The sequence below is a fragment of the Microbulbifer hainanensis genome, assembly GCF_014904735.1.
Taxonomy (GTDB): Bacteria; Pseudomonadota; Gammaproteobacteria; order Pseudomonadales; family Cellvibrionaceae; genus Microbulbifer; species Microbulbifer hainanensis.
In genome coordinates, this window is sequence record NZ_JACZCR010000018.1 from 1 (window position 1) to 57,671 (window position 57,671).

Annotated in this window: 42 protein-coding genes (1 of these 42 running past the window's edge); 20 read left to right on the plus strand and 22 right to left on the minus strand. The window is 58.2% G+C overall.

Translation table 11 applies throughout. The features are described from left to right. A partial coding sequence (gene rarD, locus IG168_RS05395) for an EamA family transporter RarD (RefSeq protein WP_193162616.1) occupies positions 1-723 on the plus strand: 723 nt, incomplete at its 5' end. Between the two features lie 289 nt (positions 724-1,012). Here the strand turns inward: rarD and IG168_RS05400 are convergent. Next, entirely contained in the window at positions 1,013-1,990 is a 978-nt protein-coding gene (locus IG168_RS05400; RefSeq protein WP_193162618.1) for an alpha/beta hydrolase, read from the minus strand. 137 nt (positions 1,991-2,127) lie between these two features. Here IG168_RS05400 and IG168_RS05405 point away from each other — a divergent pair, with 137 nt between their 5' ends. Further along, positions 2,128-3,234, plus strand: a complete 1,107-nt coding sequence (locus tag IG168_RS05405) for a threonine aldolase family protein (protein WP_193162620.1) — start codon at positions 2,128-2,130, stop codon at positions 3,232-3,234. A gap of 82 nt (positions 3,235-3,316) precedes the next feature. Here IG168_RS05405 and fba read toward each other — a convergent pair whose 3' ends face one another. Continuing rightward, complete coding sequence (gene fba / locus IG168_RS05410; RefSeq protein ID WP_193162622.1) at positions 3,317-4,381, minus strand: class II fructose-bisphosphate aldolase; 1,065 nt, start codon at positions 4,379-4,381, stop codon at positions 3,317-3,319. A gap of 154 nt (positions 4,382-4,535) precedes the next feature. Beyond that, positions 4,536-5,699: a phosphoglycerate kinase gene (locus IG168_RS05415; protein ID WP_193162624.1), complete on the minus strand. Its 1,164-nt coding sequence runs from the start codon at positions 5,697-5,699 to the stop codon at positions 4,536-4,538. 301 nt (positions 5,700-6,000) lie between these two features. On the opposite strand from IG168_RS05415, the gene IG168_RS05420 reads away from it, so the two are divergent. The 6 genes from IG168_RS05420 (at position 6,001) to IG168_RS05445 (ending at position 14,313) form a co-directional block, all read left to right on the plus strand. Continuing rightward, entirely contained in the window at positions 6,001-6,777 is a 777-nt protein-coding gene (locus IG168_RS05420) for an alpha/beta hydrolase family protein (RefSeq protein WP_193162626.1), read from the plus strand. Then, positions 6,777-6,974: a CPXCG motif-containing cysteine-rich protein gene (locus IG168_RS05425; RefSeq protein ID WP_193162628.1), complete on the plus strand. Its 198-nt coding sequence runs from the start codon at positions 6,777-6,779 to the stop codon at positions 6,972-6,974. Before IG168_RS05420 ends, IG168_RS05425 begins: the two co-directional genes overlap by 1 nt. 149 nt (positions 6,975-7,123) lie before the next feature. Beyond that, positions 7,124-7,522, plus strand: a complete 399-nt coding sequence (locus IG168_RS05430) for a globin (RefSeq protein WP_193162631.1) — start codon at positions 7,124-7,126, stop codon at positions 7,520-7,522. A gap of 214 nt (positions 7,523-7,736) precedes the next feature. After that, positions 7,737-9,116 carry a penicillin binding protein PBP4B gene (gene pbp4b / locus IG168_RS05435; RefSeq protein ID WP_193162633.1) on the plus strand — a complete coding sequence of 460 codons (1,380 nt, stop codon included), beginning with the start codon at positions 7,737-7,739 and terminating at the stop codon, positions 9,114-9,116. Positions 9,117-9,489: 373 nt separating this feature from the next. Beyond that, the gene (locus tag IG168_RS05440) at positions 9,490-12,327 is read left to right on the plus strand and encodes a M16 family metallopeptidase (RefSeq protein WP_193162635.1); all 2,838 of its coding nucleotides are present in this window, start codon (positions 9,490-9,492) and stop codon (positions 12,325-12,327) included. Positions 12,328-12,756: 429 nt separating this feature from the next. Continuing rightward, positions 12,757-14,313 (plus strand): S8 family serine peptidase, encoded by a 1,557-nt coding sequence (locus IG168_RS05445; protein ID WP_193162637.1) that lies wholly within the window; start codon positions 12,757-12,759, stop codon positions 14,311-14,313. Between the two features lie 102 nt (positions 14,314-14,415). Here IG168_RS05445 and IG168_RS05450 read toward each other — a convergent pair whose 3' ends face one another. Next, complete coding sequence (locus tag IG168_RS05450; RefSeq protein ID WP_193162639.1) at positions 14,416-14,832, minus strand: hypothetical protein; 417 nt, start codon at positions 14,830-14,832, stop codon at positions 14,416-14,418. A 14-nt stretch (positions 14,833-14,846) separates the two neighbouring features. After that, positions 14,847-15,740: an SPFH domain-containing protein gene (locus IG168_RS05455; protein ID WP_193162641.1), complete on the minus strand. Its 894-nt coding sequence runs from the start codon at positions 15,738-15,740 to the stop codon at positions 14,847-14,849. Between the two features lie 160 nt (positions 15,741-15,900). Between IG168_RS05455 and IG168_RS05460 the strand changes: the two genes are divergently transcribed. The 4 genes from IG168_RS05460 (at position 15,901) to IG168_RS05475 (ending at position 19,116) form a co-directional block, all read left to right on the plus strand. Further along, a complete protein-coding gene (locus IG168_RS05460) occupies positions 15,901-16,131 on the plus strand; it encodes a DUF350 domain-containing protein (RefSeq protein WP_193162643.1) in 231 nt (76 codons plus the stop codon). A gap of 17 nt (positions 16,132-16,148) precedes the next feature. Continuing rightward, positions 16,149-16,967: a transglutaminase-like domain-containing protein gene (locus tag IG168_RS05465; RefSeq protein ID WP_193162645.1), complete on the plus strand. Its 819-nt coding sequence runs from the start codon at positions 16,149-16,151 to the stop codon at positions 16,965-16,967. 154 nt (positions 16,968-17,121) lie between these two features. Next, complete coding sequence (locus IG168_RS05470) at positions 17,122-17,946, plus strand: sulfite exporter TauE/SafE family protein (RefSeq protein WP_193162647.1); 825 nt, start codon at positions 17,122-17,124, stop codon at positions 17,944-17,946. 24 nt (positions 17,947-17,970) lie between these two features. Then, positions 17,971-19,116, plus strand: a complete 1,146-nt coding sequence (locus tag IG168_RS05475) for a pyridoxal phosphate-dependent aminotransferase (RefSeq protein WP_193162649.1) — start codon at positions 17,971-17,973, stop codon at positions 19,114-19,116. Positions 19,117-19,182: 66 nt separating this feature from the next. Here the strand turns inward: IG168_RS05475 and IG168_RS05480 are convergent, their stop codons facing one another. Continuing rightward, positions 19,183-21,765 carry a TonB-dependent receptor plug domain-containing protein gene (locus tag IG168_RS05480; protein ID WP_193162651.1) on the minus strand — a complete coding sequence of 861 codons (2,583 nt, stop codon included), beginning with the start codon at positions 21,763-21,765 and terminating at the stop codon, positions 19,183-19,185. Positions 21,766-22,391: 626 nt separating this feature from the next. Then, complete coding sequence (locus IG168_RS05485) at positions 22,392-24,788, minus strand: zinc-dependent metalloprotease (protein WP_226876562.1); 2,397 nt, start codon at positions 24,786-24,788, stop codon at positions 22,392-22,394. Positions 24,789-25,010: 222 nt separating this feature from the next. Here IG168_RS05485 and IG168_RS05490 point away from each other — a divergent pair, with 222 nt between their 5' ends. Both IG168_RS05490 and IG168_RS05495 read left to right on the plus strand, forming a co-directional pair. Then, positions 25,011-27,062 carry a hypothetical protein gene (locus IG168_RS05490; protein WP_193162653.1) on the plus strand — a complete coding sequence of 684 codons (2,052 nt, stop codon included), beginning with the start codon at positions 25,011-25,013 and terminating at the stop codon, positions 27,060-27,062. 260 nt (positions 27,063-27,322) lie between these two features. Then, a complete protein-coding gene (locus IG168_RS05495; RefSeq protein ID WP_193162655.1) occupies positions 27,323-28,111 on the plus strand; it encodes a DUF2884 family protein in 789 nt (262 codons plus the stop codon). Between the two features lie 89 nt (positions 28,112-28,200). Here IG168_RS05495 and IG168_RS05500 read toward each other — a convergent pair whose 3' ends face one another. The 11 genes from IG168_RS05500 to tkt all read right to left on the minus strand — a co-directional run bounded on the left by IG168_RS05500 (position 28,201) and on the right by tkt (position 47,408). Next, positions 28,201-28,755: a DsrE family protein gene (locus tag IG168_RS05500; protein WP_226876563.1), complete on the minus strand. Its 555-nt coding sequence runs from the start codon at positions 28,753-28,755 to the stop codon at positions 28,201-28,203. A gap of 139 nt (positions 28,756-28,894) precedes the next feature. Next, positions 28,895-29,392 (minus strand): LabA-like NYN domain-containing protein, encoded by a 498-nt coding sequence (locus IG168_RS05505; RefSeq protein ID WP_319024666.1) that lies wholly within the window; start codon positions 29,390-29,392, stop codon positions 28,895-28,897. 207 nt (positions 29,393-29,599) lie between these two features. Next, positions 29,600-30,283, minus strand: a complete 684-nt coding sequence (locus IG168_RS05510) for a nucleotidyl transferase AbiEii/AbiGii toxin family protein (RefSeq protein WP_193162657.1) — start codon at positions 30,281-30,283, stop codon at positions 29,600-29,602. After that, positions 30,255-30,908 (minus strand): hypothetical protein, encoded by a 654-nt coding sequence (locus IG168_RS05515; RefSeq protein ID WP_193162659.1) that lies wholly within the window; start codon positions 30,906-30,908, stop codon positions 30,255-30,257. Before IG168_RS05515 ends, IG168_RS05510 begins: the two co-directional genes overlap by 29 nt. Positions 30,909-30,996: 88 nt before the next feature. Continuing rightward, positions 30,997-31,686: a transposase gene (locus IG168_RS05520; protein WP_193162661.1), complete on the minus strand. Its 690-nt coding sequence runs from the start codon at positions 31,684-31,686 to the stop codon at positions 30,997-30,999. A 576-nt stretch (positions 31,687-32,262) separates the two neighbouring features. Beyond that, positions 32,263-32,691: a hypothetical protein gene (locus tag IG168_RS05525; RefSeq protein WP_193162662.1), complete on the minus strand. Its 429-nt coding sequence runs from the start codon at positions 32,689-32,691 to the stop codon at positions 32,263-32,265. 50 nt (positions 32,692-32,741) lie between these two features. Continuing rightward, positions 32,742-40,607, minus strand: a complete 7,866-nt coding sequence (locus IG168_RS05530) for a peptidoglycan DD-metalloendopeptidase family protein (RefSeq protein WP_193162664.1) — start codon at positions 40,605-40,607, stop codon at positions 32,742-32,744. A gap of 1,850 nt (positions 40,608-42,457) precedes the next feature. Next, positions 42,458-43,573 carry a 5-(carboxyamino)imidazole ribonucleotide synthase gene (locus IG168_RS05535; RefSeq protein ID WP_226876564.1) on the minus strand — a complete coding sequence of 372 codons (1,116 nt, stop codon included), beginning with the start codon at positions 43,571-43,573 and terminating at the stop codon, positions 42,458-42,460. Between the two features lie 19 nt (positions 43,574-43,592). After that, positions 43,593-44,084: a 5-(carboxyamino)imidazole ribonucleotide mutase gene (gene purE / locus IG168_RS05540; protein WP_193162668.1), complete on the minus strand. Its 492-nt coding sequence runs from the start codon at positions 44,082-44,084 to the stop codon at positions 43,593-43,595. A 223-nt stretch (positions 44,085-44,307) separates the two neighbouring features. Beyond that, positions 44,308-45,321, minus strand: a complete 1,014-nt coding sequence (gene gap / locus IG168_RS05545; protein ID WP_193162679.1) for a type I glyceraldehyde-3-phosphate dehydrogenase — start codon at positions 45,319-45,321, stop codon at positions 44,308-44,310. Between the two features lie 83 nt (positions 45,322-45,404). Then, positions 45,405-47,408 (minus strand): transketolase, encoded by a 2,004-nt coding sequence (gene tkt, locus IG168_RS05550; protein WP_193162681.1) that lies wholly within the window; start codon positions 47,406-47,408, stop codon positions 45,405-45,407. Positions 47,409-47,700: 292 nt separating this feature from the next. Here tkt and IG168_RS05555 point away from each other — a divergent pair, with 292 nt between their 5' ends. From IG168_RS05555 to IG168_RS05575, 5 genes are all read left to right on the plus strand, one after another. Continuing rightward, complete coding sequence (locus IG168_RS05555; RefSeq protein WP_193162683.1) at positions 47,701-48,675, plus strand: metalloregulator ArsR/SmtB family transcription factor; 975 nt, start codon at positions 47,701-47,703, stop codon at positions 48,673-48,675. A gap of 90 nt (positions 48,676-48,765) precedes the next feature. Continuing rightward, complete coding sequence (gene metK, locus IG168_RS05560) at positions 48,766-49,986, plus strand: methionine adenosyltransferase (RefSeq protein ID WP_193162685.1); 1,221 nt, start codon at positions 48,766-48,768, stop codon at positions 49,984-49,986. A 114-nt stretch (positions 49,987-50,100) separates the two neighbouring features. After that, entirely contained in the window at positions 50,101-51,477 is a 1,377-nt protein-coding gene (ahcY, locus tag IG168_RS05565; protein WP_449843657.1) for an adenosylhomocysteinase, read from the plus strand. A gap of 62 nt (positions 51,478-51,539) precedes the next feature. Continuing rightward, a complete protein-coding gene (gene metF, locus IG168_RS05570; protein WP_193162689.1) occupies positions 51,540-52,382 on the plus strand; it encodes a methylenetetrahydrofolate reductase [NAD(P)H] in 843 nt (280 codons plus the stop codon). A 143-nt stretch (positions 52,383-52,525) separates the two neighbouring features. Next, positions 52,526-54,520, plus strand: a complete 1,995-nt coding sequence (locus IG168_RS05575; protein ID WP_193162692.1) for an OPT family oligopeptide transporter — start codon at positions 52,526-52,528, stop codon at positions 54,518-54,520. Between the two features lie 20 nt (positions 54,521-54,540). On the opposite strand, the gene IG168_RS05580 is transcribed toward IG168_RS05575, so the two are convergent. Further along, on the minus strand, positions 54,541-55,116 hold the full coding sequence (locus IG168_RS05580; protein WP_193162693.1) for an OmpA family protein: 576 nt from the start codon (positions 55,114-55,116) through the stop codon (positions 54,541-54,543). Positions 55,117-55,270: 154 nt separating this feature from the next. On the opposite strand from IG168_RS05580, the gene IG168_RS05585 reads away from it, so the two are divergent. Beyond that, entirely contained in the window at positions 55,271-56,002 is a 732-nt protein-coding gene (locus tag IG168_RS05585) for a hypothetical protein (RefSeq protein ID WP_193162695.1), read from the plus strand. A gap of 17 nt (positions 56,003-56,019) precedes the next feature. Here the strand turns inward: IG168_RS05585 and IG168_RS05590 are convergent, their stop codons facing one another. The 3 genes from IG168_RS05590 to IG168_RS05600 all read right to left on the minus strand — a co-directional run. Continuing rightward, a complete protein-coding gene (locus tag IG168_RS05590; protein WP_193162697.1) occupies positions 56,020-56,667 on the minus strand; it encodes an HAD family hydrolase in 648 nt (215 codons plus the stop codon). A gap of 15 nt (positions 56,668-56,682) precedes the next feature. Then, positions 56,683-57,051 carry a hypothetical protein gene (locus IG168_RS05595; RefSeq protein WP_193162699.1) on the minus strand — a complete coding sequence of 123 codons (369 nt, stop codon included), beginning with the start codon at positions 57,049-57,051 and terminating at the stop codon, positions 56,683-56,685. 108 nt (positions 57,052-57,159) lie between these two features. Then, on the minus strand, positions 57,160-57,671 hold the 3' portion of the coding sequence (locus tag IG168_RS05600) for a 16S rRNA (uracil(1498)-N(3))-methyltransferase (RefSeq protein ID WP_193162701.1). 235 nt of this gene lie beyond the right edge of the window; only the last 512 of its 747 coding nucleotides appear in the window; its start codon lies beyond the right edge, outside the window — the gene reads right to left on this strand; the stop codon is at positions 57,160-57,162.

Sequence of the window (57,671 nt, forward strand, 5' to 3'; positions counted from 1 at the left end):
GATTTCCGCACCACGCTGCGCGACCACAGAAAAATGCGCACACTCGCGCTGTCAGCGCTGCTGATCGGCAGCAACTGGCTCGTGTTTATCTGGGCCATCACCAACCAGCACCTGCTGGACGCCAGCCTCGGCTATTACATCAACCCGCTGATCAATGTCCTGCTCGGCGTGCTGGTATTGGGCGAGCGACTGCGCCGGCTGCAGTGGATTGCCGTCGGCCTCGCCGCCGTGGGCATCGGCTGGTACCTGCTGCAGTTTGGGCGGCTGCCACTGGTCGCGCTGTTCCTGGCACTGACATTCGGTTTTTACGGCCTGGTGCGCAAGCGCGCGCCGGTGGACAGCCTGACCGGCCTCGCCGTGGAAACGCTGTACATGCTGCCCCTGGCACTGGCTTACCTGGTCTGGAGCACCAGCCCCAGCAGCAATCCGCTGAACAATGACTGGCAGCTCAATGGGCTGTTGTTGCTCGCCGGCCCCATCACCCTGACACCGCTGCTGCTGTTCAATATCGCCGCGCGACGGCTGAACCTGTCGACGGTGGGCTTTTTGCAGTACATCGCGCCGACACTGCAACTGCTGGTGGCCGTAGCGATGTTCCACGAGCCGTTCGACCACAACAAGTTGCTGACTTTTGCCTTTGTATGGGGCGGTCTGGTGCTCTACTCGGTCGATGCGCTGGCACAGCGACGCAAACTGCAGTTACAGCGCAAAGCGGTAGTCTAGGGCCTGTTCACACTAAATTCGCTGGTCGCGTTGCCGCCCCAAAACGGGCCAGGCAAGACGCGAGGAGCATGGTTTAGCGTGCTAAATGAGCGACGAGCAACGCGGCATGGCCCGTTTTGGGGCGCAACCCGAAGGGACGGGCCGTTTTTCCGCAATGCTGCGTTGTAGTTCGCTTATGTGGCCGGCCACAAGGCGCTCACTACGCCTTGCCTTGCGAAAAAACGGCCGTCGTCGCGGCCTGCGAATTTAGTGTGAACAGGCCCTAGGAAGGATCTGTGGCGCAACCCGCTCAGGTATTAAGCCACTCGTCCAGCGCCGCCAGTATCTGGTGGCGATAGGGCTGGGTCTCGTTGATCATCTGGTGGCGGGCGCCGCGGATAATGACGCGCTTGCTATTGGGGAAGCGGTCACGGATCGCGCGCATGTTGTAGCGCCAGGAAACGGTCTCGTCGCCGGTGCCCTGTAGCACCAGAATCGGTTTGGGATTTTTCGCGGTTTTCGGGAAGGTCTTCAGCCAGTCCACCATCGCCGCCAGCCAGCGCATCGACATCACCGGCGACTGCAGCGGATCCCGGTGCGCCTGGCGCCGGGCGAATTCGGCATCGTGGGTGTTGATATTGAATCCGCGTTCCGGCGCCAGCATAAAGAAGCGGCCCAGGTAGAACATCCACTTGCGCACGTGCCAGCGCGCCGGGCGAATCAGCGGTGCCAGCAGGAATATTTTGTCGAACGGCTGCCAGCGGCTGTACTGCAGGTAGGCCAACAGCGCGGCGCCGCCGGTGCTCTGGCCCATTGCGTGCCAGGGACCGGGCAGTTTATCCCGCGCTATCTGCAACAGTCCGTCGAGTACCTGCCGATACTGCAGGAAGGTATCGATGGCCACCGGCTCACCGCTGGACAGCCCGTGCCCGGGGAAATCGAAAATCACCACGTTGAGATTGCGTTCGAGTCCGAAGCGGATAGCCGCACCGTAGATACCCGTGTGGTCAAAATAGCCGTGACAGATAAACAGGGTGCCGCGCGGATTCTCCTGCAACCAGTACTGGGCCACGAGATCGAACCCGGCCGCCTGAAAGGTGCCCACACCGGTCTTGTGTGCCTGCGGAAACTGCAGCTGGTAGTAATTGCGGTAATCCTGCATCGACGGCAACAGCGGTTCCGCACCGCTGAAATCCAGTGCAGGCAGCTGCTGGCGCAATGCCGAATAGTCCGGCCGCCGGATTACCGGGCTGTGTTCGACGGTATTGAAATCTTGCAGGAGGTCCATTGACTCAATGGTACTGCATTTTTGTGCGGGGTGGTGTGCGCCAATCACCGCCGACATCGCGAGCGCAGCATCGCCCGCGGCTGCTTTAGCGCAGTTTTTGCGCTAACGTGCACACCGACTGGATACCGGAGCCCGAAATGACCGCTGAACTGATTGCCGCTTACCGCACCGCCTTCGGCGCCTGCACGCACAGCAGCGTACGCCACACGCCGCAAAGCCTGAAAACGACACTGCAACAGCTCGCCGACGCCGTCGGCGACGACGAGCAAACCGACGTCTACGGAGGCGGCGCGCTGATCGAGGACTTCGAACACGAGGTCGCCGAACTGCTCGGCAAGGAGGCAGCCGTGTTTATGCCGAGCGGCACCCAGGCGCAGCCGATCGCATTGCGGCTCTGGGCCGACCGCGCACGCACACCCTATGTGGCATTGCCGGCGACCAGCCACCTGCAGCTGCACGAGCACAATGCCTACCAGGTGCTGTACGGGCTGAAAGGCATCACACTCGGCGCCGCGGCCGAGGTGCCGACACTGGCCGACCTGCAACAGGCGGCGCGCGACCCGCTGGCGGCAATCCTGCTGGAGCTGCCGATGCGCGAGATCGGCGGCCAGCTGCCGGGCTGGGACGACCTGGTGGCGCAGTCGCAGTGGGCGCGCGAACAGGGCATCAAGCTGCACCTCGACGGCGCCCGGCTATGGCAATGCCCGCCGCACTACGGCCGCTCGCTGGCCGAGATCGCCGCGCTGTTCGATTCGGTCTACGTGAGCTTTTACAAGGATCTCGGTGGCATCGCCGGCGCCGTGCTGGCCGGTGATGCCGACTTCATTGCCAGCGCCAAGGTCTGGCAGCGCCGCGCCGGCGGCAACCTGTACGCGCTCTATCCGTACGTCATCGCCGCCCGCCAGGGGCTGGCGACCTACCTGCCCAACATGACCAGTTATCGCGACGACGCGCGCTGGTTCGCCGAACAGCTCAACGCCGTCAACGGCGTACAGACCTGGCCGCTGGAACCGCAGACCAGTATGTTCCGGCTGCGTGTCGACGCCGATCCAACCGAGTTCCTGCCGCGCGCAACTGCATGGCTCGCCGAGCACGACATCGCCGTGCTGCCGCCACCGTACCGCGCCGGCGAAGGTTCACTGTGGTTTGAATTGAGTTTCGGCGAAGGGTTTCGCCGCAGGGACCGCGCCGACTGGGCGGGCGTGCTGGAACGGTTTGTCGCCGATGTGCTCGGGCGGTGCTGACGCGGCGAGTTTGCCTGCGGCCTAATCCGCTGCCAGCAAAAAAAAGGCGGGCACAAGGCCCGCCTTTTAGAGCACTGCGCGCTTACTTGATTTGCGGCTGCAGCTCGCCGGCCTCGTAGCGCTGGGACATGGCGTCCAGGCTGAGGGCGCGGATCTTGCTGGCATTGCCGGCGGTACCGAAGGCCTCGTAGCGGGCCACACAGATATCCTTCATCGCGACCATGGCCGCTTTGTAGAATTTGCGCGGATCGAACTCGGACGGGTTCTCGGCCAGGAAGCGGCGGGTAGCACCGGTGGAGGCCAGGCGCAGGTCGGTATCGATGTTGACCTTGCGCACGCCGTGTTTGATGCCTTCACAGATCTGCTCAACCGGCACACCGTAGGTTTCCGGAATTTCACCACCGAACTCATTGATCACCGCGAGCCATTCCTGCGGCACGGAGGAGGAACCGTGCATGACCAGATGGGTATCGGGAATGCGCGCGTGGATTTCCTTGATGCGGTCGATAGCGAGGATGTCGCCCGTCGGTGGACGGGTGAACTTGTAAGCGCCGTGGCTGGTGCCACAGGCGATCGCCAGCGCATCCACCTGGGTTTTCTTAACGAAGTCGGCGGCTTCTTCCGGGTCGGTCAGCAGCTGGTCGTGGGACAGCTTGCCCTCGGCACCCACGCCGTCTTCCTCGCCGGCCATGCCGGTTTCCAGGGAACCCAGGCAGCCGAGTTCACCCTCGACGGAAACACCGCAGGCGTGGGCCATGGCCACTGCGCGCTGGGTGACATCGACGTTGTACTCGTAAGAGGCCGGAGTCTTGCCGTCCTCCTGCAGGGAGCCGTCCATCATTACCGAGCTGAAGCCCAGCTGGATGGAGCGCTGGCACACCGCCGGGCTGGTGCCGTGATCCTGGTGCATCACCACCGGAATTTCCGGAAATTCCTCGATTGCAGCGAGGATCAGGTGGCGCAGGAAAGGCGCGCCGGCATATTTGCGCGCGCCGGCGGACGCCTGCACGATCACCGGGGAGTCGGTCTGCTTGGCCGCCTCCATGATTGCGCGCATCTGCTCCAGGTTGTTGACGTTGAACGCGGGCACACCGTAATCGTGTTCGGCGGCGTGATCCAGCAGTTGACGCAAGCTGATTAGTGCCATGGACAATACCTTTGGTTTCTAGTCTGTCATCTTCTTCCAGGTGGCCCCCCGATCTGAGCCGGGGTGACCGGTGCCGGCGACCACATGCCGGCACGGTTTGAGCGGCCGGGTGTGCCCGGCTCTGTTTTTTCGCTCTGAATCGCTACAACCAACCTTACTCGGCGGCGCGGCTCTCGAGCATCGCCACTGCCGGCAGGGTCTTGCCTTCTACATATTCAAGAAACGCGCCGCCGCCGGTAGAAATATAGGAAACCTTGTCGGCGATACCGTATTTGTCCACCGCCGCGAGGGTGTCGCCACCGCCGGCGATGGAGAAGGCATCACTGGCCGCGATGGCCTTCGACAGGCGCTCGGTGCCGCCACCGAACTGGTCAAACTCGAACACCCCCACCGGGCCGTTCCAGATAATGGTCTTGGCGCCCTTGAGGATTTCGTCGAGCTGCGCGGACGACTCGGGGCCGATATCGAAAATCATGTCGTCGTCGGCGACGTCATCGGCGGACTTGGTTTCCGCAGCCGCGGACTCGCTGAATTCCTTGCCGGTCACCACGTCGGTGGGCAGCGGGATATCGCACTTCTGCATCAGCGCACTGGCGGTATCGGTGAGATCGTGTTCGCACAGGGATTTGCCCACCGGCTTGCCGGCGGCGGCGAGGAAGGTGTTGGCGATGCCGCCGCCGACGATCAACTGGTCGACTTTATCGGCCAGGGTTTCCAGTACGGTCAGCTTGGTGGACACCTTGGAGCCACCGACGATGGCGACCATCGGGCGCGCCGGTTTGGCCAGCGCCTTTTCCAGCGCGTCCAGTTCGGCGGCCAGCAGCGGGCCCGCGCAGGCAACCGGCGCAAACTTCGCCACGCCGTGGGTGGAGGCCTGGGCGCGGTGCGCAGTGCCGAAGGCATCCATCACGAAGATATCGCACAGCTTGGCATAGGCCTGCGCCAGCTGCTCATCGTCTTTCTTCTCGCCGGTATTGAAACGGACGTTCTCGAGCAGGGCGACGTCGCCATCGGCCAGCTCGACGCCGTCGCGCCAGTCTTTCACCAGCGGCACTTCGCGGCCGAGCAGTTTGCCCAGGTGTTCGGCGACCGGCGCCAGAGAGAATTCATCGGCATATTCGCCTTCGGTAGGGCGGCCCAGGTGGGACATCAGCAGCACTTTGGCGCCCGCCGCGGTGGCGGCTTTGATCGTGGGGAGCGCTGCGCGGATACGCGCATCGGAAGTGACAACTCCACCCTTTACCGGAACATTCAGGTCTTCGCGAATCAGTACGCGCTTGCCCGCCAGATCCAGATCCGTCATCAATTTAACCGCCATAGCCAATCCTCTCTGCTGGTAACTGCTCACTTGAAGTTCGGGACGAACACACAGCCCCTGAAACGGGCGCGGATTATAAGCTGATGTGACCGCCGCCGCCCACACGGCAGCGATCCGGCGCGGAGTATATCAAGCCGTTCTGTAGTTGGATTACCACACGCGCCCGGCGAAACGCTGATAACGCTGTCATTTTTACATAACCGCAAAAACTTCAACTTTCACCGCGATTCGCTGTCACTTGCCGGCAAAAAACGGGGTCTCTACCATTGAGCGCTGACAGCAGGAATCGGATCAAGCCGCCATGGGTAAACGCAACCAGCGCCGCAAGGTGACCTTTAGCAGCAGTAGCGGAGCGACACTCGCCGGCGTTCTGGAGATACCGGCGGGCGATCCGCGCGGCTATGTCCTGTTCGCGCACTGTTTTACCTGCGGCAAGGATGTGCTGGCCGCATCGCGGGTAGGTCGCCGGCTGGCGGAACTGGGATTTGCGGTACTGCGGTTCGACTTTACCGGGCTCGGCGACAGCGAGGGCGACTTTGCCGATACCAACTTCACGTCGAACGTGCAGGACCTGCTCAGTGCTGCCGACTACCTGAAGCGCGAGCACCACCCGGTGGATCTGCTGGTGGGCCATAGTCTCGGCGGTGCCGCAGTACTGGCCGCGGCCGCACAGATTCCCGAGGCACAGGCCATCGCCACCATCGCCGCGCCGGCGGACCCGGATCACGTGATTCATCAGTTCGCCTGTGCCATCGATACCATCGAGGAGCACGGCCACGCCGAGGTGGAGCTGGCCGGGCGGCCATTCACGATCAAGAAACAGTTTCTCGACGACCTGGACAATCACCAGATGGGCTACGTCCACGATCTGGGGCGACCGCTGCTGATCTACCACTCCCCGGTCGACCAGACGGTATCCATCGACGAAGCGGCGGATATCTATAACCGCGCCATGCACCCGAAGAGTTTCATCAGCCTGGACGGCGCCGACCACCTGCTGACCCGCCGCGAGGACGCCGATTATGTGGCGGACACCCTGGCGGCCTGGGTGTCCCGCTACCTGCCGGAAAAACACTGATGCCTGTGCTGGAGGAATACGGCGGGCACTGCCCCTACTGCGGCGAACCAATCACCCTGCTGGTGGACCTGTCGGCGGGCGATCAGGACTACATCGAGGACTGCGAAGTCTGCTGCCGGCCGATCAGCGTCACCACAACACTGCTGGCAGATGGCTCCGCCACCATCACTCTGCGGGATGAAAACAGTCCCGGCTGACAGATCAGCGGCGACAGTATCCACGTCAACACAAGCCGACATGCCGGCGGGAAAAACCTTGCAGCATCCCCGATAGCGGATACAATCCCGCCACATTTCCCCACCAACTGCATGGTTAATAGACCGCTTTGTCCTCAGGGAGACTCGACATGGAAAATGCAGACGCCGATATCGTGTTCCAGAGCTACGGCCGTTGCTGTAAAAACGAGCGTTTTTTTGTCGATTTCTACGATCGCTTTATGGGCAGCAGCGACGAAGTCCGCGCCATGTTCGTCGACACCGACATGAAGCAGCAGCGCCACCTGTTGCGCAACGGCATACTGCAGCTGATCCTGCACGCCCGCGGCATGCCGGACACCAAGCTCCGCGCCCTGGGCGAGAGCCATTCCCGCGGTGGATATAACATTCGCCCGGATCTCTACCGGCAGTGGCTCGATGCGCTGCTGGACACTGTCCGCCGGCACGACCCGGAACACAGTGACAGCATCACGGACGCCTGGCAGCGCGCATTGCAGCCCGGTATCGAACTGATCCGCGGCGCCTACTGATCCGGGCAACAGGAGAGCGGTGCCAGTCCGCTGGCGATGTCGGCGCCGCAGCCTTCCCTTCACATCTGCCAATCACTACTGCCACGCATCGCCTCGCGCGCACCGCCGCCTCACTTGACGTCCGGCGCCCCGGAATAGAATATTACCAACCTCAAACAGTAGAAAAATAAATTATTTCGCGCTGCCAGCGCTCGCGGGATTTTGAGGTTCCACCATGCTCGTTTCGCTACTGCACTTCGACCGCCTCCGGCGTACGGCTGCACTCTTTACCGCCCTGCTGGCGGCCTTCGCCGTGGCCACGCCGGCCACTGCCGCGCCCGCGGCCTGCCATTTCCCGACACTGCAGCGGGCCGCGTCACCGGAGAGCGTCGGCTTTTCCGCGGCGGGACTCGCCCGCGTCGACCAGCTGATCGAGCGGGATGTCGCCGCCGGTTTTCCCGGTGCCGCGCTGGTCGTCATCAAGGACGGGCAGATCGTCAAACAGTCGCACTACGGTTACCGCAAGAAACTTGACGGCAGAATCCCACTGGACACTTTTCCCCCGGTGCGCGACGACACACTGTTCGACCTGGCATCGAATACCAAAATGTACGCGACCAACTTCGCCCTGCAGAAACTGGTCAGCGAGAGCCGCCTGGATCTGCAGGCCAGGGTCCGGGACTACCTGCCGAACTTCGCCGACGGCGACGGCGACCCCATTCAAGGGAAGGCCGCCCTGCGCGTAATCGACCTGCTGCATCACGCCGCGGGATTTGCACCGGATCCGCAGTTTCACAATCCCGCCGTGGCCGGCGACTTCTTTTCCCAGGATCGGGAAAAGACGCTGGAGCTCCTGCCCAAACTGCCCCTGCGCTACGAACCCGGCAGCAAGACGACCTACAGCGACACCGACTATATGCTGCTCGGGCTGATTGTGGAGCGGATCACCGGTGAGCGACTCGACACCTATGTAGAGAACACCATTTACCGGCCGCTCAAGCTGAATCACACCCTGTTCAATCCACTGCAGAAAGGCTTCCGCCCGCAGGACTTCGCGGCGACGGAACCCGAGGGCAATACCCGCGAGGGCACCATCAACTTTCCGCATATCCGTACCTATACGCTGCAGGGCGAGGTGCACGACGAAAAGGCCTACTACGCCATGGGCGGCGTCTCCGGGCACGCCGGCCTTTTCTCCACCACCGGTGAGCTGGCGGTTCTGCTGCAGGTGATGCTGAACGGCGGCGGTTACGGCGATGTCTGCCTGTTCGATCCGGACACCATCGCGCGCTTTACCGCACCATCACCTCTGGATCCGACCTTTGGCCTGGGCTGGCGGCGCAACGGCACCGCCAACATGCAGTGGATGTTCGGCAGCGGCGCCGGCCCGCTGGCCTACGGACACACCGGCTGGACCGGCACCCTGACCGTCATCGACCCCGAAATCGATCTCGGTATCGTCCTGCTGACCAACAAGAAACATTCGCCTCTGGTCGATGCCGGTACAAATTCCAATAAATTCCTCGGCGACCTGTTTGCCACCGGCAGGTACGGCGCCGTCGTCGCCGCCGTTTACGCGGCACTCAACGCCGACGTGACCAGCGCAGGCCATTGACGTACAACCGTGCTCCCAGCGAAATCTTTCCGGGCCGCCAATAACTGGCGGCCCTAGCCACCTCGCCAATCATCTTTCCCTGCTCTCCGTGAATCTCCCGCCCCCATCTCCGTGCGGCGGTTTCACGTCGTCGCGGTGTGACAACGGGTCGTCAGATCGCTATCCGCGCTGTTTGCCTTAGCATCCCGGCGACTGTATAAATAATTTTCACTGTTCGCGATCCGTCCGCCCAACGTCTACTTTTGACATCGATGCACCGGCGCGGGAAATAACAGCAATAAAATCCGCAGGGATAGCGCGACTGCAGAGCGATGTTCTCGAATCGATAACAACAATTCACTTACCCGGGAAATCCCAACAAGGAATCCTTCTTATGGAAAAAATGAAATCCCCCTGGCTGCCCGCCACCCTGGCGCTGGCAGTGGCACTGACTGCGTGCAGCGAGTCCAAGCAGACACAATCGGCGGCGGAAAAAGCCAGTGCACCGGCGGCGCCAATGGCTGCAGCCAAGATCAACACAGAAGCGCTGCAGATTCCCTATGAGAAATTCACGCTGCCCAATGGCCTGCGCGTGATCGTGCACGAGGACCGCAAGGCACCAGTTGTATCCGTGGGTGTCTGGTACCACGTGGGTTCAAAGGACGAGACTCCAGGACGCACCGGCTTCGCGCACCTGTTCGAGCACCTGATGTTCAATGGTTCGGAAAACTACGACGACGAATATTTCAAACCCTTCGAGCTGGCCGGCGCCACTGGCATGAACGGCACCACCTGGCTGGATCGCACCAACTACTTCGAGACCGTGCCCAGCAATGCACTGGACATGGCCCTGTGGATGGAATCCGATCGCATGGGCCACCTGCTCGGCGCCATCACCCAGGAGAAACTCGACGAGCAGCGCGGCGTGGTGCAGAACGAAAAGCGCCAGGGGGAAAACCAGCCCTACGGTAAAGTCGACGAGCGCATCCAGCAGGCTATCTATCCCGCCGGCCATCCCTACTCTTGGGAAACCATCGGCTCCATGGCAGACCTCAACGCCGCTTCACTGGAAGACGTGAAGACCTGGTTCAAGACCTACTACGGTGCATCCAATACCGTGCTGGTCCTGGCCGGGGATATCGATGTGAAAACCGCCAAAGAAAAGGTTGGCAAATATTTCGGTGATATTTCCGCGGGCGACCCGCTGATCAAGAAGAAAGCCTGGATTGCCAAGCGCGAGCAGAGCAAGCGCGACGAAATGTACGACCACGTCGCCCAGCCGCGCCTGTACAAGGTCTGGAACACCCCGAATATGGGCCACCCCGACGCCGATGCCGTCAGCCTCGCCGCGGCGATTCTGGGCCAGGGCAAGAACTCGCGACTGTACAAGCGCCTGGTCTACAGGGACCAGATCGCCACCAACGTGAGCGCCTCCGCTGACGAGTTTGAACTGTCCTCGATGTTCAAAGTGATCGCCGATGCGAAACCGGGCGTCGACCTCGCTGTGGTTGAACAGGCCATCAATGAGGAAATGGCGCGCTTCCTGAAAGACGGTCCGACGCGGGAAGAATTGCAGCGGGTCAACATGAGTGAGTACGCCGAAGCCGCCCGCGACCTGGAGCAGGTCGGAGGCTGGAGCGGCAAGGGCGTGATCCTCGCCCGCGGTGAACTCTACCTGGACAATCCCAACGGCCTGCTGGATTCCATCACCCACAAGCAGCAACTGGCACCTCAACAGGTACAGGCCGCCGCAAAGACCTGGCTCAGCAGCGGCGACTACAACCTCGAGGTAATGCCGTTCCCGGATTACAAGGTGGCCGACAAGGGCGCGGATCGCTCCAAGCTGCCGGACCTGGGCAAGTTCCCTTCGGTCCCTTTCCCGAAACTGCAGACGGCACAGATGGACAACGGCCTGAAAGTGGTCCTGGCCGAGCGCCACTCGGTGCCGGTGGTGGATATGTCCCTGCGCTTTGACGCGGGTTATGCCGCCGACCAGGGTAAGAAACTCGGCACGTCGAGCTACGCGATGTCCATGCTGAAAGAGGGCACGGCAGACTTGAGCGCCCTGGCAATCAGCGCCCGTGAAGAAATGCTTGGCGCGCAGATCAGCACCGGTGCCAACATCGATACATCGGTGGTGGAGCTGAATGCGCTGACCAGCAACCTTGATGACTCCATCGACCTGTTTGCCGACGTAGTACTGCATCCGCAGTTTTCCGACGAGGAAATCGAGCGCAAGCGCAGCCGCTGGATTGCCTCCATCCAGCAGGAGAAAACCCGCCCGGTACAGATGGCACTGCGCACCCTGCCGCCACTGCTCTACGGAACGGATCACGCCTACGGCGTACCCCTGACCGGATCCGGCACCGAGGAATCCATCGCGTCGCTGACCCGCGACGACCTGCAGCAGTACCACCAGACCTGGCTGCGCCCGGATAACGCCACCCTGGTGGTCACCGGCGATATCACCATGGATACGCTGATGCAGAAACTGCAGCAGCACTTCGCCGACTGGCGCGCACCGCAAGCGGCAGTACCGCAGAAAAACCTGGCCAAGGTGGCTTATCCGGACGGCAGCAGCATCTACCTGATCGACAAGCCCGGATCCGCACAGTCCATCATTATCGGCGGCCTGCTGGCGCCGTCCGACGGAATTGCCGACAGCGAAACGCTGCACATGATGAACGACATCCTCGGCGGCACCTTTACCGCGCGTATCAATATGAACCTGCGCGAGGAGAAACACTGGGCGTACGGCGCCTACTCCTTCCTGACCGGAGGCAAGGGCCAGCAGCCGCTGATGGTGTATGCGCCGGTGCAGACCGACAAGACCAGCGAATCCCTCGCGGAGCTGCAGAAAGAGCTGCACGCCTATGTCGGGGATGAACCGGCACAGGCCGAGGAACTGCAGAAGCTGAAGGACAAGCGCATCAACGAGCTGCCCGGTCGCTTCGAGACCATTGCCGCAGTCTCCGGCGCCGTTTCCGGTATGGTGACCTACGATCGCCCGCTCGATTACATGGACGGCTATGCCGACCGCATCCGCAATATGGATCTGGCCAGCGTTCGCACCATGGCACAGGAAACCGTCAAACCGGATCAGTTCATCTGGGTTGTGGTTGGCGACAAGCAGAAAATCGTCGACGGCATTCGCGATCTGGACATTGGTCCGATCAATGAAATCGACGCCGATGGCAACCCGGTCAGCGCGACGGCAGTCAGCGGCCGCTAAGCACTGCACTTTTCACCCGTCGCCGCCCAGCAGTGGCGGCGGGTTCCTCCCTGATCTCCCCTCGACAGAAATCCCCGATAAAGAAAGCTGCGCCAAAAGGTGTTTACGCACGGGCGGGTATCATTGGAAATAAGTCGGAAAAGAGTACGGCTGTACTAAAAATTTCTGCAGGCTGACATTATCTCAACGTGTTAACACGCCCGCTCCTCAGTCTATTTAGGCGCCATTCCACTTCTTCGATTTATTTTTGCCAATGCCATCACACCGGTGAAGTTTCCCATTTCACGACGTGGAATCAGCTGCTACTTTTCCAATTCCTCCACCAGAAGTCGGTACCATCGTGCGCAAGCGGTAACCAGACGTACATAGTGTACTGGGTGGTCTGAACACTTATAAAAACTCTATCAGGCCCATTCGGGAGCTACTTACATGAAGAAAACCCTTACGCTGTTCGCGGCCAGTGCCGTCGCGCTGGCAGTGTCCGCACAATCCAGTGCCGCGGACGATCGCTATATCGTTAAATTCAAGGATGGCAAAGGCGCCGCTGTTAAATCGCTGATGCAGAAAAACGGTGGCCGCAGCGCACTGGCGCTGGACAAACACAACGCCTTCGCCGCACACCTGCCGGCCCGCGCGCTGCAGGCCATGCAGAACAACCCCAACGTCGAGTATGTGGAAGCGGACGCAAAGCGCTATCTGTTGGCGCAGACCGTCCCCTACGGCATCCCCATGGTGCAGGCCGATCTGGTCAGCGACAGCATGGCTGGCAATCGCACCGTCTGTATCATCGATTCCGGCTACGATAGCGGGCACGAGGACCTGTCCGGCAACGCCGTGACCGGTTCCAGCGATCCCGGCGGCGCCGGCAACTGGTATGAAGACCAGGTTCACCACGGCACCCACGTCGCCGGCACCATCGCCGCGATGAACAACAGCGTCGGTGTGGTCGGCGTCATGCCCAATACCAACGTCAACCTGCACATCGTCAAGGTGTTCGACGCGAGTGGCTGGGCCTACTCCTCCTCCCTCGTCGGCGCACTGGATACCTGTGTATCCAACGGCGCCAATGTCATCAACATGAGCCTCGGCGGTTCGTTGAAGTCCCGCACCGAGGACCAGGCATTCGCCGCGGCCTATGCCAATGACGGCGTGCTGTCCATCGCCGCCGCCGGTAACGACGGCAACACCCGCCACTCTTACCCGGCCTCCTACGATGCCGTGGTTTCCGTGGCCGCCATCGACAGCAGCAAGGTCGTCGCCAGCTTCTCCCAGCAGACCGATCAGGTAGAGCTGTCCGGCCCCGGTGTCGGCGTCCTCTCCTCTGTGCCCACCGGTACCGGCCTCGCCACCACCCTGACTGTGGCCGGCGGCGATATCGAGGCCTCCGCGATGGAAGACAGCCCGCAGGCGTCCGCCACCGGCGCCCTGGCCGATTGTGGCACCGCCGAAACTGCCTGTACTGCGGCAGCCGGCAAGGTGTGCCTGATCGCCCGTGGCAATATCAGCTTCGCCGACAAGGTACTCAACTGTCAGGCCGGCGGCGGTATCGGTGCCGTGGTCTACAACAATGAACCCGGCATGCTGTACGGCACTCTCGGTGGCGTTGCGACGACAATTCCGTCCGCCGGTATCTCCGACACCGACGGTGCGGCCCTGCTGAACCAGCTCGGTGCCACAACCTCGCTGACAATTGCTCCGAGCAACTACGCCTACTTCGACGGCACCTCCATGGCCACACCGCACGTCGCCGGTGTCGCCGCGCTGGTGTGGAGCGAATTCCCCAACTGTGCTCCGGGTGAAATCCGCGCGGCCATGGACGCGACTGCCGAAGACCTCGGCGCGGCCGGCCGCGACAACGCCTACGGCTACGGTCTGGTCCAGGCCAAGGCCACTGTGGATTACCTCAGTGCCAACGCCTGTACCGGCACCAACCCCGGTGGCAGCACCGGCGGTGGCGGCGGTGGCAAAGGCGGCGGCAAGCCCTAGTCAATAAAGCGGGCAATGCCCACCGGTACCGGCCTCAATGGCGGTACCGGCCAATAAAAAAGGGGCCTTTCGGCCCCTTTTTCGTGTCTGGTTGTCCGCCGGCTATTGATCGTTATCCGGTAGCACAGCTTCCTTCTGCGCGTCCCGCAACGCCTGCAGGTGCGCACTGGATTCCGCCGCGGTCTCCCGCGGCGGCGCTGCGCTTTGTACCGGCGCAGTCTTTCCCTCCCGTATCGCCCGCTCGGCTTGCTGTTCGGCCGAATAATCCGGCGCCAGCACCAGTTTCGGTGCATTGCTGTTGAAACCGATCAGTACCCAGATAAAAAACAGCAGGCACAGAAAGCGGATCACCAGGCTGCGATCGAGCAGCCAGTGCAGCTGCTCGCCGCGGCCGCGCAACAGGCGCACGCGGAAGAAGATATTCAGGGCCAGCAGTATGCAGGCAGTCACTACCGCCCAGGAGGCCAGTCCGCCGAGTGATGCCACCAGCCAGTTGGAAATCTGCGAATTGATTGTCACAAGCCTGCCCCCGTTTAGCGGTCTTTGCGCGCGATGTGTTTGACCTGGTCACTGAACACCGCCTGCTGCAGGCCGATGGTGCCCAGCGCCTCCACCGGCACGAACACCTTGTTGTCGGACTCCGCCATCTTGTCGAGCACTTCGAGGGTGCGGTAGGCGAGGTATTTGTCGGTGACCGACTTTGCCAGGAGGTCATTGACCTCCTTCTGGCCGATGGCTTTTTCCCGGGCAATGGCGCGGTTCATTTTCTCCCGCTCCAGGTCGCGCTCCATCTGGATTTTCTGGATCTCGAACTGGGCCTTCTCCTGCTCGATCAGTTCACGGCGCTCGGCCGCGCGCTCCTTCGCCTCGGTGATCACCTTGGGAAACTGCACATCCGCCAGGCCAAGGCGCCTGACGGCAATCGGCGTACCTTCGAGGGCCTCGGATACGGCGGTAAACAGCTCCTGGCTCAGCGCCTCGCGGCTGGAGGCAATTTCATTGATGGAGTACTTGGCCACCACGCGGCGCACCACATCGCGAATCACCGGCTGCGCATAGGTGTTGTATACATGCTGCACCGAGATATTGTTGTTGGCCGGCGGAATACGGTCGAAAATATTGTCGATCATCGCGCGGTTGATGGCGCCGGTCATGCGCACATCGAAGCTCATATTCAACTGGTCTTTGGGCATGAACAGCTTGAATTTTTCCATATAACCGAAATCCGCAGTCGCCAGGGTGACCAGTTTGTCACAGTAGAAAAGGCACATATCCAGGCGGAACTTGGATGGCGGCACGGTTTCCGGCTTGTAGCCGTTCTTGGTCAAAATTTTGCCAACGTGGGCCGGCGGCACCTCTACGCGATCGGCACAGGCGCACAGGGTCATTACAAAAGAAATTATCAGGATTCGGAAAATCAAGCGCATTGCGCAACTCCAGTTTGCAGCGTTTTGTTTATCGGCATTTAGTGTATCGCACTGCGCCACGGGTCTGTACCGCCACGGCAGCCAAGGCGATTAGAGTTGTACAACGGAATTGTGATTAAATAGCGGCCCACAAAAACAACGAAGCAAATCGGCTCTCAGTATGGAACTGGAATTTTTTACTGCCACCTTGTTCAATCTCGGCATTAACCTGCTGTATACCCTGCTCGCGCTGTTTATCGGTATCCTGGCGCTGATCACTATCGACAAGAAACTGCTCAAGCACGTGGACATCGAAGCCGAACTCAAAAACGGCAATCTGGCCGTGGCCATCTTTGCTTCGACCATCCTCATTTTCGTTGCCCTGATCATTTCCTTTGGACTGAAAGGCTGAGTGTGCGCAACTGGTTGATGACAATCGGTATCGGGATCGCGCTGGTTCTACCGGAACTTGCCCGCGAGTACGGCAGGCACGAGCAGCTGCAGCGCGCTCGTACCGAGGAAACCGACCAGAAGATCCAGCAATTTGCCATCGGCGCACCCGCCGGCGGAAAGCTCATCAAGGATCGCCAGCGCGGCGTCGTGCGCGTGCAGGGTTCCAGCCAGCCACTCACCGAGGAATATGTCCAGCGGGTGGTGGACAAGCGCAGTGCCGCAGAGAGCGCCTACATGTCCGTATGGAACTGGCAGGGCATCCACTCGGCCACGGCGTCGGCCCGCGGCCTGGACAGCCACCACCACTTCGCCAACAGTTACCTGGTGGGTTTCAAGCCCTTCACAACCCGTGAGCTGTGGGTGCCCCTGTACACCCTGGCCATCCGCAAGGAATACCAGTACGACTACCAGCAATATGCCGGGCTCGCGGATATCTGGCAGACCTCCCGGCAGGCCTTCTACCAGAAGCGCGGCGATTGCGAAGACCATGCACTGCTGCTGGCGGACTGGTTGATCGAGCTGGGCGTGGACGCGCGGGTCGCGCTCGGCACCTATAACGGCGGCGGGCATGCCTGGGTGGTGGCCATCGTCAATGACAGGGAATACCTGTTGGAGGCCACCAGCAAACGCCGCATTTCCAGCTGGAAGGCCCTGCCGCTGGCGGAACTGGCGGAGGGCTACGACGTGGAGTTCCAGTTCAACCGCCACTATTTCTGGGCCAAGAAAACCTCGGCACCGACGCGTAAATACCGCGGCAATCAGTGGATCAGAAAATCCCAGTTTATCCGCAGCTGACCGCGCCAGCGTCCATAGCACCACCCCACCGCGGGCAAAATACCCACCGCACAAACGGCTCCGCCCGTCTCACCCGCAACGGCGATCGCTGGCATTGGCATAGTTAATGCTTCAGTCCCCTTGTTCATAAATATAAAAATGAATAGGGGACCCGATGGACATTCAAGAAGTTTCTCTGTTTATCCTGCTGCTGTGTTGCGCGGGACTGATCGCCGGCCTTACTTCCGGCCTGTTCGGTAACGGCGGCGGCTTCGTGGTGGTTCCGGCACTGCTGGCCGTGTTCCCCTTTATGCCCAACAGTACCCACGAAATCATGCGAGTGGCGGTGGGTACCTCGTTGGCTTCGATCGTGATTTCCTCGGCGCGATCGGTCCAGGCGCACAGCCGCCGCGGCGCAGTGGACTTCAAAGTACTGCGGGACTGGTCGATATGGGTGCTGCTCGGCGTGGCTGTAGGGCTCTATATCGCGTCGTTTACCGAGAGCCGCAACCTGATCATCGTGTTCGCCACCGGTGTTCTGGTCTATTCCATTTATTTCCTGTTTCCACATCTGTTCGACCGCTTCAAGGGCAAGCTCAACATGCCCACGGGCATGGCCCGCGCATCACTGGCGAGTTTTCTCGGCGGCTTTTCATCACTGCTCGGTATCGGCGGCGGCACCATAACGGTGATGACGATGGTGTTGTGCAACAGACCGGTGCACCAGGCCGTGGCCACCGCATCCGGTATCGGTTTCCTGATCGGCCTGCCCGGCGCCATTGGTTTCCTGATCATGGGGCTGCACGAACCGGATCTGCCGTTCGGCTCCATCGGTTACATCAACATTCCGGCGCTGATCGCTATTTCTGCCTTTTCCGTGATTTCTGCGCCAATCGGCGCGCGCTGGGCGCACAGCCTCGACGAGGTCAACCTGAAACGGTTGTTCGGCCTCTACCTGGTTCTGGTTTCAATAACGATGTACGCGAAGACTCTGAGTTAATGTAACAACCCAAGGGGAACGATAATGACGAATAACATCAGCAGGCGGTTGTTTTTGGGCGGGGCGGCTTCGGCGCTGTCCGTGGCGGCCATGGGGGGCGCCAGTTCCGTGCGCGCCGCGACGGCACCACCCAAGGCGCCACTCTACGGGCCGGCGCCCGGTATTGCCAAATTGAATGCCAACGAAAACCCCTACGGCCCCAGCCCCAAAGCGCTGAAGGCGATCATGCAGGCGAGCCAGAAGGGCGCCTACTACGTCAGCGACAGCGTGATGAAGCTGAAATCCATGATTGCCGAACGCCACGGCCTGACACCGGACCATGTGGTACTCGGTTCCGGCTCCAGCGCCGGCCTCACCGCGGCGGCGATCGTTGCCGGACACAAAGGCAATATTCTCGGGCCGGACCTGTTCTGGGATACCACCGCCAAGGTTGTGGAAGTCCAGGATATCGGCACCATCAAGCGACTGCCGAAGCTGGAATCCATGGCCATCGATCTCAAGGCCATGTACAGCGCCATCGACGACTCTGTTGCCATGGTGCAGGTCACCAATCCGAACAACCCGACCGGCATGCTGATCGATCCGGCGGCCATGCGCGAGTTCTGTATCAAGGCCTCCAAGAAAGCCACGGTACTGGCCGACGAGGCCTATAACGAGCTGACCGACAATGGCGATGCCAACAGCGTGATTCCGCTGGTGAAAGACGGCCACGACATTATCGTTGCCCGCACCTTCTCCAAGATCTATGGCCTCGCCGGCATGCGCGTCGGCTACCTGATTGCGCAACCGGAGCGCATCGCCGAAATGCAGCGCTTTGGTATCGGCTGGTACGGACTCAACCAGGCGGGCCTGGCCGCGGCTATTGCCAGCTATGAAGACCACGAATTCATGGACTTCTCCCGTAACAAGGTCAAGGAAGCGCGGGAGATGGTTTACGCCGCACTGAAGGAGCACGGCCTGACCGCACTGCCGTCTGTGACCAACTTTATATTCGTCGATCTGGGTGACCTGAACGCGGAAACCTTCCGTCAGGAAATGGCCAAGGAAAAGGTCTTGATCCGCGGTATCTACCGCGACTACACCAACTGGTCCCGCGTGAGCATGGGCTATCTGGAGGATGTGGAGCAGTACACCAAGGCCCTGCCAAAAGTGCTATATCGCATGAGCTGATCCGTTTTTTCCGGATAAAAAAATCCCCGCACTAGCGGGGATTTTTTTGTGCCTGATTTCTGCTCCTCAGAAATTATGGTTGAGTCGCATATAGTAGAAGGCGCCCTGCCAGTCCACGATGGTACCGGAGGAGTAGATACGACCACAGCAGTAGTCCCCGATCTCATCCTTTTCCGGATACTCGTCGAAGATATTGCGCCCACCGACGGTCATATTGGTCTGTTCGGTAAAGTGATATTTACCCTCCAGGTCCACCATGACAATCGGATCGAACTCCTGCACCTGGTCAGCATTGTAGTTCTCGTAGGATCCATACCAGTTGGCCCGCGCCAGAACAGAGAAGTCGCCGAATTCGTGAACCGCAGTCAGTACGCCGCGCAGTTTCGGATCGAAATGCTCGAAATCGTACCGGTCTTCCGCGTTCAGGTATTCACTCGGATCAGACGTGAACTCCGACTCGTTGTAGTTCAGTGACGCAGTCAGGTTGGTGGTGGAATCATTGCCCCACTCCAGCGGATAGGTCGCCACCACGTCGACACCCTGGGTACGCGTATCAAATGCATTGGTGAAATAGAAAACCCCACCGATGGATTCCGCCCCGACGACGCCCGCGTCCACCAGCGCCAGATAGTTGTCATAGGCACTACCGGAAGTGGTGTCCGTGGATACGTCCAGCGTGGAGATGGCGTAGGTGCGGTCGTCCACTTCGATGCGATAGAAATCCACCGTCATCGCCAGCTTGTCGAAGCCGGTGGTGAAGCCGAAGGTGTAGTTGACCGAGGTTTCCGGTTTCAGTGGTTGCGCTCCCAGCGCTGCCGCCACATCACTGCTTGCCGGGAACAGGCCGGTGGCGACCGGGAAACCGTTCGGCAGGCGCGTGGAAACGTTGGTGGTGCCCTGCTGGCCCGGCGTCGGTGCGCGGAAGCCGGTGCCGATCGACGAGCGGATACCGAAGCTGTCGGTCACGTCGTACTGCATCGCCAGCTTGCCCACCAGTTCGGAATCGAAGTCCGCGTAGTCCTCGTAGCGCATGGCCGCCTGCACAAACAGATTCTCGGTCAGGTCGGTACTCAGGTCGACAAACATCGCATAGGAGTCGCGCGAGTAGCTGCCGGAGTATTCCGGTGAGTAACCGGGGAAGCCGTTGGAGCCGACACCGACCACGGTGTAGACCGGATCATCGGGGTTGGCACAGTCCAGGCTGGAACCGCCGGATATAGCCGCCATGCCCGCCGAGGTCGCCGTGCCGTCGTCGTTACAGAAGCCCCAGGGATCCTGCGTGGCGTAGGGACCGGCAACATAGGACGACTCGTCGCCACCGGTGATTTCGTAGGTTTCATCCATATAACTGAAACCGAATGCGGCCAGTACCGGGCGCGGCAGGCCGGCGTCGATCTCCTTGGAGAAATCAGCCTGTACCTGCACCTCTTCATTGGACAGTACGCCGGGCTTGAAGGACTTGGGTGTATCCGGGCCCAGCGACGGGTTGATGGTGTTCTCCAGCATGTAGTCGATATCGCTATATCCATAGCGGGCGCTGAAGTCATAAGTCAGGCCGTTGCTCCACTCGCCGCGCAGCCCCGATACCAGTGAGTAGTCGGTGACCTCGCCATTGAAACGCGGAGTGAAACCGCCGGGATAAATTTCCAGAGGATTGTAGATGGAGCCATCTTCAGTGCGCAGATCTTCGATTGTGCCGTTGTACGGATAGCGATAGAAGAAGCCGCCGTCCGCTTCACTGTTGGAGTAATTACCGAAGGCGTAGAGTTCTTTGCCGCCGGCCAGGTTGTAGCCCGCATTGAAAAACACCCGCGCGGCCTGCGAATTCGGCTGGCCCCAGGGGTTCACCACATCACTTTCCAGCGACGCTTTTTTCGCACCGGCCATAAAGGTTTCGTCTTCGGTGAACTGGGCATAAGACGCGGTGCTGTCATAGAGTGGGTTGTTCTTGTCCAGGCAGAACCAGGTCTCGCAGTATTGTTCCGAGCGCGAGGTGAAATCGGATTTGGAAACCTCGGTGGAAATACTCAGGAAGCCATCGCTGCCGAGCGGCAAGCCGATGTTACCGGAGGCGGTAGTCTGGAAGCCGTCGCCCTCGGTGTATTCCCCGCTACTGATACTGAAAGACCCGCCCTCGGCGTTGTCTTTCAGGATAAAGTTGATCACGCCGGCAATGGCGTCGGAACCGTACTGGGCGGCTGCGCCATCGCGCAGAACTTCCACCGACTTGAGTGCGGAACTGGGAATGGTGGCGACATCCGCCGCCTGGGTGCCGGAGCCACCGATTTCCACCAGTGCCGCACGGTGGCGACGCTTGGAGTTGACCAGTACCAGGGTCTTGTCGGTGGGCATGCCGCGCAGCTGCGCGGGGCGGATAAAAGTGCCACCGTCACTGATCGGCTGGCGTGAAACATTGTAGGAGGGCACCAGGGTTTTCAACACATCATTGGTATCCGTATAGGATACGCCCTCGAGGGTCTCCGCACTGAATACATCCACAGGCACCGGCGAGTCCGCTACCGAGCGCGGCTGACCGCGCGTACCCGTTACCGCTACTTCCTCGATCTCTTCCGCCATAACGTATGGATATGGACAACTACTGATGACGGCAATCACAGCACAGCTGAGTGCTTTCCTTTTGGTATTCATTGCATGCCCCTTTTTAGTTATCGGCTTATAAACAACACCTTTCGGTACATCCCCAAAACTTCCAGACCACAAAAAACAAAACGACCCGCAATCGTTACCGGTGCGCTATTGGTGCACGGTGATTTTCCCGGTGTACGAATGCGGCGAATTATTTTCGGTGCATTGAAAATCAATGCCCCTGTGAGTAGTGGAGCAATATGTGTGCCAGCAAAAATCTGCCGCTCATCAATTCGATCGCGCGGCGTGGCTTTTCGCCAAATGGCAGATCAAAAAACGGGACGTCGATGAGCGCGTAAGTATTGGTAACTTCAGTGATTTTTTGCGAGAAGCGGGATATGAGTCGGTAGAGGAAATGATGGTATAGATTTCAGGGACAAGCCCTTCAGGAGGGGAGCTGCGCACGGGGATTGGTGAACAGGTGCCAACTGTGTGGGCTTCGAGTTAGTGCAATTTTTTTGCCGTACTGGAAATGTTTGCCCCTAAATAGCGATTTTTCGCTGCCCAAAGTTGGCGCAACGACTCAATCGACATTTTCGTTATGCGGTGGCCATGCATCGGAATTGTGCGCAGGAAATGCCGGCAAGCAGATGGGTCATTACCCCATCGCTTGCCGGTATAGAGCAGGATCAGATAGGTGATCCCGGCGGAACCTGCTTCAGGTCATCAGCATTCACGTCGAGATCGCCGGCCATAAAGGCGGCAATTTGCTGGGCCTGATAGTAGTAGTGGGCGCTGTAGCCCTGCGGGTCGTCCCCAAACAGTTTCATGCTGCCAATCGCGTGCTGGAACTTGGCCAGTTGCAGACTGGCCTTGGCGCGCACCGATTCGGCGGCGCCCCTGTCCGCGGACAATAGCATCAACTGGTGCAGGTAGACATGATTGACCCGCTGGTGAATCGAGGCTTCCAGGCCGCTGTATTTATCGGCCTCGAGTGCCTGCGCACTCAACCGGTCGAGCAGGGATTCAAAGCCCGGCTCATCACCGCGACGCGCGTGCTGCTCGTCCATGCGAGCTGCGCGCTGTGGGTCCAGCAGGATCGCCATGGTATGACCGGCGGCGGCTTCCGCCATCGTCACGGCGTCGAAAGCGACCCCGGTGTAGGCCGGGAAGCTCTCATTGGTGCGTTCGTAGCCATAGGACTTCGGCGGCAGCAGCTGCAATACGGATTCCGGCAGAGTCAGGAATTCCGGCGTCAGCGTCGACAGCAGCTCGTCGATGGCCCGCTGTTGGCGCTCCGGCGCCACCATGGTGTAACTGTTTGGCGCAGCATCGTTGTAGAGGTAGTCGTAATCGAGCCCGCCGATCAGCTTGCCCACTGCCTCCGCCTGGTAGCGGTGGCCGTAGTAGACCGGCACCAGGGTTTCCTCCAGCGCGGAGCGCGGTGCGTCTTTGGGATTGGCCGCTGCGGAGAAGTGGTCCAGCGCGTAGCGGCGGAGCTTGGCCATACGCGCAAACTCCTGCAGGGGTTCGCCGCCGTTGTCCCACAGGTGGGAATCCGCATGCGCGTTGTTGATCGAGCGGGAATCGGGATCGGAGATAAAACGCAGCTTCTGCTGTTTGGCCTCGTCGATCACCGAGGCGAGGTAACCGGCCTCATCCCCGCCGGCATCGCCGTAGCCATAGCGGATCGCCAGCTTGTCCCAGGCACCGATGCCGGTGGCGTAGGCATCGGTCAGGCCCAGGTCCATGCCGCGCAGCGTTACCAATGGCGCCGGATAGTCCATCACGGACGCGCGTCCTTCGGTGCTGGCGATAAAGTTGTGCGCCAGACCCAGGGTATGGCCCACCTCGTGTGCAGCGAGCTGGCGGATGCGCGCCAGCGCCAGCTGCTTGAGCGTCTCGGTATCGGCAGCGTCTTCGCCGTAGGGCTGTAGCAGGCCCTGTGCGATCAGGTAGTCCTGGCGCACGCGCAGGGAACCCAGGGTGACATTGCCCTTGATAATCTCGCCGGTGCGCGGGTCGTCGATGGCGGCCCCGTAGGACCAGCCGCGGGTGGAGCGGTGTACCCAGCTGATGACGTTGTAACGGACATCCAGCGGATCGGCGCCTTCCGGCAGCAGCTTCACCTGGAATGCATTCTGGTAGCCCGCGGCTTCGAAGGCCTGCTCCCACCAGCTGGCGCCCTCGATCAGTGCGCTGCGCACCGGCTCCGGCACGCCCGGATCCACGTAGTAGACGATCGGCTCTAGCGGCTCGTCACTGCCCGCCTTCTTCTGCAGGCGGTGGCGGTAGATATAGCGCTGGTCCAGCGGCTGGTCGATGGCCGTGGCGTAGTCGCGGAACTCGAACGGGAAATAGCCGCTACGGCTGTGGAAACGGCGCGGCTGGTAATTGTCATCCGGCAATTCCACCAAGGAGATATGCTGGCGCAGGGACACCAGTGTCGGCGTCGGCACCACTTCCCGCAGGTAGTTGCCGGGCTCGCCGCCGGCAAAGGTCAGCTGCGCCTCGAACTCGCTGTTTTTGGGGAAGTTCTTGGTGTGGCCCATGTAGATGGCGGACTTACTTTCATCAACGGAGTAACTGCCTTGCTCCGTCGCTTTCAAGCGCTGGGCAACCCCGTGCTGGTCGGAAAGCAGGAAGGGAGTGAAATCCACCAGGGCGTGCCCACCCTGCCGCGCCACGATCGGGAATCCCCACAATACCGAGGAGGCAAACGCCTCGGCGACAGCGCGGCGCTCGGCAGCATTGTCGGACTGGGCGCGGTATTTCAGGTTCAGCTGGTGCAGCAGTACCTTGTCGCCCACCCGTTGGAACTGTACCAGGCGGTTGTCCCCCACCTGATTGCGGTCCAGACCCACCGGGTTGGAGCCCAGCCCCTGGGCGAGACCGCTCAGCAGCAGGAACTCCCGGTCGAAATCGGCGACTTCCAGATAGATGTGACCGCTGTTGTCGTCCCAATAGACCGTCTGGAAGCCCGGACGCTTTTCCATACCGGCGGTGAAATCAGCAATGGTGACAGCTTGGACAAAAGGACTGAGCATCAGTATCAGGGCCACCCAAAGCCCTTTGCGTATCAACATATATCCCCCTTCGTTATTCGAGTTCTCGTAACCAGTGCGGCAAGAGTTAGCAGCTAAGACAAGCTCTCTAGAGTAACAGTGATTAAACGGGCGGTAATCCCCGGTTTTCACGAGGGGAATTGAACTGGTTTATAAACCAGGCGCGGACAGGAATGCAGGAAGAAGATCCGGTATATTTACGCGTCACATAAACGCTCCGAAGATGAACAAAAATCAAGCAGTATGAAATCTATTAACAACAATTTGGCTTTCGTTGGAATCTTGACTGCCTGCTCCGCACTGTACGCTTGTGGCGGCGGCGGAAATGGTGACGGCGGAAACAACGTCGACAGCCAGCCGCCGACAGGCGAAATCAGCGGTAAGACATTGCAATTGACATTTAGCGGTCAAGTGACCGATAGCCCCGTTGCCAATGCCAATATTCGCTTCGAAATCGGCAACGAGACCTTTGATACCACAGCAGACGCCAATGGCAGTTATAACTTGACCGTTAAAATCGACGAGTCACAGTCGGAAGACCTTGTTCGCGCGGTGGCCACTACCGCTGACAATCCGAAACTCAAATTAGTTTCCCTGTTGGGCAGCTTTGAGCTCCTGAGCCAGATTGCTGGTGACGATGGCACATTGACAGCCAACGAAAGTACAGCGGTCAATGTCACTAACGTCTCTACGGCGATGGCCGGGTTGATCGCAATGCACACCAGTGTCTCCACACAGGATCAACTGGACGAGGCCAAGAAATCCCTGGATGCCGAGGATCTGATCAGCCTTGCAACATCCATCAAGCTCATCCTCGACTACGAAAGCGAGCCCGGCGTGCAACTTCCCAACACGGCAAGTGACACTTTAGCTTTTGCCAGCAGTTTCGACTTGGCCGCAGAGTACGCAGAAATGGTAACAAAGGAGTATCCATCCCTGTACGACGAAGCCGTAACTGCAATACTGAGCGACCCCAATATCGTGCACACGAATGTCACGGACTCCCAGGGATCCGCTGCAGGAATCTACTACTTTACCAGCCCCGATGGCGGTATGAGTAAAAGTGGAAGGGTCACAAATAGTAATGCCTCGGGGGAAATTGGCTTTCGTCTGACACTAAACGAAGATGGCACAGGTGAGCTGCTGGGCAGCCTTGGTTCGACAGCCCTCACCTGGCAGACAACTGCCGACGGCATCGCGATCACTGGCGCTCAGTTAACAACCCTTGAATATGAATTTGATGGCAACACCAGTCAGCTTATATCTGAAGACTGGATTACCTCATTGGATAATATTCGCTGGCTCGACCGGGGCCACGACAGCGATGTCTTGCTAGTGGGCGCCACACACCATATCAGTTATCCAAACGGCGAATACCCCGACACAGCCCCGGTGGCCTTTAGCGCGGTGACGACAGCAGTCAAGGAGTCCGGTGTCATAGATGCAGCAAATATTATTGCTATCGGGCAAAGCTACAGTATGCCGGGAACGGAAACGCAGTATTATGCTGATACGACGACGCATACTGCGGGTGCAATGGTATTCAATGGCAGCACCGAATATGGCGGCACCGCAGCAGTTACCGTCGACTCCATTACGTCCAATGGCATTCCTCTGACGAACGACGTCGCAGGCGAGTGGGAGATCGATAGTCACAAGCATTTGCGCGTAAAAAGCGATCAGCAAGCGGAATATGTCTTCCTGACCAGCAACAACGGCCGCACCCCGCTAACTTTTGTTACCATTAGCGATGGTACCGAGCAGCAGGCCGGTATTGGCTTCACGCTGAAAAAGCTGGCTCCGGCGTTTTCCACCGCGGAGGTTCCCGGTATCTATGAACTACAGCGGGATTATTTTAGTCCTTATGACTACCTATGGTTCGATTTAAAGGCAGACGGTACGTTCAACCAAGTCACAACCTATGACGGCAATGGCAACGGCGTCCTCGAACAGGATGAAGTGACTGAGCAACCCGGATTCTGGCAACTGGCACCAAGCGGCGGTTTGCTAATGCGTCGGTATAGATCGACATCCAGTGGTACATTTTGCACTCCCCCAACCTGGGACACCGCCGCCGATGACACCTGCGTGCTGTACCACGAGCGCGAATGGAAACTTCAGCTGAGAGAAGAGGATGGCACCCACTGGGTGCGGCACTATCATCGCTATTTCAATGGTTTCTTGCAGGATACCGGCAACGGCGCCACTGATACAGGGAGCCTATTTGACTTCGGCATCATCGATAATAGGCCATTAAAGAAGATGAATACCCCCCCAGTTACCATAGCCATGTAGTAACTCCAATCCCCTACAGGGCCTGCAAAGCAGGCCCTGTAGGGGCCATGGCCATCCGTCCAACTTTCAACAATACTCCATCCAGGCGATATCGTGTCGTCACCGCCATACTGTCCACCGACACAAGTTGAAAATTGCGCCGCGTGACTCAGCACTGCTGAACTGGCCAATAATTGGCCACAATTTTTTACCCACCCGCTGCATCCAGACCGCAATTCGCGGCGTCTCACAAACAGAAAGCAATAAAAGAGACCCTTCCCATGTGGAAACCACTCGCATTCGCCACCGCCCTGCTGGCCAGTGGACCGACCCTGGCCCACAGCATCAACCTGCACGTCGACGACGACGACCAGTGCAATGCCGACCTGAACTACCAGCTCCGTATCGGCCCCGATTCCATGGCGGCTTTCCGCGAGGACGGCACCAAAGAGCCCGTATTTGCCTTCGTGGCACCGGACCAGTTCGTCGTTGGCGGCAAAACCGTCCCGCTAAATGCCGAGCAGCAGGCGCTGATGCAGCGGTACCGCGCCGATCTGCACGTCGCCGGCCGCGAGCTGACTGCGCTGTCGCTGAACGCCGTGGAAGTGGCCCTGCAGGGCGTCAACATCGCGTTGGCCACCCTGGCGGGACAGGACCACCCGGACACCCTGGAAATCGAAGAGATGTCCGCGGAGATCCACCGCCGCGCACAGGAGCAGTTCAGCGGCCAGAACGATGTCTACACGCTGGGCGAACCGGTCATCGACGATTTTATCGATGAAACGGTAGAGCAGAGCCTGGAACCCCGCATCGAAGCGCTCGCGATGAAATCTGCGGGCAATATTGCCTGGCACGCGATGAAAGCAGTGTTTACCGGCGGGCAGAGTATCGAAGACGGCGCCGAGGAAGTGGCGGACAAGGTCGAGGAACAACTGGAATACAAGACCAACAAACTGGAGCAGAGCGCCCAGAGCCTGTGCAAGCAACTGCAGGTCATCGATAACACCGAGCGGGAAGTGCAGGCCTCCATTCCGGAGCTCGCCCCCTACGACGTAGTCACTATCAAATAAAAACTAGAAGCCCTTTCTAAGCCCCCCAGCTTAGCCCCCCAGCATGGCCGCCTCGAGCGGCCTTTTTTTGTGCTGTTTTTCCGCGTTTATTACGGGTTCAGGGTATATCCCTGCTGCTGCAGCAATGCATGGGCAGTCATCGCCGACAGCGCCACCTCGACACCGGGTAGCAGGTCAGCCGCCTCGATACCGTGAAAAGCCGCGGCTTGCCCGCAGATGATAATACGCACATTGTGCCTGCGCAGTTCCGCCAACAGTTCGGCATTGGGATTATCCCGCTGGAACTTCTTGCGATACGCGGCATTGTTCAGCAAATCAAAGCTAGCCTTGCCGTGCACCACCAAAGCCAGGTGCACCTGTTCAGGTTTTACTCCAGCCCGCGCCTGCATATTGAAGAAACGGGCCAGGCTGTCGAACTTGCTATTCGGCTTGCCATCACTGCCCTGTTCAGAGGCGTCAAATACGACCTTAAAGGTTTCCTTGCCCGAAAGCGGGTGGGTCTGTTTAACGTCGGCGACGGCACCGTAATCCTTGAATACCGGACCGGTGGTGAATTCTGCAGCCATGGACAACGGGCCACAGAGGCACAGCGCGACGGTCATCAACGTTTTCAGTGAGGCAGATGCGAGTTTCTGAATGGACATAAGAAAACCTTATTATTAGCGGAATCAACTATTCTGCGGTGTCCGTACTTTAGCACGCCGAACCCCCGCAAACTAAAGCCCCGACAGGCAGCACAACTTTAAAAAGGGATTGACCGACCTCAATCCGACGCACAGAAATTCAGGTATTGCCGCCGCCGTTTTTCATCAGCAGGGCCTGATCGATAGGAAAAAATCTGGAAGCGGCCCGTTTCAGGGAAAGTGCAGCGAGATCCGCTACGCCATAGACTTCGACCGCAATGCCGTACTTAGCGCGGATTCGCTCCACCAGCATATCGAAATCGCCATCACCGGAAACCAGCACCAGCACATCCACCTCGGGCGCACACTCCAGCGCATCGATGGTAATACCCACATCCCAGTCACCCTTGGCCGAACCGTCCGCTCGCTGGATATAAGGTTTCAGTTTTACCTCGAAACCGATGGCCCTGAGAATATTCTGGAACTGTCGCTGCTTTTCATCGCCGCGGTCGATTGCATAGGCAATGGCCCGCGATACCTGACGATCGTGGGCCACCTGTGTCCAGAAGGCGTTGTAGTCGAAATTGCGCCCGTATACCTGTCGCGTCGTGTAATAGATATTCTGGACGTCGACCAGTATGGCGACTCGATTCAGCACTTTAGAGGCTCCGCTGGATAAACCGCACAAAAATCGCACGGTGATGTGAAATTTCGTTATTTCCGCTTGAGCTCGAAAAAGGTTTCCCACATTACCGCGCTTATAGCTCTCACTCGTGACTCAATCGAAAATATCTTTAGAAGAGCGAACCTGATGTGGGAACTTACATATCAAAATAAGAGAGGCACAAAAAGAGTATTTGCTGCACTATAGCTTTGAAATCCTAAATAATCGATTTTGAATCTCTACCGCAGCGCTTTCTGTCTCTGTAAATCCATCAAGGTAGTTAACCAAGTTTGACACCAACAAATTTTCCGCCTGTTGCTTCAAATAATCCCGCACTTCATTTTCGGTATTCTCCACCTCTTCAACGATCTCCGGGCGGTGCTCGAGAACGAATAGAATATCTTCCATATCATGAGCAAAGATATCGCCCTTGCCTCTGCCATGCCACGCTTCGAACTTTGTGGCCAGAAAATACACCGGCTTGGCTACTTTTATCGAGACTCCACCGAGATCTACATCAAATGCGTGCGCGATTGCTTCCGGATACCAACGATTGGCAAATCCGAGAATCCGTTCATCAGTAGGCATTACGTCCAGCCTGACATCAGGGAAATCCTGTAAGCAATAACGGCAAATCAGGGCCTCTTCCGAAAGATCTTCTTTGAAGCCTCTCGCTTTCAACAGACTACAAAAAGTGTGGTAATCGCGTGTGGTAATCACATCTACAACAATATCCACATCCTTGGTTTGCCGAACCTGTCCCCGCCGCTCCAAAGCGACTAGTAGCGCCGTAGTAGAGCCACCGATATACACTACCTGTTGGTTGAGTTCTTTGCCGAGTGTTTTTGCTACCAGTTCAAGTAGCTCGATATTCCTTAAATTCATTATGTAACCGATTCTGGATGACTTGAGCGTTATCCAATAATTTTTTTAGCTCACTTCTAGCGTGCGCCAATTCCCGGGGCTTGCCGATACGAATAGCATCTAACACGGACATCAGCACATAGGCACCTGGAGTCAGGTCGGGTCCGGTGATGACATGTTTATCGATGGGATTGATCAGTATTCCCTCCCGCTCAGGCGCACTGACTACTGTACTCGCGCCAGCGATACACAGAGGCGGATCAGGCGGCAGCATTTCACTGCGGATCAACCGGCAGTTGAAACCTGTAGGCAACCCAAAGCCGAAACCGCTCCTGTGGGCTGGCTCTGCATAACGGACGCCATAGCCAAGCCATTCCCCGGCGGCCGGGAGATTCACCCAGGGCCCAAAACCGGCGGGCCTCACTTCCGGTTCTCTGAGCAAACCAGCCTCGACCAGAGTCCGGTAACTACGAATCAGCCCGGTCTTACTCACACCGTAGAATTCCGCCTGTTCAGCCAGAGATCTTGCGCGAGATTCAAAATAGACGTGTCTCGCCTCCAGCGGCAGGGGCACATAGGGCTCTAACGGCTCGCTCAACAACTGCCCAATGGTCTGCAAGAGGATATAGGTGTCTTGGGATTTCACGTTCGGTCCATAGTCCGGAATCTGGACCAACAAAATCACAAAAAACCTATTATGTCAATACAAAGCAGCGCCCAACACAATGATCACCCTATAGCTCAAGCCGTGGCCTGCCAGCCATAGCCGGCGTGACCCGCCGGCGATACTGTCTTTCGATCTCCTCCTTGAATCGATCACTGCCCAATGCCAAGCCTTTATTCACCGCAGCCGAAATATGCGCAGTAAGTTTGTGGTCAAGATGACCTGAAAACAGCCCACGATAGCGCTCCCGACGCTGTTTTGGATACTGCCCCAAGCGAAGATACTCAGTATGCGGCGTCAGCAGGTTCGACTTTTTACCCAGTGCATTGCTCGTATAACTGGACCAAAAATAATCAGCAGGATCGGATACCATATTGGCTCGGACAGGATTCAGCTCTATATAGCGATAGCACCGCAGCAGGTAATCTTCCGACTGCACCAGGCAGGACTTATAGCGACCCTCCCACAAGGTGCCAGAACGCCGGTAGGCACGATTGAAATAGCGCACATACATGCGCCCCAGCGCCTGCATCATTCTGGCCACGGCATCTTCCTGCCGTGGTGTCACCAATAGGTGGACATGGTTGGTCATAAAGACCCAGGCATGGACCTCGACCCGATACTCGTCGGCATAGTCGCGGAGCCAGCCGGCATAGGCGATGAAGTCATCTTCACAACAAAAACACGGCTGCCGGTTGTTGCCGCGCTGAATGACATGCTGGGCGATTCCGACCGGGGCAAGACGGGGTAAACGGGCCATAAGTTCCTCCTTGAACTTTTGGCTTTAGCATAAACGTCAAATTTAAAGAGAAGGAGAATTTGATGCCAAAATTTTACTCTGACCCCAATTATTCGGCTGCCGGTTGTTGCCGCGCTGAATGACATGCTGGGCGATTCCGACCGGGGCGAGGCGGGGTAAGCGGGCCATAAGTTCCTCCTTGAACTTGCGGCTTTAGCATAAACGTCAAATTTAAAGAGAAGGAGAATTTGATGCCAAAACTTTACTCTGACCCCAATTATTCATGGGTGACCCCATTTATTCATAATCAAATAAGGACGGCAGCGGGAACTGATGATTTTCTGGTGCACAGAGTGCAACGGGCGAGGGACTACACCTGAGTGTGCAGTCCCTCTATAGGCCTAGATCCAGATGGGTGACTGAAGCACTTCCATTGAAGAAGCTTCTAAAATAGAAATTTCAGGCGCACGGACGGACACGATTGTCAGATGATGGGCGATAGCCTAGAGCAACCATCGTCCAGTTGACGGGGACCGGCTAATGGGTGACCCCATTTATTTAAATGTTGATCTGACCCCACTTATTCACTTATTTAACTCAGTAATCTTCCATCCAAGGTAAATTAGCACCATGATAAAAAGGTGTTTCTTGAAGCCCCCAAACCCCATCTTGATAATGGATTACTGTCTCAATATACCCTTTCCACCATAATTTTTCCCTATCAGCCTCTGACAAATACCCCTCATCATTAAACTTTACCTGTACAGGATCGTAGTACATTACAATAAAGGTAGATCCATTGTTTGAATCATTATATGAAAATGGCCCAAACACCTTAATCTGTACGCCAGGCCGCCTTAAAAAAGATCTAATAAAACTTATCTTGTTATCAGCACCAAAAACATAATTGATATCATCACTATCAATGCAGCTGGATGGAAAACATGGTAAAGCTGAAAAATTTTCGTAATTATTATTAACAATAATATTTTTCAGATGGCCGCCAAATTCACTTGCTGATTGCACACCCGCATTCGCGCATGAAGACAGAAGAAAGACCATTAGCAAACATAATCTCATGGGCAAGTCACCACTGTACATGGGTTTATTCGCGTTCCGTTTTTCCTAATTACAAAGTGTAAATGAGGTCCATGTATTCGGCCTGAACTATCTGAATGACCGATTGTTTGACCCATCGTAACAGTATCACCTATTTTCACAACACTTCCAGTATGGGAGTAACTGGATTCCAGACCGTTTCCATGACTTACTTTAATGTAATGTCCTGCATCACTCGATGAATCAACCGAAACAACTTCACCATCTAGTATCGAATATACAGGATCTCCATGTGGATTCTTAATATCGACTGCTGTATGTGGTCGAGATGTCTTCCCCGTAACGGGATCTACTCTACTTAAAGAATACCCACTAGTAATTTTATGATGACCAGTTGGCCAAACAGGTCCATTACTTTGAGATCGCTGCGCCCCTCCCACTTTCGAAGAACTATTACTCGTCGTTTCTTTGTAACTTTGTTTGAAGTAGCTCCTCAAAAAATCATCTACAGGGTTATAGGTTGATCCATCCTGATTTACCGTGACTGAAACCTCCTCAATAGGTCTATCACTGGTGTTTTGACTCGACGCCGAACCGAATTGACTGTTATTTGTCCGCTGATTTTTACTATCCCCAGTTTTGGTGGATCGGCCATTACCCTCAACCACGGTATGAACAGTACAATCGGAACCTCCTGCACAGCCATCTTGCTTTTTGGAGTCAGACGGCGGTGGCACCGGATCGGCCGGCGGTTCGGAATCTGGAGCATTGGCAGCATCGGAATTTTGATTTACCACGTACCCCGTTGGATCCGTATACCGCAGCGGATTATTCATCACATAGCTATACGGATTATAAGCCTGCGAATTCGCCGGCATGGAGATGAACGGGTCCACGGAAAGGAACCGACCCAGATTGTAATCATAGGCCCGCCCATTCATATGGATCAGCTCCACCCCGTCCAGGTGCTCGTGGCCGCTGAACCCACGTTTGGTGGTATCCCGCCCAAGCAGCCCGCCGTTACTGTCATCTTCATACAGGTCCCTGGCCTTGCCGAATGGATCGAAGCCTCTGCGCTCCTTCACGGTTCCGGCAATATCGCTGATGCTCTCGATGGAGCCCAGATGGTCCTTGTGCAGGAACTGCCAGCCGCTGGATTGCACCGCGCCGTTCAGGGTTTCCGTGCGGTACTGGGCGAAGTCACCGGCAGTGGTTCGCTCCACCACGGTGGTATTGCCGTTGCTTACCGTTTCCTCATACTCGTAGGCGCCGATGTAGTAGCGGGTAGTGTTCGCACTGCCGTCGGTGGCCACCTGCTTGTAGCGGCTGTCGTCCGGGCCGTAATAGAAAGTGGCGCTGTTGCCGTTGCTGTGGCTGATGGACCTGGGCTTGTTGTTGACCCCGTAGCTGATGGTCCGCAAGCCGTCGGCGGTCAGATTGCCATTCAGGTCGTAGTCATAGCTCCTGGTGCTGAGATCCTCCAGGGTTACCTGAGTCACGGCGTTGGGGCCGGCGTTGTTGATGGCCCGAGAGGCATCCCCGTACTGGTAGGCGTTGGGCGTGTTGTCGGAGAAGTCGCTCTTATACAGCAGGTTACCCGCAGCATCGTAACCGTAGTCCACGGTGGCGTGCAGCGTCGCGGGGATATGGGTGTCCCAGCTGCGGCTGGATTGGGTGAGGCGGTGCAGCTCGTCATAGACAAACCGCTCATCCAGGCCGGCAATCTCGTTGCGACGGTGCGTGAGGTTGCCGTAACTGTCGTATTCGTCATAAATCAAGTGCGAAACGTCGCAGTTGCCGGCAAGGCCATTCGTACAGCGCTCCACCAACAATCCGGCGGCGTTGTACTGGCTCGCTTCGACCATCAATGCATTGGCGAAGCTCTGCTGGGTAATGGCGTCGGTGGCGCTGCGGCTGTCGACGGTGCGCAGCTGTATCCCAGCGACGAAATCCCACTCTTCGGCAATACGGCCGGTCGGATCGTAAGTCGATTCGACAATAGTGCCATCCGGGTAGCTCACTCCCTTGACGCGGCCGTAGTTGGCATCCCACGCAGTTTTCTGAACAAATACACGGCCGTCTATCTGCGTGGTGCGGGCGGTCTCCCGCTGCAGGCTATCGTAGCTGTAGATGCGCTCGAAATCGGGGCTGGTTGTCGAGCCGGTGTACTCCCGGTCGAGGGTGCCGCGGGCACTGTCGTCAAACTGGAAGTGGTGGGCCGCGTCCGTGCCGGGGTATTCGTCGGTGAGGCGGCCGAGCGGATCGTAGTTGAAGGTGGTCACCTGCGCCTTGGCGTCCTGCTGCCAGCGCAGCTCGCCGAGGGCGTTGTATAGGAACTGCCAGCCGCCCATGTTCGGGTCGTTCAGAGCCAGCTTGTGGCCGAAGCCGTTGTAACTGGCAGTGATGGCGTTGCCGGAGACATCCTGGATCATTGCCACGTTGCCGAGGGCATCGTAGCGGAAACGGGTGAACTGACCCTTAGCGTCCCGGTGATACAGTGGCTGCCCCAGCACGCTACTGCGGCTGGCCATCATCAGCACCTGCCCCAAGCCGTTAGGAGTCACGGTGATATCGGTAGTCAGGCCGCTGTAGTCGTAGTCCACCCCGTAGCTGATGGGCAGGCGGCTGACGGACTTGTGGCCCGGGCGGCTAAGGCCATCGAACTGGGAGAAATCGACTGTGCCGTACTCGCTAACCAGCGCATTGCTGTAGTGAGGATCGACCACCTGGGTGAGACGGCCACGGCTATCGTAGCTCTGCCACTGCACGACGGTCCCGTCCGTGCCCTCGGTTTCGCGGTAAACCTCGCGGCCGAGGGCATCGTAATAGCTCAGCACCATGGGCGCACCGGCCTGGGCGGCGATCTCGAAGTAGACCGCGTGGCGGCTGATTGCGGCGGAGGGGCAACCAGCACTGCACCACTGGCGCGAGAGCTTCTGCGCCGGAACACCTAGGGCATCGGTTTCGGTCAGATGGCCGAAGTGGTCGTACTGGTTGCTGGTAGTGTGGCCATTGGCATCCGTCTGGGTCAGTGGCAGGCCGGTGCGTGCGTCGTAGGTGGCGTCGTTGGCGGCGACAGTCAGTCCCCAGGCGCTGTTGTAGGTTTTGGCCACAAAATAACCGTCGTCACTACCGGTGGAATAGCCCATCTCTGTCCAGCGGCTGCCCTCAATGGCGGTGTTGCCGCTGCCGTTACTGGTGAGCGTCACCCGGTCCAGCTGTTTGAAAGGGCCGGTGTAGCGATTGGTGGTGATCAGGTTCAGCGATGTATCGCTGCTACTTATGGTCACCTTGGTCGGTTGGCGGGTACCGCTATCGGTGTACTCGTAAGTCTTGGTGACGGTGACATCTGTCAATGCTCCCGCGGGCAACTGCAGCGGATCCAGGTAGTTGACCTGGTGGCGCTCGGAAGCATTATTCAGCTTGAACCACCAGTTGGAAGTATCCAGGGTGAAGTTGATGTCCTTGGTGGTGGTTTTGGTAACTTCCTGCCCTGCATCCTTTACGATACTTTGTTCATCGGTCAGCACGCCCAGGTAATTGTATGTGCGCGTGACAGACTCGCTGCTGATCTCGCTGCCGTCCAACTCTTTCTTCGTCGTCGTCGACGTGTCTGCATAGACAAATTTGGTATCAGCCAGTTGGCCATTGATAACGGTCAAGTGGTTGTCCACAGAAGCCGTGGTGACGAGCGTTCCGCTGCCACTGCGCACCTTGGTTTCCTGGTGCAGCACGGAACCGGATTCCGGGAAGTCCTGGGCATAGGTGGTCACCACCTCCGCATAGGATTCGCTGTCGGATGGGGATGCGAATTTGCGCTCGGTGATCTCCCTGAAGCCCTGGTGCCCCCTGCCCTGCAGGTTAAATAGCGCATCCTTGTAGCTGAAGGTGGTTTTGTTGAGCCCGCCGAGCCCGTCACTAGTGCGATATTCCTTTACTGCTACCCCTGTAGCACTGCCGTTGATAACAGGGAAAGAATGACTCGTGCTAGTAACGTCATAGAAATCTGGACTACTCCTAAGCGACTGGTAGTTGAATTCATGTCTTACCCCAAGTGCCGTGGAAATACCTGTCACCAGATCCGCATCGGAACTCTGGTTGTAGTACACATAGATACCCGACTGGCTATATGGCCCCCCCATGGTCAATTCAGCACGACTGTCGCTTAGCGTGCGACCAAAGCGAGTCAGAATATCCGCATAACTGTCACCATCTTCATCGACTATGTTGACATCAGTGAGTGGCGCGATCACGGGAAGAGAAGCTTCTTCGCCATACGTTACTTTACCATCGTTTTCAACGTGGCCTAGAACAACACTCCATGAATAAATATCAAATTTATCTCCATAGCTATTATCGCTTACCCAGAACTGACAACCTCCAGTTTGGAGCTGCTGGCATTGCACTTCATAAAGAGCGGTCGCTGAGGGGAAGACAAGATCGGAGACACCATCCCGATTAAAATCCATAACACGAATATAGGAATCCAGGTAACGATCCACTCGCTCTCCATGGAGATATTCTTGATAGATTTCCCGGCCCCATGAAACCAGATGGGAATCACTGCTCAAATCACCACCACTATTCTCGTATAAGCGCCAATCCTTTACAGCAGGTTGATATACTAATACATCGAGCAACCCATCATTATTTGCGTCAAAAAATAGTGGATTTACATTGTATTGAACAGAAACACCTGTATCAGTGGTATCAATTGATTCAATAACACCGTTGTTCCAAACAGGTGCCACGACTATCACCTTGTTTGACCCTTTGAGGGGCTCCTCCGTGACACCAATCAACTCCTCTAATCCATTCCCATCAAAGTCAGCCACCACCATCGGTTTATCGATCTTGATATTCGGGCTAGAACCAACAAATACAAAATTGCCGCTTTCGCTCCCCTCATAAAACTTGAGGGTGACTGGCAAACTTTCTGTATTACTAGATTGATAAGTCGTGACGAGATCTTGGATTCCATCGCCATTGAAATCCAGAGAATAAGCAGAACACGCGCGGAACTGGCTGAGAGATGGATCATTCATCACATCGTCATAAGGGTAATTAACACACTCATAGCCCACCCCAGTATCACCTTCGACAAAACTTGAACCATTCCAGCGGGCAAATCGCAGCTTTCCGCCGCTCAAGCCAATATTATCGACTCGTCCATCCAGATTAATATCAAATCCGTTATTGCTAAAGCTTTTGGACTGTTCAAATAGGCCACCTGGAATTTCGTATCTATATGGAAGCGTCTCTTCCTGCCCCGAGGAAGACAAGGTAACTATCGTTCCAAGCGAAAAATCCGGGGTACCATCACCGTCATAGTCATGGGAGCTACTGATCGGCGAGTCAAATTCCTGTGTGGATATTGAGAGTACTTTTGTGGGTGTTGAACTTAAGGCGGAGTTCCAATCTGCCCAGTCCAGCGCAGTACTTTGGTAGCATTTCTTTTGCATACCCTGCGCATCCCAGCCGCAAAGCTGAATATTGTCAATTTTAGATACGTTAGTGCCCGCCCTGTAATATACCGAGTATTCTCTAATCGGCGACCCATCCACATAAGTAGAAATAGACTTCAACCTTTTATCAACGACTACCTTGCTCCTATTCCTATAGCTACTTATGACGTCATCTCGCTCTTCATAAGTAAAACTAATCTCACGAGTACCATGCGTATCGCCGTCACCTGTGTAGAATATATTCGAGAGATAAGAGGTGCCGTCGCCCAAATAATAGCTATAAATCACGCTATTATTATTAAGGTCCTGGATCTTTCTTAATTTCCAAGAAATAGTAGGCCCACTTCCGCCACGCCTTACTTTACTATTTTCGGTATCACCAAAATACTTCTTGATACCACTGCTGGATTCGAAAGTAAAAGAAGCGCTACTCAACGCTCCAGACTGAACAACACGAATACTCGGGTTCGTTTCTGGATAGTAGATCGAGCCAGAATCGCCATATGATCCATCGCTACCATCCAAGATAAGTCGGGCACCATCAATGCAGAGTTTATCCTGGGAATTATCGGAAACACTCTCTGCAGTGCCATCCAGTGCATAAATATCCGCACATCTCGCGATAGAAGACCCCGCGCTTAACGTACCTCCCCGCCCTAAAAGTCCATTGCCGCCATTACTGCTATATTTTAGAGATACACTGGGTTCCATTCTCGCCCTACCGGGCGGTAGTACTACAGGTATGGATAAATTAACACTACCGCCATTGACGGTCACCTCGGGATTAATATGCCCGACTGTAGAATCATGTTCTGGTACTACTGGACTTAATAAAGCTTCATCCAAGATATCATCAAAGTTTAGCTGTACGATATCTACGGTGGAAATCGCTGTAGTTACGCAAGCAATTGAGGTATTGCATGCCGTTAGCTGATACTCCCAGCTTTCATCGGGGATAGTTTTAGTTATGCTTTTACTGCTCGACGTGCCTGAATAAGCCAAATTCCAGCCAACTTCACCAGACAAACGTTCCTCCAAATTCCAACTAGTTACTGCGCTACTGGTAGAAAATAATACTGAATAGGGACTTCTTGGCTTTCCTTCTGCAGGGACGTCCAACGAAACTGATTGAGGAAGCAGCCTCGCCTCTACACCTGCACTTGCGACGCTAGGATCAGAACAAGCCCAATCAAATCCATTGCAATGCACCAACTGAAAATACCAATAGCCGTCAGAAAGGCTCGCAACAGTTGCGTTGTCCACCGTAAATCTATTGCCTGGATTGTGTTCTGAAAAAGTGCCAGATGTGCCCTTACGGCTCAATACTTTATAGTACTCGCCCGAAGCCGGGGCTTCACTGAAAGTCAACAGTGCCGACTGATCAAGTGTCTGCGACGGAACTGAAGGCGGAGATGGCTTTGCTGGTGATTTTCGAATTTGTACTGTGTTTTCGGAACTGAATGCAGAGCAAGCCCAGGCAAAATCATTACAGGCAGCGACTTTGAAATGCAACTGCTCTTTATCTTGCCCAGATTGAGGACTTTGACTAATGGTCGCCTGTCCTGCACTAGAATATGGCCCACTGCCAATACGCTTTTCAAGCAGATATAGATTTGCAGAAGCTACATCCTGCCAGTCGACTGTGAAAGATGTAGAGTTCGAGTTGATATCCGAAGGCTTGCTTGGCACCGAAGGCTTAAAACGAACTTGTGTAAAGGAAGTATCGGCACTTAATAGATTGGTACATGCCCAGGACTTCAAATTACATGCAAGAACGCGATAATAATACTCGCCCTCACCTTCTGTTAAGGAATAGTTAATCGTACTGCTGCCATCTACAATATTGGCGTCTGCTAGGACAAAATTCGCCCCATCGATACTCTTGTATAGTTGGTAGTAGGTTGGATTGCCTGAAGGCCTATTCCAACTAATTGTAATATTTGCGATCGTACTGGTAGCAGGTGCTGACAAATCCGGCTCACCTGGTAACAACCGGACCTCGGCACGCCCAACGTTCTCCAATGAGTAGCTGGAACAGGCCCAGCTGAAATCATTGCATGCCCTAACTCTGAAATTCCAGTACCCGTCGGTAAGATTCGAAACGGGGCCACTAGTGCCTGAAATTTTAGTTGCAACACTAATCCAACTTCCTGCATTAACTTCCTTTGCCTGCACATCATAATAAGTCGGGTTTCCCGTTGGCGCATCCCAGTTAACTGTTGCAGTCCCGTTCGTCGTGCGAGCACCATCCTCTTCTATCTCTATTATTTTTCCATATTCATCCTGCCAGATCGTAATTCCGGCGACACTTGGCTGGGAAACACGGCCCGGAATAGTCCGCACATAATTAACACCACTTGGACTGGAATAGCCGGAACAGGCCCAGTTAAACTGATTGCAAGCGCTGACGCGGAACATCCAATCCCCCTCAGTAAAGCCTCCGTCATTTTTACTTTTCGTAGTCACATAATTGTCAACATACTCCGGGCTGCTCCAATTATTAGACTTAGTGCCCTGAAGTTTATAATAGGTAACTGTTCCAGATGGTTTAGACCAACTCGTAGCAATATTTCCATCAGTGCTTTTATATCCTGACGATGGCGCACCGGGTTTACTTGGCTTGAAGCGAACCTGGACTAAATTTACGTTTGAATAGGCAGAGCAGGACCAGTTAGTGTTACATGCCGCCACCATATATTCCCAATCTGTATTATTTGCCTTTGCCGACGGCTTGTAACTATTTGTACTTATCGAGATAGCCGGCCCCCAAGTCCCACCCTTAGGTCGTTCTTTTATCAGGTATGAATGAACAGTACCGGCTGGCTTTGTCCAAGTAAGCGTATAGGTACTAGATGTAGTATTTATATTTCCTGGGGCGGCTGGCTTTGAGGGGCGATCTGCTACTGTTGCTCGCCAAGTCCCTGAGTATGATGAGCAAGCCCAGCTATAACCATTGCATGCTCGCACACGGTAGTCATAACTACCGTCTGAAGGCACAGTATTCGATGCACTTGTTGAAGGGTGTCCAGTAACCACATTACCCCAAGATGTCGTTCCGGCGGGAGCTCGCTGAAGGTCATAATATGTGACGGTGCCACTCGGCTTTGACCAGCTTACATTGAATGTCTTAGAAGTTGCATTAAAGCTGGAAGGCGTGGCTGGTTTACTAGGTTTTTTCCGAACTTTTATAATTCCTGAGCTTGTATACCCACTACAGGAACCATTACACGCTTGGACTTTATACTTGTAATCCCCATTACCTCGACCGCTTATCGGATAGCTCGTGTCAGGGTAATCAGTCAGCCCAATATTTGTATAAGATATTCCGCCATCAGATGATTCCTGGATCCAAATTTCTGTAAGCCCTACCGTGCCATCTGGGTTACTCCAAGTAAGATTATAATTTCCAGTTGTACTGGTAGATGGAACCGAAACGTTGGTTCGAATAGATGGGGCCGTAGGACTGCCTCCGCCAGGGAGAGCTGCATGTGCATTAGCTAACACAAAAACAAACAACATCGAAATACATTTGATTAAACGGTGAACCATCTTTAAGCCCCAATGCCGTGCACAAGTTGTTTCTTTTTATTCGCAATCCAAACAGGCGGAAAATCATGTCCTCGCGATTTATCTGTTATGGCGCAAAATAATTCGGAACTGAAATATACGCCAACATTACGAATGTTTGCGATTACACGTCATTACAAGCTAATTTTGTGACGATCATCACTGAACCCAACAAGAGCACTTATGCCTTAACTGTCAATCAGATTTTTTTAGAGGGGGTATGCAAGAACGGAAGGTATTTATGAGGACACGGGGAACTCAGATTTAGTATCTAGAAAAAGACTCTGCCAACTTGAATTAGCGGCAGATTTAAGCAGGGAATTCAATTTAATCTGGATCGACAGGCTAGTATTGCAAGATAAAGAGATCGAAAGTGAGATCGCGCAGGTCCATATAGTCGCCAGCTTCACTTATCGGCTAGTCATTTTTGGCCAAGCGAGTCATCGTAACTACACGGACTCGAATGCCGATTGTTTTTTTCCGCGTGTGGATACCAGCACGAAACTGTTAATGGTGTAGTAGGAGGCAGAATCGATGATCTCTGCAACTGAATACCGTACTACGGAAGGATGGGATTTAGATAAAACAACCCGGCCATCACAAATCCCTTTTGGTGATGGCTAGATTTTTGCTGGCGGGCAGCTTAAGCGGTGGTTTCAGGGCGCAGTCTAATGATCTGCGCCCTGTATTAAGCGCCAGCCTCAGGCCGGTCGCTTGGTTTCGCCGTAGAGTTCGGCGAGCACGTCGTCGATATGTGTGGCGAGGGCCTCCTGGGAGTCGTCCACCAGGATGACATGCCCCATCTTGCGCCCCGGTCGCAGGCTTTTGCCGTACAGCCATACGCCGTCGTTGGGCAGGGTCGGCTTCTTGTCCACGCCCAGCATGTTGATCATCACTGCCGGTCGCGGGCACTCGGTGTTACCCAGCGGCATGTTGAGGATCGCGCGGATATGGTTTTCGAACTGGCTGCACTCGGCGCCCGCCAGCGTCCAGTGGCCGCTGTTGTGGACCCGCGGTGCCAGCTCATTGATCAGCAGGCCGTCCTCGCTGACGAAGCACTCCATGGCGAGCACGCCGACGTAATCCCACTTGTTCAGCAGTGTCGACAGGTATTCCTCTGCGGTGTGTTGCAGCTCGGCGTCCACATGGGGCGCCGGCGCGGTGGATACCAGCAGCGTGCCCTTGTAGTGCAGGTTCTCGGCCAGCGGGTAGAGTCGCACTTCGCCGTCTGCGGTGCGGGCACCGATCAGGGACACTTCGCGGGAGAACTTGATACCCTTCTCCACCACGTATTCCTGCTCGCCCACTTCATCGCGGATCGCGGCCAGCGATTCGTCGCTATCGACACGCCACTGATTTTTGCCGTCGTAGCCGTTTTCGCAGCTCTTGATAAAGGCGGGGTAACCCAGCTGGGCGACGGCCGCGCAGATCTCGTCGTAATTGTTCGCGGGCAGGAAGGGCGCCACCGGCAGGCCGGCGTCGGTGATGGCCGTTTTCTCCCGCAGGCGGTGCTGAGTCTTCTCGAAGGCGTCCGGGCGCGGGTACACCGGGCAGAACTTTTCCAGTTCCCGCAGCAGCGGCGCAGAGACCTGTTCGCGCTCGGCGGTGATCACTTCGGGGTTGCCCATGGCTTGGTAAAGGGCCGCCATATCGGCGCCTTCCTCGGCGCGCACAATCGTGCCGAGCCCATCCACGCAACTGGTGTTTTCGTCACCCTCGGCGAGGAAACTGAATTCGATACCCAGCGGGCGGCCTTCCTGGGCCATCATCTGTGCCAACTGGCCGCAACCGACGATTCCAACGCGCCTGACTGTCATCTCTGCCATACCTCGTTAATTACTCGACCTCGAACGGTACATTTGCGCTTTGGTTTTCGCGCCATGCGATCAGGCGCTGCTGCAGCTCTGCGTCCGACAGCGACAGCATCTGTGCCGCCATCAGGCCGGCGTTGTATGCGCCGGAATCGCCCACGGCCTGGGTGGCCACCGCGACGCCCTTGGGCATCTGCACGATGGACAGCAGGCTGTCCATGCCGGTCATGAACTTGCTCTGTACCGGCACGCCGATCACCGGCAGCGGCGTCATGGCCGCGATCATACCCGGCAGGTGCGCGGAGCCGCCGGCGCCCGCGATGATCACCTGGGTGCCGCGCTCGTGGGCGGTGGTGGCGAACTCGGTCAGGCGCTGCGGCGTGCGGTGCGCGGACACCACGGCGGTGGCAAAAGGCACACCCAGCTCTGTGAGCGGCAGAGTCGCTTTTTGCATGGTAGGCCAATCAGATTGGGATCCCATTACGATGGTGACCTTTTCGAAAGGAATCTGTTTCACTTACGGTTAACTCCGTGTTACTCAAACACCGGCAGAGCGGCTATCGCTACCAGCACGTTATAAGGAAAAGGTAATCGCCAGGGACCGCAAAATCGACACTCTGACTACGGCCGGCCATGGCTGCTGGCGGCGCAATTTTGCCGCCGGGCAGCCGGAGATCCCGCCGGCCGCCCCGATTAGGGGCACGAAGGATACCAAAACCGGGCAAGAAAGCACGCCGCAGCTAGCTGAGCGCGGTTTTTTCCGCAACATCCAGCATTCTGTTGGCAAAGCCCCACTCGTTATCGAACCAGATCAGCACTTTGACCAGCCTACCGCCGGCCACCCGTGTCTGGCTGGCGTCGACGATGCCGGAGCGAGTGTCGTGGTTGAAATCGCAGGACGCGAGGGGCTCCTCGGTGTAGCCGAGAATACCGGCGAACTCGGATTCGGCAGCGGATTGAAGCAGGGCGTTCACTTCGGCCTGGGTGACAGACTTGTGCACCTGGATGGAGAGGTCGATGGCGGACACGTTAACCGTGGGAACGCGCATCGCCTGGGCTTCGAACCGGTCCGCCAGGTGCGGCAGTATGCGCTCGATACCGCGGGCGAGGCCGGTGTCCACGGGAATGATCGAGGTCATTGCCGAGCGGGTCTTGCGCAAGTCGGTGTGGTGGTAGGCGTCACTTACCGGCTGGTCGTTCATGGCCGAGTGGATCGTCGTGATGACGCCGGCGTCGATACCGAAGGCCCGGTCCAGGGCGTAGATCACCGGCACGCTGCAGTTAGTGGTGCAGGAGGCGGCGGAGACGATGGTTTCGCCCCCAGTCAGGATTTTATCGTTGACGCCGTAAACGATGGTCGCATCCACATCGCGGCTGGCCGGCTGGGAGAAAAGCACCTTTTTCGCGCCGGCATTCAGGTGCAGTTCGGCCCGCTCCCGTTCTGTGAAGCTGCCGGTGCACTCCAGCACGATATCGATATCGTGTTTGGCCCAGTCGAGGTCTTCCAACGCTTCGTGGTGGGTAACAGCGATGGGATCGCCGTTGACGATGAGCGTTTCGGCTTCGGTGGAGACGTGACCGGCAAAACGACCGTGGACCGAATCGTATTTGGTCAGGTGGGCGATGGTGGCGCAGTCTGCCAGTTCGTTGATCGCCACTATCTGCATGCGGTCGCGGGCACCGGATTCATACAGGGCGCGCAGTACTGACCGGCCGATGCGGCCGTAGCCATTGATGGCGAGGCGGATACTCATTAACGCTTGGCCATATGCAGCATGGGGCTTGGCTCCGGGACAGCTGGATCCCGGCAGAGGCCGGGATCCAGGTTGATGGGGACTTACTTCAGCAGTTTTTCCACGGTCTCGACCACGTTGTCGACGGTAAAGCCGAACTCCTTCATCAGCACACCGCCGGGCGCGGATTCACCGAAGGAGCTCATGCCGACGATATCGCCGTCGAAGCCGACAAACTTGTACCAGTAGTCCCGATGGCTGGCTTCCACGGCGACGCGGGTGCGCACGGCGGAGGGCAGTACCGACTCGCGGTAGGCCTCGTCCTGCTCCATGAACACTTCGGCACAGGGCATGGAAACCACGCGGATCTTTTTACCGGACAGCTTTTTCTGCGCCTCGATGGCCAGCTCCACTTCGGAACCAGTGGCAATGATGATCGCTTCCGGCGCGCCATCGCAGTCGGACAGCACGTAACCGCCTTTTTCGATCTGTTTGACCTTGGTCTCGTCGCGCTTCTGCGGCGCCAGGCCCTGGCGGCTGAAAATCAGCGCGCTGGGGCCATCCTTGCGCGCCACGGCCATTTTCCAGCTCACCGCGGACTCGGTGGTATCGCACGGGCGCCAGGTGTGCAGGTTCGGTGTCGCGCGCAGGGCGGCCAGCTGTTCCACCGGCTGGTGGGTCGGGCCGTCTTCGCCGAGGCCGATGGAGTCGTGGGTGTAGACGAAGATCACACGCTGCTTCATCAGGGCGGCCATGCGCACGGCGTTGCGCGCGTATTCCATGAACATCAGGAAGGTCGCGCCGTAGGGAACGAAACCGCCGTGCAGGGCGATACCGTTCATGATCGCGCTCATACCGAATTCACGCACACCGTAGTAGACGTAGTTGCCGGAGGCATCGTCCGCGGTCACGCCTTTGGAGTCGGACCAGATGGTGAGGTTGGAGCCGGCCAGGTCGGCGGAGCCGCCGAGGAATTCCGGCAGCAGCGGGCCGAAGGCGTTCAGTGTGTTCTGGCTCGCCTTGCGCGAGGCAATTTTCTCGGCATCCTGCTGGCACTGCTTGATGTACTCGTCGGCCTTCACCAGGAAGTCCGCGGGCAGTTCACCGCTCGCACGGCGCTCAAATTCCGCCGCCAGCTCCGGGAACTCCTCGCGGTAGTCGGCGAAGATATCTTGCCACTCCTCTTCCTGCGCCTCGCCTTTGCCGCGCGCGCTCCAGCCGGCGTAGATCTCTTCCGGAATCTCGAACGGGGCATAGGGCCAGTTGATGGTCTCGCGTACCAGTGCCACCTCGTCCTCACCCAGGGCGGCGCCGTGACACTCCTCGCGGCCCTGCTTGTTGGGCGAGCCGAAACCGATCACGGTCTTGCAGCAGATGATGGTGGGCTTGTCGGTGACCGCGCGGGCTTCCTCGATCGCCGCCTTGATCGCGGCGGAATCGTGGCCGTCGACACCCGGGATCACGTGCCAGCCATAGGCTTCGAAGCGCTTGGGCGTGTCGTCGGTGAACCAGCCCTCGACTTCACCATCGATGGAAATGCCGTTGTCGTCGTAGAAGGCGATCAGCTTGCCCAGGCCCAGGGTGCCGGCCAGGGAGCAGGCCTCGTGGGAGATGCCCTCCATCAGGCAGCCGTCACCCATGAAGGTGTAGGTGTGGTGATCCACCAGCTCGTAACCGGGACGGTTGAACTGCGCCGCCAGCACCTTCTCCGCCAGCGCCATGCCCACGGCGTTGGTGATGCCCTGGCCCAGCGGTCCAGTGGTGGTTTCCACACCCGGCGCATAGCCGTATTCCGGGTGGCCCGGGGTCTTGGAGTGCAGCTGGCGGAAGTTCTGCAGCTCTTCGATCGGCAGGTCGTAGCCGCTCAGGTGCAGCAGCGAATACAGCAGCATGGAACCGTGGCCGTTGGACAGCACGAAGCGGTCGCGGTCCGCCCAGTGCGGGTTGGCCGGGTTGTGCTTCAGGTAGTCGTTCCACAGGACTTCGGCGATGTCCGCCATCCCCATGGGCGCGCCGGGGTGGCCACTGTTGGCTTTCTGCACGGCATCCATGGACAGGGCGCGAATGGCATTGGCCAGTTCGGTGCGAGACGGGTTGCGGGAAGACATAGGGCGAACTCTCTGGAATCGATTTGGGGCCGGAACCATCCCTGAAGATAGGCCACGGCGGCGAAATTGTGCCCGCAACCACATTGGATGTGCCTGCAGCCAGCGAAAAAGGAGGCGTATTTTCCCGTAATCAGGCGGGATGCGCAAAGGCTCCTCGGCCCATTTGCACTGACAGGCCCTCGCAACCTGCAGAACCGGCAGTCTCTGGCGGGTCAATCTGCATCAAAAATTTTCAATGCAGCTATATCAAAAAATTTTGATATAGCTCAAAACCGCTGCTAGACTCCCCGCCATGCTTCAATCCCAGACCTCTCCAGAGTCCGCCGCACCCAGCGATACAGCTAGCGGCGACAGCATTGCGCAGCTGGCCGCACGCCTGAAGGCGGCCGGCGATCCGCTGCGCCTGGAGATTCTGCGCCTGCTGAGCCAGGACTCCTACAGCGTGCTGGAGCTGTGCCGCATCTTCGAACTGCGCCAGCCGGCCCTCAGCCACCACCTCAAGGTGCTGGCCCAGGCGGAACTGGTCAGCAAACGCCGCGAGGGCAACAACCTCTTTTACCGCCGCAGCAGCCACAACGATGGCCTGCAACAGCTGTTCGCCAGCCTCGACCGGCTGCCGCTGAACCCGGAGCGGGCCGCCGCGGTGGAAGAGATCGCCAAAGAGCGGGCTGAGGCGTCACGGCGCTTTTTTGCCGATTACGGTAATCGCTTCCGCGAACAGCAGGAGCTGATCGCCAGCTATGATGTGTACGGTCCGCAGGTTGCCCAGCTGCTGAAACCGGGCAGCGCGGCGCTGGAAGTGGGCCCCGGAGAGGGCGAATTCCTCGCCGAACTGGCCAGCCGCTTTGAGCGGGTCACCGCGCTGGATCTGTCCCGCGCCATGCTCGAGCGGGCCCGGCAGTTTGCCGATGACCGGCAGCTGGGCAATATCGAATTTATCTGTGGCGACACGCGCGAAGCAGTAGCACGGCCGCAGAGTGCCGACAGCATTGTCGTCAACATGGTGCTGCACCACACGCCGGATCCGGCGCAGATACTGCGCGACCTGCACGCGGCCCTGAAAGGCGGCGGCCAGCTGCTGGTGGCGGAACTGCAGGATCACCGCCAGGACTGGGCCCGCGAGGCCTGCGGCGACCTGTGGCTGGGCTTTGCGCCGGAACAGTTACAGGGCTGGGCGGAAGAGGCCGGGCTGCAGAACGGGCGCAGTGTCTACAGTGCGCTGCGCAACGGTTTCCAGATTCAGATTCGGGAATTCATCAAACCCTGAACAAACACCGCGGGAGCCCGCTTACCGGGCCCGCAGAAACATTGATTGAGCTTTTCATTTTTGCCGCAGGCAAAACAAGGAGACTTTCACATGAGTGAATACAGACTGTTTACCTCGGAGTCCGTGTCCGAAGGACACCCGGACAAGATCGCCGACCAGATTTCCGATGCGGTTCTGGATGCCCTGCTGGCGCGCGACAAGCAGGCGCGGGTCGCCTGCGAAACACTGGTGAAGACCGGCATCGCGGTGATTGCCGGCGAGATCTCCACGTCGGCCTGGGTCGACCTGGAAGACCTGGTGCGCAAGGTCATCACCGATATCGGCTACACCTCTTCCGACGTCGGCTACGACGGCGAGACCTGCGGTGTGATCAACGTGATCGGCAAACAGTCCATGGACATCGCCCAGGGCGTCGACCGCGCCAAGCCGGAAGACCAGGGCGCAGGCGACCAGGGCCTGATGTTCGGTTACGCCACCGACGAGACCCCGACCTTCATGCCGGCGCCGATTTACTACGCCCACCGCCTGGTAGAGCGCCAGGCGGAAGCGCGCAAATCCGGCCTGCTGCCGTGGCTGCGCCCGGACGCGAAGAGCCAGATCACTTTCCGCTACGACGAGAGCGGCAAGCCCTGCGCCATCGACGCCGTGGTGCTGTCCACACAACACAACCCGGAAGTCAGCCAGGAAGACTTGCGCGAGGCGGTGCTGGAACTGATCGTGCATCACGTGCTGCCGGAAGAGTGGCTGCATGCGGGCACCAAGTACCACATCAACCCCACCGGCAAATTCGTGATCGGCGGCCCCGTGGGTGACTGCGGCCTGACCGGGCGCAAGATCATCGTCGACACTTACGGCGGTTCCGCCCGCCACGGCGGCGGAGCCTTCTCCGGTAAGGATCCGTCCAAGGTGGACCGCTCTGCGGCCTACGCCGGACGCTATGTGGCGAAGAACATCGTCGCCGCCGGTCTCGCCAACCGCTGCGAAATCCAGGTGTCCTACGCCATCGGCGTGGCCGAACCGACCTCTGTGTCGATCAACACCTTCGGTACCGGCAAGGTGAGCGAGGAGAAACTGATCGAGCTGGTGCGCGAGCACTTCGATCTGCGCCCCTACGCGATTTCCAAGGCGCTGGACCTGCTGCACCCGATGTATCAGCTGACCGCCGCCTACGGTCACTTCGGCCGCGAGCCGTTCGAGCACACCTACGAGTGGATCGACAGCAACGGCGAGCAGCGCAGTGAAACCTTTACTGCCTTCCCGTGGGAGAAAACCGACAAGGCCGAGGCGCTGCGCGCGCACGCCGGTATTTAATTCAGACCAATCGCGCATTCGTCATGCCGGCGCAAGCCGGCATGACGAACAAGAAAGTGGCCGGAAAAAAGGCCAACACAGAACGAACAAATTAATAGGTAGAAAATGAACCAGATGAGCACCGAATTCAAAGACTTCAAAGTTGCCGATATTTCCCTGGCAGGCTGGGGGCGCCGCGAAATTGAAATCGCCGAGGGCGAAATGCCGGCACTGATGACCCTGCGCGAGAAATACCGCGCGGCGCAGCCGCTCGCCGGCGCGCGCATCATGGGCTGCATCCATATGACCATCCAGACCGCGGTGCTGATCGAGACGCTTGTAGCCCTAGGCGCACAGGTCCGCTGGTCCTCGTGCAATATTTTCTCCACCCAGGATCACGCCGCTGCGGCCATCGCCGCCAGTGGTATTCCGGTCTTTGCCTGGAAAGGTGAGACAGAGGAAGAGTACGAGTGGTGCCTTGAGCGCACCGTCGGCGACGATGTGGCCGGCTGGCAGCCGAACATGATTCTCGACGACGGCGGCGACCTGACCGAACTGCTGCACCGCAAATACGCGAAGATCCTCGACAACTGCCACGGCATTTCCGAGGAAACCACCACCGGCGTGCACCGCCTGCAGGACATGCTGCGCGAGGGCACACTGAAAGTGCCGGCGATCAACGTCAACGACGCGGTCACCAAGAGCAAGAACGACAACAAGTACGGCTGTCGCCACAGCCTGAACGACGCCATCAAGCGCGCCACCGACCACCTGCTGGCCGGCAAGAAAGCCCTGGTAATCGGCTACGGTGACGTGGGCAAGGGTTCCGCCGCTTCGCTGCGTCAAGAGGGCATGATCGTCAAGGTATCCGAGGTGGACCCGATCTGCGCGATGCAGGCCTGCATGGACGGCTTCGAACTGGTGTCCCCGTATAAAGACGGCATCAACGACGGCACTTCCGACCGTATCAACCGCGATCTGCTCGGCAACACCGACCTGATCGTGACCACCACCGGCAACACCAACGTGTGCGATGCGCACATGCTCAGCGCGCTGAAGAGCGGCGCCGTGGTGTGCAACATCGGCCACTTCGACAACGAGATCGACACCGCCTATATGCGCAAGAACTGGGAGTGGCAGGAAGTGAAGCCGCAGGTACACAAGATCGTGCGCAATGCCGCCAACAACGACCACCTGCTGCTGCTGTCCGAGGGCCGCCTGGTGAACCTGGGCAACGCCACCGGCCACCCCAGCCGCATCATGGACGGCTCCTTCGCCAACCAGGTACTCGCACAGATCCACCTGTTCGAGGAAAAGTTTGCCGAGCTGCCGGCGGACCAGAAAGTTTCTGCGCTCTACGTGAAGGTGCTGCCGAAACAGCTGGACGAGGAAGTCGCGCGCTACATGGTGCAGGGTTTCGGCGGCGTCATCACGCGCATGACCGAAGACCAGGCCAAGTATATCGGCGTCTCCGTAGACGGCCCCTACAAACCGGAAAGCTACAAGTATTAAACGACCCAGGGCTGGATCCGGCACGCGCCGGCATCCAGCCACAGGGACTGGAATAAAGCACCATGACCGACACCCCCAGAATCAGCTTCGAGTTCTTTCCGCCCAAGACCGTCGAGGGCCGTGAAAAACTGTACAAGACCCGCGAAGCGCTGCAGGCCTTCGAGCCGGAATTCTTTTCCGTCACCTACGGCGCCGGCGGCACCACCCGCGAGACCACGGCCAATATCGTCACCGACATGCGTCGCGACGGTATCTCCATCGCACCGCACCTGTCCTTCGGCGGCGACAACGAGGAAACCGTGCTGGGCCTGCTGAACCAGTACCGGGAAGCGGGCGTGGACCGTATCGTCGCCCTGCGCGGTGATATGCCATCGGGTATGGGGGCGGTGGCGCAGCTGGTCTACGCCAACGAGCTAGTGGCGTTTATCCGCCGCCACACCGGCGACCAGTTCCATCTGGAGGTGGCGGCCTATCCGGAAATCCACCCGGAGGCCGAGAGCTACGATGACGACATCCGCTACCTGAAGGGCAAGTTCGAGGCCGGCGCCAACAGCGCGCTGACCCAGTACTTTTACAATCCGGATGCCTATTTCTATTTTCTCGACCAGTGTGAAAAGGCCGGCATCGACGCACCGATTTATCCGGGCATTATGCCGATTACCAACTTCACCAACCTGGCGCGCTTCTCGCGCAACTGCGGGGCGGAAATTCCGCGCTGGCTGCGTCATCGGATGGAGAGTTACCGCGATCCGGAAGACATTCGCAAGCTGGGCCTGGAAGTGGTTACAGACCTGTGCGACACCCTGCTCGAGGGCGGCGCACCCGGGCTGCATTTCTACACCATGAACCAGATCGGCCCGAGCGCGGCAATTCTGAACGCGCTGGGTTTCGGCGACGAAGAGTAACCGCCCCTGTTCCTGTCGAGCGGCCACTGGCCGCTCTCTCTTTCGCTGCAACTCCGCCTTAAAAAGTACGTCTGCACCAGTTCAAAGCGCTCTCTTTCCGATCTGCTATAAGAAAGTAAGCCAATAATAACTGGGAGCAGCCCATGGCCGACCACCCTCTCGTGCCGGCTGATCGCCAAATCAGCGAACTGACGATCAAAGCGCTGATTCTCGGCGCACTGCTGTCGGCGATACTCGCCGCCGCCAACGCCTATATCGGATTGTTGGTTGGCCTCACCGTCTCCGCCTCCATTCCCGCTGCCGCCCTGTCCATGGGCATACTGCGGCTGTTCCGGCGCTCCTCCATTCTGGAAAACAACATGGTGCAGACTGCCGCTTCCGCCGGCGAATCCCTCGCGGCCGGCATCATCTTCACGCTGCCGGCGCTGGTGATGATGGGGGCCTGGGCGGGCTATCACTGGGGCACCATGACGATGATCGGTATCCTCGGCGGCGTACTCGGTGTGGCCTTTACGATTCCATTGCGCCGCGCACTGATCGTGGAAGCGGAGCTGACCTTTCCCGAAGGTGTGGCCACGGCGCAGGTACTGAAAACCGGAGGCATCGAAACCGATAAGGACCACCCGGAGTACCGACCCAGCGCGGAAACCAAGCGCGGCCTGCGTCTCCTGTTGACCGCCGCCGGGCTGAGCGGACTGATCAAACTGCTCGAATCCGGCGTCGGCCTGCTGGCCGGCGGCGTCGCCGCAACCAAGAGCTGGCTCGGCGGCAAGTGGCTGTTTACCGGCGACATCACCCTGAGCCCGGCACTGCTCGGTGTGGGCTATATCGTCGGCCTCAATGTGGCGGTGCTGGTATTTCTCGGCGGAACCATCGGCACCCTGATCGGCGTGCCGATCAACTGGCTGGTGAACGGCGACGAGCTGATGCAGATCGCCGGTGTCAGCGGCAGCATGGGTGACTGGACTGCGCAGGACTGGGAAAGCCTCGCCGGTGCGTCCTGGCAGCAGTGCCGGCGCATCGGTGTGGGCGCAATGATGGTCGGCGGCGTCTGGTCGCTGATCACCCTGGCGAAACCGCTGGTGAACGGCGTCAAGGCGTCACTGCACGCGCACCGGCAGGCCAAAGCCGGCAAAGTGGCACTGCGCACCGAACAGGATATGCCGATTCCCTATGTCGCCCTGCTGGTGTTGCTGTCCGCAGTTCCGCTGTACTTCATTTTCCTGTTCGCGCTGGATGGTTTCCCCGGGCGCCTGTGGATTGCCGCGATCATGTCCGGCCTGATGCTGATACTGGGTTTCGTGTTCGCCTCGGTCGCCGGCTACATGGCCGGCCTGGTGGGCTCCAGCAACAACCCGATCAGCGGGGTCACCATCGCCACGGTCATCGTATCGGCACTGATTCTGCTGCAGTTGATGGGCAACGAGGGCATGGCCGCGAAGCTCGGCCCCATTGCGGTGATGTATCTGGCCGGCATGATCTGCTCGGCGGCGGCCATCGCCGGTGACAATATGCAGGACCTGAAGTGCGGCCATCTCCTCGGCGCCACCCCCTGGCGCCAGCAGATATTCCAGATTATCGGGGTAGTCGCCGCGGCCGGTGCCATTCCACTGGTGTTGTCGATTCTCGACCAGGGCTACGGTATCGGCCGGGTCAGTCCGCTCAACCCGGAAGCGCAACCGCTGTCCGCTCCACAGGCGAGCCTGATGCGCGATCTCTCCACCGGCATCTTCGGCGCGGGTATCGAGTGGGTCTACATCTTTGTCGGGTTCGGATTGGCTGTGCTACTGATCGTGCTCGACCAGATACAGAAAGCCCGCAGTGCCCATTTCCGCTTTCCGGTGCTCGCCGTGGCAGTGGGCGTCTATCTGCCGCTCGGCCTGTCGATTCCGATTTTCCTCGGCGGCCTGCTGGCCCACTGGCAGCAGAAACGGCGCGGCAGTGAAGAGACGGAGGGCGACGGACTGCTACTGGCGTCCGGCCTGATTACCGGCGAGGCACTGATGGGGGTCTTAGTCGCCGTACTCGCGGTAGCTACACCCGGCAAGGTTCCCTATCTGAGCGAAATGGCCCTGTCGCCGTGGTTGGGTCTGGCCGCGCTGGCACTGTGCTTCCTGTACCTGGCGAAAAAGGGCTGAGCGGGTAAATCCGGCAGCTGTCAGTGTTGGCGGGGCAGTGAAACCTCTACCGGCTGCGAGTCGAAGTTCAGCACCCGCACCACCAGGCGGCGGTTCTCCCGCTGTCCGGCGGGTGTGGCGTTGTCGGCGATCGGGCGACTGTCACCAAAGCCCTCGGCTTCCACACGCGCGGCGTCAATGCCGCGCTCGAGCAGAAAACTGCGCACCCAGTCCGCGCGCCACTGGGACAGCTTCAGGTTCTTGCCCGCATCGCCGGCATTGTCGGTATGTCCCTCGATGGCAACCTGCAGGCGCGGGAAGTCCCGCATAATCACCAGCAGCGCTTCGACTTCGCCAATGGTATCCATCCGCGGCGCAAATCCCCCCGGCTCGAACTCCACCTGCAAAATAAATTCGCTGCCGCTCTTGCGCGGGTGGCCGCGCAGATAGCGCACCAGATCGTCGGCGAAGGGCGCCGCGCGCCGCGCGGCCATTTCGTCTTCACCGCCGGTAACACGTTCCAGCGGATGCAGGGCGTACTTCTTGTGAGGGTCGTAACAGCCGTGCACGAGCAGCGACAGACAGAGCACACAGAGAATGCGGCTCAAAATGGCCATTGATCAGACTCCCGCTTTTCTGGCGTCAAAATCATTGTAGTGCGGGCACTATGTTCGCGACGACTTCCGGCGATTCGCCATCCCCGTATTACCTGTGGCCATAACGCGACCTTATGCTTCGCGGTACTGCAAACCCCTCGACAAGGAGGTGGTGATGGCACGTCCTACCCTTTGCCTGATTGCCGTGCTGTGCCTGCTCCCCGCCGCGACTGCCCAGCAGATCGTCTCGGTAGATCCAGGCGTTATCTGGCTGCAATCCGACGCATCCGTAAACCGCTCGATCACCTGGCGGCTGGCGAGTCGCGGCGGCGCCAACTCCAGTCACGGGGAATTCGTCAACCTGGGCAACAATCAGGTACTGGCGCGGGTCGACAGGCCGCTGGGGATTACCGCCGACAGCGGCACCGTCAGCGAGCAGCTGAGACTATCGGCCGCCCAGGCGCACAAATGGTACGCCGCCGGCGTGCGGCGCCTCGGCTACCGGCGCACCTTCAGCGGGGACGCCGGCACCCTGTCCAACCGGGTCGTCATCGACCTGCGCGGCAGCGGCCGCCTCATCGCCCTCAGCGCATCCCCAGACCAGCAGACACTGACACCGAATTCACAGCGGATGATGGTCGTGTGGACACTGAGCAGCGATATCGGCGAGGTGAATGCGGGATCGGTAAGCGGGCTGTTTACGGTCGGTGACCGGGTCATCTACAGCATCGAGGAGCCGCTGTACAACAGCGGGGCAATGACAGTGCGTGAGGTGGTGGAACTACCACCGGGACTGGTTGCGGACCTGCTGGCCAGCGGCATCGACCGCGTGCGCTACAGCCGCACCTTCATCGACGACAAGGACAGCCGGCGCAGCGCGTCGGTGATGGTGAATCTGTCGCGGTAACGGCGCGGGCGTTTCGCTCAGAGGAAATTGACGACCGCCATCAGATCACTCACGACCCGCGCACCGACTTTCTCCAACTGCGGTGCGCGCACCGGGTGGCCGCTGTAGCCGACCACCGGCATCCCCGCGGTCACCGCCGCTTTGACGCCGGCAATGGAATCCTCCACCACCAGGCAGTGCTGCGGTTCCACCCCCATCGTCTGCGCCGCATGCAGGAACAGGTCGGGCCACGGCTTGCCGCGGCTCACATCATCGACACTGAAAATACGCCCGTCGAAATAATCGTAGAGCCCGGTCTTGTTCAGGGTCAGGCGCATTTTCTCGTGGGAGCCGGACGAGGCCACGCAGCTGGGCAGGTTGAGTTGCAGCAGGTGGTCGAGCAAATCCTCGATACCGGCCACCGGCTGCAATTCCTCGTGAAACGCCTCGCGAATGCGCCGCTCGGTATTGCCGAAATAGTGATCCGGCAGCGGACCGCCGTAGCGGGTCTCGATTTCCAGCAGGCAATCCTGTGCCGGGCGGCCGCTGAACTGCTCGTCCAATTCCTCAGCGGTGGTGGTCATGCCGAGCTTGTTCATTTCCTCGGCGAGAATGCGGCAGACGATACTTTCGCTGTCCACCAGTACGCCGTCGCAATCGAAAATTACCAGTTCGGTAGAAAACATATGCGCGGAGTTTCCTCAGCTGGCCGATAACAGTAGCACGCCCAGCAAAACACCCACTGCCCCGCTGATGCGCAGAAAGGTTTCATTGCCGCCGGCGATTTTCAGCGCCAGTTCCTTGCTGCGCTCGAAGCCGATAAACAGCATATAGGCCCCGGCCAGCACCACCAGCACACCCAGTGCGTTGATCCAGATATTCCAGGCAGTGCGGGTGTCGGCGATCAGCAGCAGGATAAGGCCCACAACCACCCGTCCCCACGCCGCCACGGCGTAGCCGGTTTCATTCATGCGCTCACTGATCGAGCGCGCCAGCGCCGGTTTGACAATAATGGCGATGGACAGCGCCACGATGGTAAGGCCCAACAACCATAGGATCAGTCTGACCATTTCACTCTCCCTGAAGTGGTTTTGATTATCCGAGTACGGCGAATCCCCGCCATTATCCCGCCCGTCCACAAATAGGGGCAAGCGGGCAGCCGGCGGCCGCGCGGAAAATTACAGATCGCCCCACTGGAACTGTAACACCGACAGCGCCACCACCGGCGCCGTCTCGGTGCGCAGCACCCGCGGCCCCAGGCGCAGGGGCACAAACGACTGCGCCAGTGCCGCGTCGATTTCCACCTGCGACAGCCCCCCTTCGGGGCCCACCAGCAACAGCGCCGACTGCGGCCGGCCACGCGCTTGCTCCAGTTCGCGCAGCTGGATATCGGTGCGGTGGTGCAGCACCAGTTTCAAGCTGTCCTCTTCCGCCACTGCCGGACGCTGCAGAAACTGCGCCAGCTTGCACGGTTCGGCAATTTCCGGCACCCGGTTGCGCGCGCACTGTTCACAGGCGCTGGTGGCGATCTGGCGCCAGTGTCCGAGTTTTTTCTGCAGTCGCTCGCCGCTCAGCTTCACTTCGCAGCGCTCGGTGAACAGGGGCTGGATCCGCGCCACTCCCAGCTCGGTGGCCTTCTGCACCACCCAGTCGAAACGATCGCCGCGGGAAATACCGATGGCCAGTGTCA

Coding starts and splice junctions, on each gene's coding strand:
- IG168_RS05400 (WP_193162618.1), bottom strand. CDS start 1,990: ATGGACCTCCTGCAAGATTTCAATACCGTCGAACACAGCCCGGTAATC.
- IG168_RS05405 (WP_193162620.1), top strand. CDS start 2,128: ATGACCGCTGAACTGATTGCCGCTTACCGCACCGCCTTCGGCGCCTGC.
- fba (WP_193162622.1), bottom strand. CDS start 4,381: ATGGCACTAATCAGCTTGCGTCAACTGCTGGATCACGCCGCCGAACAC.
- IG168_RS05415 (WP_193162624.1), bottom strand. CDS start 5,699: ATGGCGGTTAAATTGATGACGGATCTGGATCTGGCGGGCAAGCGCGTA.
- IG168_RS05420 (WP_193162626.1), top strand. CDS start 6,001: ATGGGTAAACGCAACCAGCGCCGCAAGGTGACCTTTAGCAGCAGTAGC.
- IG168_RS05425 (WP_193162628.1), top strand. CDS start 6,777: ATGCCTGTGCTGGAGGAATACGGCGGGCACTGCCCCTACTGCGGCGAA.
- IG168_RS05430 (WP_193162631.1), top strand. CDS start 7,124: ATGGAAAATGCAGACGCCGATATCGTGTTCCAGAGCTACGGCCGTTGC.
- pbp4b (WP_193162633.1), top strand. CDS start 7,737: ATGCTCGTTTCGCTACTGCACTTCGACCGCCTCCGGCGTACGGCTGCA.
- IG168_RS05440 (WP_193162635.1), top strand. CDS start 9,490: ATGGAAAAAATGAAATCCCCCTGGCTGCCCGCCACCCTGGCGCTGGCA.
- IG168_RS05445 (WP_193162637.1), top strand. CDS start 12,757: ATGAAGAAAACCCTTACGCTGTTCGCGGCCAGTGCCGTCGCGCTGGCA.
- IG168_RS05455 (WP_193162641.1), bottom strand. CDS start 15,740: ATGCGCTTGATTTTCCGAATCCTGATAATTTCTTTTGTAATGACCCTG.
- IG168_RS05460 (WP_193162643.1), top strand. CDS start 15,901: ATGGAACTGGAATTTTTTACTGCCACCTTGTTCAATCTCGGCATTAAC.
- IG168_RS05465 (WP_193162645.1), top strand. CDS start 16,149: ATGACAATCGGTATCGGGATCGCGCTGGTTCTACCGGAACTTGCCCGC.
- IG168_RS05470 (WP_193162647.1), top strand. CDS start 17,122: ATGGACATTCAAGAAGTTTCTCTGTTTATCCTGCTGCTGTGTTGCGCG.
- IG168_RS05475 (WP_193162649.1), top strand. CDS start 17,971: ATGACGAATAACATCAGCAGGCGGTTGTTTTTGGGCGGGGCGGCTTCG.
- IG168_RS05480 (WP_193162651.1), bottom strand. CDS start 21,765: ATGAATACCAAAAGGAAAGCACTCAGCTGTGCTGTGATTGCCGTCATC.
- IG168_RS05485 (WP_226876562.1), bottom strand. CDS start 24,788: ATGTTGATACGCAAAGGGCTTTGGGTGGCCCTGATACTGATGCTCAGT.
- IG168_RS05490 (WP_193162653.1), top strand. CDS start 25,011: ATGAAATCTATTAACAACAATTTGGCTTTCGTTGGAATCTTGACTGCC.
- IG168_RS05495 (WP_193162655.1), top strand. CDS start 27,323: ATGTGGAAACCACTCGCATTCGCCACCGCCCTGCTGGCCAGTGGACCG.
- IG168_RS05500 (WP_226876563.1), bottom strand. CDS start 28,755: ATGTCCATTCAGAAACTCGCATCTGCCTCACTGAAAACGTTGATGACC.
- IG168_RS05510 (WP_193162657.1), bottom strand. CDS start 30,283: ATGAATTTAAGGAATATCGAGCTACTTGAACTGGTAGCAAAAACACTC.
- IG168_RS05520 (WP_193162661.1), bottom strand. CDS start 31,686: ATGGCCCGTTTACCCCGTCTTGCCCCGGTCGGAATCGCCCAGCATGTC.
- IG168_RS05530 (WP_193162664.1), bottom strand. CDS start 40,607: ATGTTCCGCGTCAGCGCTTGCAATCAGTTTAACTGGGCCTGTTCCGGC.
- IG168_RS05535 (WP_226876564.1), bottom strand. CDS start 43,573: ATGACAGTCAGGCGCGTTGGAATCGTCGGTTGCGGCCAGTTGGCACAG.
- gap (WP_193162679.1), bottom strand. CDS start 45,321: ATGAGTATCCGCCTCGCCATCAATGGCTACGGCCGCATCGGCCGGTCA.
- tkt (WP_193162681.1), bottom strand. CDS start 47,408: ATGTCTTCCCGCAACCCGTCTCGCACCGAACTGGCCAATGCCATTCGC.
- IG168_RS05555 (WP_193162683.1), top strand. CDS start 47,701: ATGCTTCAATCCCAGACCTCTCCAGAGTCCGCCGCACCCAGCGATACA.
- metK (WP_193162685.1), top strand. CDS start 48,766: ATGAGTGAATACAGACTGTTTACCTCGGAGTCCGTGTCCGAAGGACAC.
- ahcY (WP_449843657.1), top strand. CDS start 50,101: ATGAGCACCGAATTCAAAGACTTCAAAGTTGCCGATATTTCCCTGGCA.
- metF (WP_193162689.1), top strand. CDS start 51,540: ATGACCGACACCCCCAGAATCAGCTTCGAGTTCTTTCCGCCCAAGACC.
- IG168_RS05575 (WP_193162692.1), top strand. CDS start 52,526: ATGGCCGACCACCCTCTCGTGCCGGCTGATCGCCAAATCAGCGAACTG.
- IG168_RS05580 (WP_193162693.1), bottom strand. CDS start 55,116: ATGGCCATTTTGAGCCGCATTCTCTGTGTGCTCTGTCTGTCGCTGCTC.
- IG168_RS05585 (WP_193162695.1), top strand. CDS start 55,271: ATGGCACGTCCTACCCTTTGCCTGATTGCCGTGCTGTGCCTGCTCCCC.
- IG168_RS05590 (WP_193162697.1), bottom strand. CDS start 56,667: ATGTTTTCTACCGAACTGGTAATTTTCGATTGCGACGGCGTACTGGTG.
- IG168_RS05595 (WP_193162699.1), bottom strand. CDS start 57,051: ATGGTCAGACTGATCCTATGGTTGTTGGGCCTTACCATCGTGGCGCTG.